Annotated in this window: 45 protein-coding genes and 1 other RNA gene (1 of these 46 running past the window's edge); 15 read left to right on the top strand and 31 right to left on the bottom strand. The window is 66.8% G+C overall.

The annotated features are described in order from the left end of the window. Positions 1-104: the 5' end (the start) of a sensor histidine kinase gene (locus C662_RS07745; RefSeq protein ID WP_002926916.1), read on the bottom strand. It extends 1,477 nt beyond the left edge of the window; 104 of the gene's 1,581 nt are visible here — the first part of the coding sequence; it begins with the start codon at positions 102-104; its stop codon lies beyond the left edge, outside the window. Continuing rightward, the gene (locus C662_RS07750; RefSeq protein ID WP_002926918.1) at positions 94-342 is read right to left on the bottom strand and encodes a PP0621 family protein; all 249 of its coding nucleotides are present in this window, start codon (positions 340-342) and stop codon (positions 94-96) included. The genes C662_RS07745 and C662_RS07750 overlap by 11 nt, the downstream gene beginning before the upstream one ends. Before the next feature lie 133 nt (positions 343-475). On the opposite strand from C662_RS07750, the gene C662_RS07755 reads away from it, so the two are divergent. The 3 genes from C662_RS07755 to C662_RS07765 all read left to right on the top strand — a co-directional run bounded on the left by C662_RS07755 (position 476) and on the right by C662_RS07765 (position 3,523). Beyond that, the gene (locus tag C662_RS07755) at positions 476-1,633 is read left to right on the top strand and encodes a pyridoxal phosphate-dependent aminotransferase (RefSeq protein WP_002926919.1); all 1,158 of its coding nucleotides are present in this window, start codon (positions 476-478) and stop codon (positions 1,631-1,633) included. Positions 1,634-1,745: 112 nt separating this feature from the next. Beyond that, positions 1,746-2,837 (top strand): S-methyl-5-thioribose-1-phosphate isomerase, encoded by a 1,092-nt coding sequence (mtnA, locus tag C662_RS07760; protein WP_002926920.1) that lies wholly within the window; start codon positions 1,746-1,748, stop codon positions 2,835-2,837. Further along, entirely contained in the window at positions 2,834-3,523 is a 690-nt protein-coding gene (locus tag C662_RS07765; RefSeq protein ID WP_002926923.1) for a class II aldolase/adducin family protein, read from the top strand. The genes mtnA and C662_RS07765 overlap by 4 nt, the downstream gene beginning before the upstream one ends. Positions 3,524-3,651: 128 nt before the next feature. Here the strand turns inward: C662_RS07765 and ftsZ are convergent, their stop codons facing one another. From ftsZ to rsmI, 19 genes are all read right to left on the bottom strand, one after another. Next, complete coding sequence (gene ftsZ, locus C662_RS07770) at positions 3,652-4,797, bottom strand: cell division protein FtsZ (protein ID WP_002926926.1); 1,146 nt, start codon at positions 4,795-4,797, stop codon at positions 3,652-3,654. 140 nt (positions 4,798-4,937) lie between these two features. Further along, positions 4,938-6,167, bottom strand: a complete 1,230-nt coding sequence (gene ftsA, locus C662_RS07775; RefSeq protein WP_002926930.1) for a cell division protein FtsA — start codon at positions 6,165-6,167, stop codon at positions 4,938-4,940. Then, positions 6,164-7,027, bottom strand: coding sequence for a cell division protein FtsQ/DivIB (locus C662_RS07780; RefSeq protein WP_002926932.1), 864 nt, complete (start codon positions 7,025-7,027; stop codon positions 6,164-6,166). The genes ftsA and C662_RS07780 overlap by 4 nt, the downstream gene beginning before the upstream one ends. Next, positions 7,020-7,934, bottom strand: coding sequence for a D-alanine--D-alanine ligase (locus C662_RS07785; RefSeq protein ID WP_002926935.1), 915 nt, complete (start codon positions 7,932-7,934; stop codon positions 7,020-7,022). Before C662_RS07785 ends, C662_RS07780 begins: the two co-directional genes overlap by 8 nt. Beyond that, on the bottom strand, positions 7,931-9,346 hold the full coding sequence (gene murC / locus C662_RS07790) for a UDP-N-acetylmuramate--L-alanine ligase (protein WP_002926938.1): 1,416 nt from the start codon (positions 9,344-9,346) through the stop codon (positions 7,931-7,933). Before murC ends, C662_RS07785 begins: the two co-directional genes overlap by 4 nt. Next, positions 9,343-10,428, bottom strand: coding sequence for an undecaprenyldiphospho-muramoylpentapeptide beta-N-acetylglucosaminyltransferase (gene murG, locus C662_RS07795; protein WP_002926943.1), 1,086 nt, complete (start codon positions 10,426-10,428; stop codon positions 9,343-9,345). Before murG ends, murC begins: the two co-directional genes overlap by 4 nt. Beyond that, entirely contained in the window at positions 10,425-11,654 is a 1,230-nt protein-coding gene (gene ftsW / locus C662_RS07800) for a putative lipid II flippase FtsW (RefSeq protein ID WP_002926945.1), read from the bottom strand. Before ftsW ends, murG begins: the two co-directional genes overlap by 4 nt. Then, positions 11,651-13,060, bottom strand: a complete 1,410-nt coding sequence (murD, locus tag C662_RS07805) for a UDP-N-acetylmuramoyl-L-alanine--D-glutamate ligase (RefSeq protein WP_002926947.1) — start codon at positions 13,058-13,060, stop codon at positions 11,651-11,653. Before murD ends, ftsW begins: the two co-directional genes overlap by 4 nt. After that, positions 13,057-14,145 (bottom strand): phospho-N-acetylmuramoyl-pentapeptide-transferase, encoded by a 1,089-nt coding sequence (gene mraY / locus C662_RS07810; RefSeq protein WP_002926949.1) that lies wholly within the window; start codon positions 14,143-14,145, stop codon positions 13,057-13,059. The genes murD and mraY overlap by 4 nt, the downstream gene beginning before the upstream one ends. 1 nt (position 14,146) lies before the next feature. Further along, entirely contained in the window at positions 14,147-15,574 is a 1,428-nt protein-coding gene (locus C662_RS07815) for a UDP-N-acetylmuramoyl-tripeptide--D-alanyl-D-alanine ligase (RefSeq protein ID WP_002926951.1), read from the bottom strand. Further along, a complete protein-coding gene (locus C662_RS07820; RefSeq protein ID WP_002926952.1) occupies positions 15,571-17,076 on the bottom strand; it encodes a UDP-N-acetylmuramoyl-L-alanyl-D-glutamate--2,6-diaminopimelate ligase in 1,506 nt (501 codons plus the stop codon). The genes C662_RS07815 and C662_RS07820 overlap by 4 nt, the downstream gene beginning before the upstream one ends. Continuing rightward, positions 17,073-18,842, bottom strand: coding sequence for a peptidoglycan D,D-transpeptidase FtsI family protein (locus tag C662_RS07825; protein ID WP_002926953.1), 1,770 nt, complete (start codon positions 18,840-18,842; stop codon positions 17,073-17,075). The genes C662_RS07820 and C662_RS07825 overlap by 4 nt, the downstream gene beginning before the upstream one ends. After that, on the bottom strand, positions 18,839-19,105 hold the full coding sequence (ftsL, locus tag C662_RS07830; RefSeq protein WP_002926955.1) for a cell division protein FtsL: 267 nt from the start codon (positions 19,103-19,105) through the stop codon (positions 18,839-18,841). The genes C662_RS07825 and ftsL overlap by 4 nt, the downstream gene beginning before the upstream one ends. Next, positions 19,102-20,037: a 16S rRNA (cytosine(1402)-N(4))-methyltransferase RsmH gene (gene rsmH, locus C662_RS07835; RefSeq protein ID WP_002926957.1), complete on the bottom strand. Its 936-nt coding sequence runs from the start codon at positions 20,035-20,037 to the stop codon at positions 19,102-19,104. Before rsmH ends, ftsL begins: the two co-directional genes overlap by 4 nt. Next, a complete protein-coding gene (gene mraZ / locus C662_RS07840; protein ID WP_002926958.1) occupies positions 20,034-20,477 on the bottom strand; it encodes a division/cell wall cluster transcriptional repressor MraZ in 444 nt (147 codons plus the stop codon). Before mraZ ends, rsmH begins: the two co-directional genes overlap by 4 nt. A 434-nt stretch (positions 20,478-20,911) precedes the next feature. Further along, positions 20,912-21,341, bottom strand: an RNA gene (gene rnpB, locus C662_RS19830) — RNase P RNA component class A. 25 nt (positions 21,342-21,366) lie between these two features. After that, positions 21,367-21,801: a hypothetical protein gene (locus C662_RS07850; RefSeq protein ID WP_002926959.1), complete on the bottom strand. Its 435-nt coding sequence runs from the start codon at positions 21,799-21,801 to the stop codon at positions 21,367-21,369. Positions 21,802-21,803: 2 nt separating this feature from the next. Then, positions 21,804-22,847, bottom strand: coding sequence for a dihydroorotase (gene pyrC, locus C662_RS07855; RefSeq protein WP_002926962.1), 1,044 nt, complete (start codon positions 22,845-22,847; stop codon positions 21,804-21,806). 96 nt (positions 22,848-22,943) lie between these two features. After that, a complete protein-coding gene (gene rsmI, locus C662_RS07860; RefSeq protein ID WP_232433242.1) occupies positions 22,944-23,825 on the bottom strand; it encodes a 16S rRNA (cytidine(1402)-2'-O)-methyltransferase in 882 nt (293 codons plus the stop codon). Between rsmI and C662_RS07865 the strand changes: the two genes are divergently transcribed. From C662_RS07865 to C662_RS07875, 3 genes are read left to right on the top strand one after another with little or no spacing between them, the layout of a single operon-like run. After that, a complete protein-coding gene (locus C662_RS07865) occupies positions 23,824-24,234 on the top strand; it encodes a YraN family protein (protein WP_002926966.1) in 411 nt (136 codons plus the stop codon). The two genes, rsmI and C662_RS07865, sit on opposite strands and share 2 nt — an antisense overlap. Positions 24,235-24,278: 44 nt before the next feature. Beyond that, positions 24,279-24,872: an SIS domain-containing protein gene (locus C662_RS07870; protein ID WP_002926969.1), complete on the top strand. Its 594-nt coding sequence runs from the start codon at positions 24,279-24,281 to the stop codon at positions 24,870-24,872. Next, positions 24,872-25,546 carry a BON domain-containing protein gene (locus tag C662_RS07875; protein WP_002926970.1) on the top strand — a complete coding sequence of 225 codons (675 nt, stop codon included), beginning with the start codon at positions 24,872-24,874 and terminating at the stop codon, positions 25,544-25,546. The genes C662_RS07870 and C662_RS07875 overlap by 1 nt, the downstream gene beginning before the upstream one ends. A gap of 4 nt (positions 25,547-25,550) precedes the next feature. On the opposite strand, the gene mpl is transcribed toward C662_RS07875, so the two are convergent. Beyond that, positions 25,551-26,909, bottom strand: coding sequence for a UDP-N-acetylmuramate:L-alanyl-gamma-D-glutamyl-meso-diaminopimelate ligase (gene mpl / locus C662_RS07880; protein WP_002926972.1), 1,359 nt, complete (start codon positions 26,907-26,909; stop codon positions 25,551-25,553). A gap of 81 nt (positions 26,910-26,990) precedes the next feature. Here mpl and C662_RS07885 point away from each other — a divergent pair, with 81 nt between their 5' ends. From C662_RS07885 to C662_RS07910, 6 genes are all read left to right on the top strand, one after another. Continuing rightward, complete coding sequence (locus C662_RS07885; RefSeq protein WP_002926977.1) at positions 26,991-27,608, top strand: hypothetical protein; 618 nt, start codon at positions 26,991-26,993, stop codon at positions 27,606-27,608. Continuing rightward, positions 27,605-28,156, top strand: coding sequence for a TlpA family protein disulfide reductase (locus C662_RS07890; protein WP_002926978.1), 552 nt, complete (start codon positions 27,605-27,607; stop codon positions 28,154-28,156). The genes C662_RS07885 and C662_RS07890 overlap by 4 nt, the downstream gene beginning before the upstream one ends. Before the next feature lie 339 nt (positions 28,157-28,495). Then, on the top strand, positions 28,496-28,951 hold the full coding sequence (gene accB, locus C662_RS07895) for an acetyl-CoA carboxylase biotin carboxyl carrier protein (RefSeq protein WP_002926980.1): 456 nt from the start codon (positions 28,496-28,498) through the stop codon (positions 28,949-28,951). A 7-nt stretch (positions 28,952-28,958) separates the two neighbouring features. Then, entirely contained in the window at positions 28,959-30,317 is a 1,359-nt protein-coding gene (gene accC, locus C662_RS07900) for an acetyl-CoA carboxylase biotin carboxylase subunit (RefSeq protein ID WP_002926983.1), read from the top strand. Between the two features lie 7 nt (positions 30,318-30,324). Next, a complete protein-coding gene (prmA, locus tag C662_RS07905; RefSeq protein WP_002926986.1) occupies positions 30,325-31,227 on the top strand; it encodes a 50S ribosomal protein L11 methyltransferase in 903 nt (300 codons plus the stop codon). Beyond that, positions 31,224-32,555, top strand: coding sequence for a DUF3426 domain-containing protein (locus C662_RS07910; RefSeq protein ID WP_002926989.1), 1,332 nt, complete (start codon positions 31,224-31,226; stop codon positions 32,553-32,555). The genes prmA and C662_RS07910 overlap by 4 nt, the downstream gene beginning before the upstream one ends. Positions 32,556-32,600: 45 nt before the next feature. Here C662_RS07910 and C662_RS07915 read toward each other — a convergent pair whose 3' ends face one another. The 3 genes from C662_RS07915 to C662_RS07925 all read right to left on the bottom strand — a co-directional run bounded on the left by C662_RS07915 (position 32,601) and on the right by C662_RS07925 (position 34,572). Then, entirely contained in the window at positions 32,601-33,074 is a 474-nt protein-coding gene (locus tag C662_RS07915; RefSeq protein WP_002926991.1) for a glycine zipper 2TM domain-containing protein, read from the bottom strand. Beyond that, on the bottom strand, positions 33,068-34,003 hold the full coding sequence (locus C662_RS07920) for a carbohydrate kinase family protein (protein ID WP_002926994.1): 936 nt from the start codon (positions 34,001-34,003) through the stop codon (positions 33,068-33,070). The genes C662_RS07915 and C662_RS07920 overlap by 7 nt, the downstream gene beginning before the upstream one ends. A 149-nt stretch (positions 34,004-34,152) precedes the next feature. Next, positions 34,153-34,572: an HIT family protein gene (locus C662_RS07925; RefSeq protein ID WP_002926996.1), complete on the bottom strand. Its 420-nt coding sequence runs from the start codon at positions 34,570-34,572 to the stop codon at positions 34,153-34,155. 111 nt (positions 34,573-34,683) lie between these two features. Here C662_RS07925 and C662_RS07930 point away from each other — a divergent pair, with 111 nt between their 5' ends. Together C662_RS07930 and C662_RS07935 are read left to right on the top strand one after the other, a co-directional pair. After that, a complete protein-coding gene (locus tag C662_RS07930) occupies positions 34,684-35,451 on the top strand; it encodes a GNAT family N-acetyltransferase (protein WP_002926998.1) in 768 nt (255 codons plus the stop codon). 89 nt (positions 35,452-35,540) lie between these two features. Then, the gene (locus C662_RS07935) at positions 35,541-36,335 is read left to right on the top strand and encodes a lysophospholipid acyltransferase family protein (protein WP_002927003.1); all 795 of its coding nucleotides are present in this window, start codon (positions 35,541-35,543) and stop codon (positions 36,333-36,335) included. Here the strand turns inward: C662_RS07935 and C662_RS07940 are convergent. Then, positions 36,320-37,117, bottom strand: a complete 798-nt coding sequence (locus tag C662_RS07940) for a symmetrical bis(5'-nucleosyl)-tetraphosphatase (protein WP_002927006.1) — start codon at positions 37,115-37,117, stop codon at positions 36,320-36,322. The genes C662_RS07935 and C662_RS07940 overlap by 16 nt on opposite strands. A gap of 21 nt (positions 37,118-37,138) precedes the next feature. Then, positions 37,139-38,146, bottom strand: coding sequence for an NAD-dependent epimerase (locus C662_RS07945; protein ID WP_002927007.1), 1,008 nt, complete (start codon positions 38,144-38,146; stop codon positions 37,139-37,141). Between the two features lie 169 nt (positions 38,147-38,315). Here C662_RS07945 and waaA point away from each other — a divergent pair, with 169 nt between their 5' ends. Then, entirely contained in the window at positions 38,316-39,620 is a 1,305-nt protein-coding gene (waaA, locus tag C662_RS07950; RefSeq protein WP_002927008.1) for a lipid IV(A) 3-deoxy-D-manno-octulosonic acid transferase, read from the top strand. Here the strand turns inward: waaA and C662_RS07955 are convergent. The 4 genes from C662_RS07955 to C662_RS07970 form a co-directional block, all read right to left on the bottom strand. Then, complete coding sequence (locus C662_RS07955) at positions 39,598-40,899, bottom strand: TolC family outer membrane protein (protein ID WP_002927009.1); 1,302 nt, start codon at positions 40,897-40,899, stop codon at positions 39,598-39,600. The genes waaA and C662_RS07955 overlap by 23 nt on opposite strands. 37 nt (positions 40,900-40,936) lie before the next feature. After that, complete coding sequence (locus C662_RS07960; RefSeq protein ID WP_002927010.1) at positions 40,937-41,260, bottom strand: rhodanese-like domain-containing protein; 324 nt, start codon at positions 41,258-41,260, stop codon at positions 40,937-40,939. Between the two features lie 7 nt (positions 41,261-41,267). Further along, positions 41,268-41,921, bottom strand: a complete 654-nt coding sequence (locus C662_RS07965) for a protein-L-isoaspartate O-methyltransferase family protein (protein ID WP_002927011.1) — start codon at positions 41,919-41,921, stop codon at positions 41,268-41,270. Positions 41,922-42,053: 132 nt separating this feature from the next. Further along, positions 42,054-42,901, bottom strand: an 848-nt coding sequence (locus C662_RS07970; protein ID WP_002927013.1) for a carbonic anhydrase, incomplete at its 5' end; no start/stop codon positions are given.

The following is a 42,901-nucleotide window of genomic DNA, read 5'->3' on the forward strand; positions in this document are numbered from 1 at the left end:
AGGAACAGCCCGGCCATGAGCAGCCGGAACAGGTTCAGGTAGCGAAGCGACGTGCTGCGGGTGCGTTCGACCTCGGCAGCCGCGGCCGCTGATTCAGTGCGCACGTGGTCCGGCGCGACGATGGGCGTCGCAACAGTAAAAAGCCCGCTCGTCGGACACCCCTTCGGACTCGGGCACATTCACGCCGCAATGTGCGCACTCGAGCATCCGCTCGGGTGCGGCACGCTCTTTCCTGGCGGCGCGGCGCGCAGCAAATCCACCCTGGTCCTTGAAGCGCCGCAAGGCTGCACGCAACCACCAGATGGCAATGAAGACGAGGATCAGGATGAGCAGATTGCGCACGTTGAAGGGCGCAGACCCTGCGCCACGGCAGTGGAAACGCCCGGATTCTAGCACGCCCCCCCTACGGCCATTGCCCACGGCGGGCGCGGGTTTGCGACAATAAGGCCCCTGCTCCCGACCGCATCGCCGCGCCATGCCATCCTTTCCTGCTCCCCTCGCCTCCCGCCTGCCCGCCGTCGGCACGACGATCTTCACCGTGATGTCGCGCCTGGCCCAGGAGTGCGGCGCCATCAACCTGTCCCAGGGCTTTCCCGATTTCAACGCCGAGGACGTGTTGTTCGAGCGCGTCGCACATTGGATGCGCACCGGCCACAACCAGTACGCGCCGATGGCCGGCTGCCTTGCGCTGCGCGCGGCAATCGCCGCCAAGGTCGAGACGCTGTATGGCACGGCCTATGACGAGGAGTCCGAGATCACCGTCACCGCGGGCGCCACCCAGGCCTTGTTCACCGCCGTGACTGCATGCGTGCATCCCGGCGACGAGGTCATCGTGTTCGAGCCGGTGTACGACTCCTACGTGCCCGCGATCGAGCTCGCCGGCGGCACGCCGGTGCGGCTGCAGCTCTCCGCCCCCGACTACCGCCCGGACTGGGAGGCGGTGGCCGCGGCGATAACGCCGCGCACGCGCATGATCATGATCAACACCCCGCACAACCCCACCGCGACCATCTGGACGCGCGCCGACCTCGACCGCCTGGCTGCGCTCACGCGTGGCACCGGCATCATCGTGGTGGCCGACGAGGTCTACGAGCATATCGTGTTCGATGGCGCCAGCCACGCAAGCTGCGCCGCCCACCCCGAACTGGCGGCGCGCAGCTTCGTGGTCTCGAGCTTCGGCAAGACCTACCACATTACCGGCTGGAAGGTCGGCTACGTACTGGCGCCGCGCGAGCTCATGGCAGAGTTCCGCAAGGTGCACCAGTTCAATGTGTTCACGGTGAACACCCCGGTTCAACTCGCGCTCGCCGACTACATGGCCGACGCCGGCCGCCACACCGGACTGGCCGCCTTCTACCAGGCCAAGCGCAACTACTTCCGTGCCGCACTGGCCAACTCTCGCTTCGATCTGCTGCCCGCGCACGGCACCTACTTCCAGCTCGCCCGCTACGAGCGCATCAGCGCACTCGGCGACACGTCCTTCTGCGAACACCTGACCCGCAAGGTGGGCGTGGCCGCCATACCCGTATCGGCCTTTTTCGCAGACGGTCGCGACGAACGCGTGATCCGTTTCTGCTTTGCCAAGAACGAAACCACCCTGGCCGCAGCCTGCGAACGGCTCAATGCCATTTGAGCGACTTCCCGGGCACGGACCGGGCGCGCTGCAGACAGCGCCCAGGCCGGCACGGCGCGGGGCACGACTACCCCAACTCGATTACTCGATCCACGCTGGACAACCGATAAGCATGTTCCAACAACCGATCCCCACCCTGTTCCGTGACGGCGACCGCCTGCTGGTCCTCGACCAGACCTTGCTGCCCTTTCGCACCGAACGCGCCGCCCTGAGCACCCTGGACGATGTGGCTGCCGCCATCCGCGACATGCAGGTGCGCGGCGCCCCCCTGATCGGCGCCACCGCAGCCTTCGGCGTGGCACTCGCACTCGAGCGGCAGGGTGCCGACGACCGCAGCTTGCAGCACGCCCTCACCGTACTGGGCGCAACCCGCCCGACCGCAGTCAACCTGCACTGGGCGCTGGCGCGCATGGACACGGCGCTGCGGCCGCTGCGGCCCGCGCAGCGGCTAGCTGCGGCGTGGGCCGCAGCGGAAGCCATACGGCTCGACGATGCACAGACATGCGATGCGATCGGCCGCCACGGCCTGGACATCCTGCGCGCGCTGGCAGCAACTCGCACGCGCCCGCTGCGCATCATGACGCACTGCAACGCCGGCTGGCTTGCCACCTGCGGCGCCGGCACCGCGCTGGCGCCGATCTACGCCGCGCAGGCCGCGGGGCTCGCAGTCGAGGTCTTCGTCAGCGAAACCCGTCCGCGCAACCAGGGCCTGCTCACAGCCTGGGAACTGCGCGCCGCAGGCGTCGCCCACGTACTGATCGCCGACAATGCCGCCGGCCTGCTGCTGATGCGCGGCGAGGTGGACCTCGTCATCACCGGCGCCGATCGAATCGCTGCCAACGGTGACAGCGCCAACAAGGTCGGCACCTACCTGAAGGCGCTCGCCGCACAGGCGGCCGGCGTACCCTTCTACATCGCAGCACCGCACTCGACGCTCGACTTCAGCTGCCCGGACGGGGCTGCGATCCCGATCGAGGACCGCGGCGCGGACGAGGTTTGCCGGCTGCGCGGCGTCACCCCTTCGCCCGGAACCGAGGACGACGAGGGCGAGATCGCCACCGTGCGCCTGGCCCCGATGGACACCCGCGTCGCCAACCCCGCCTTCGACGTGACCCCGGCGGCACTGATCCGCGGCATCATCACCGAACGCGGCGTGGTCGCCGCAGGCGAGTTGGCGGCGCTGTACCCGGAGCGCCGCCAATGAACGGCCACGGCCCGGCTCGCACCACAGCGGGCACAGCGACAGACGAGACGGCCCTGCGCACCACCCTGCTCGACACCCTGCGCGCCATGGGCGCGGCACGCCTGAACGTGGGTACGGCGGGCAATGCCAGCGTACGGCTGGACGGCGGGGACATGCTCATCACCCCCAGCGGCGTGCCTGCCGAGCGCTGCCGCCCCGAGGACATGGCGGTGGTGGCGGCGGACGGCAGCCCGCGCGGGGCGCTCGCCCCATCGTCGGAGTGGCAACTGCACCGCGACATCTATGCCGCCTTTCCGGCGGCGGGAGCGGTGCTGCATGCCCACGCCCCCTTTGCCACCGCATTGGCTTGCCAGCGGCAGGAGATCCCGCCCTTCCACTACATGATCGCGCGCTTCGGTGGCAGCACGGTGCGCTGTGCACGCTACGCCACATTCGGCACCCAGACACTTTCCGATGCCACGACGGCAGCGCTGCAGGACCGCAACGCCTGCCTGCTGGCAAACCACGGCATGGTCGTTTTCGGTCGCGACCTCGAGCATGCATTGGCGCTGGCGATCGAGTTCGAGACCCTGTGCGAACAATACTGGCGCACCCTGCAGATCGGCACGCCAGTGCTGCTCTCGGCGGCAGAGATGGACGAGGTCATCGAGCGCTTCCGTTGGTACGGCAAGGCGCGCAAGGCATGACCGCCCACCGGTCAACGTGAAAGCCCCTGCGCGAACGGGAGGCGTTCGTCCGCGCAGGGGCTTGGCGCCGGAACACGGCGCGGGGGGGCGGCTGCGGGGCCGCCCTGATCAGGGTCGGAGCCGGTGAATCAATCCGCCTGGCGACGCAGGAAGGCGGGGATGTCGTAGGTACCGACGCCGCTCGTGCTCATGGCCTCGACCGTCGTGCGGCGGCCGCTGCGCATCACGGCCGGCACGTCGAGACTGTTCATGTCCACCGCGCCGCTGCTCATCGACGGGCCGTAGGTACCCGTCCCCTGCACCACCTGCATGACCGGCTGACGGGCGGCACGCGGGGCGCCAAGGCCAGTGGCCACGACGGTGATGCGGATGCGGTCTTCCATGGTCTCGTCGAACACGGTGCCGTACTTGACGAAGGCCTCAGGCGCAGCGAAGGCCTGCACGGTCTTCACCGCATCGCGCACTTCCGACATCTTGAGCGACTTGCTGGCGGTGATGTTGATCAGCACGCAACGCGCGCCCGACAGTTCGGTGCCCTCGAGCAGCGGCGAGACGGCAGCCTGCTCGGCAGCGATGCGCGCGCGGTCCAGGCCCGAAGCCTCGGCCGAGCCCATCATCGCACGGCCCATCTCGGCCATCGCGGTACGCACGTCCTGGAAGTCGACGTTGACCAGGCCGGGAACGTTGATGATCTCGGCGATGCCACCCACCGCCGAACGCAGCACGTTGTCTGCCGAGCGGAAGCACTCCTCGAAGCCGGCATCGTCGCCATAGACGTCGAGCAGCTTGTCATTGAGCACGACGATCAGCGAATCGACATGGCGGGTGAGCTCTTCCACGCCGCTCTCGGCGACACGGATACGGTTCTCGAAGTCGAAGGGCTTGGTCACCACGGCGACGGTCAGGATGCCCATCTCCTTGGCAATCTCGGCCACCACGGGTGCCGCACCGGTACCGGTGCCGCCACCCATGCCGCCGGTGATGAAGACCATGTGTGCGCCTTCGAGCACCGCAGCGATGTCATCACGCGACTCCTGCGCAGCGGCACGGCCCGCCTCGGGCTTGGAGCCGGCGCCGAGGCCCGTCTTGCCCAGCTGAACCTTGGTGGTCGCCAGGCAGCGATTGAGCGCCTGGGCGTCGGTGTTGGCGGAGATGAAATCCACCCCCTTCACGCCTTCACGGATCATGTGGTCGACAGCGTTGCCGCCGGCACCGCCCACGCCGATCACCTTGATCATCGTCCCGCTCGATTCCTTCTCAACAATCTCGAACATTTGCCTCGCCTCCTGAATTGACGGCCCTGCTCAACACCGAATGCCGCCAGCCCGCATTTAGTATCAACTTCGCAGTCTACTACTAAATAGGTGCTGGTTAACCGGCCTTCATCCAAAATGACTGGACCCCGATGGTCCGGTCAGAAATTTCGTTCGAACCACGACTTCATGCGCCCGAAGAACTGCTTCACACTGCGGGTGTCGCGCGCCTGAAGCCCCCGCCGGCGCTGGGCAGCACCTTCCATAACCAGACCCATTGCCGTCGAGTAGCGTGGCTGGCAGACCACATCCGCCAAGCCGCCGTCGTACTGCGGCGAACCGACCCTTGCCGGCATGTGGAAAACCTCCTCGGCCAGCTCGACCATGCCACGCATGACCGCCGAGCCACCGGTCAGCACGATGCCCGACGACAGCAACTCCTCGTAGCCGCTGCGGCGCAACTCCGCCTGCACGAGCTCGAACAGTTCGGACACGCGCGGCTCGATGACGTCGGCCAGCGCCTGGCGCGACAGCTTGCGCGGCGGGCGGTCGCCGACCCCGGGCACCTCGATCATTTCCTCGGCGTCGGCGAGCTGGTGCATGGCGACGCCGTGGCGCATCTTGATTTCTTCCGCCTCTGAGGTCGGGGTGCGCAAGGCCATCGCGATGTCGTTGGTGATCTGGTCGCCGGCGACCGGAATGACCGCAGTGTGGCGGATGGCCCCCTGGGTGAACACCGCGATATCGGTCGTACCGCCGCCGATATCGACCATGCACACGCCAAGCTCCTTCTCGTCTTCGGTGAGCACGGCATGGCTCGAGGCGAGCGGCTGCAGGCTGAGGTCCATGACCTCGAGGCCGCAGCGACGCACGCACTTGATGACGTTCTGCGCCGCCGACACCGCACCGGTGACGATATGCACCTTGACCTCCAGGCGCACGCCGCTCATGCCGATCGGCTCGCGCACCCCACCCTGGCCATCGATGATGAACTCCTGGGTGAGGATGTGCAGGATCTGCTGCTCGGCCGGAATCGGCATCGCACGCGCGACCTCGATCACCCGGTCGACATCCATGGGCGAGACTTCCTTCTCCTTGATCGCGACCGTGCCGCTGGAGTTGAAGCTCTTGATGTGACTGCCTGCGATGCCGGTATAGACCTCGTGGATCTTGCAGTCGGCCATCACCTCGACCTCCTGTACGACGCGCGAGATGGCGTCGACCGTGGCCTCGATGTTGACCACCACGCCGCGCTTGAGGCCGCTGGTCGGCTGGGTGCCGAGTCCGATCACGTTGAGACGGCCATCGGGCTTGACCTCGGCCACCATGCAGGTGACCTTGGCGGTGCCAATGTCGAGGCCGACGATCAGTTCCTTGTATTCCTTGCTCATTGCCTGCCTTTCCTGCCGCTGGGCGCCGCGGGCTGCAACAGCACCGAGGCGTCCGCCGGCGTCAGCGCGAACCCGCCCGGATAGCGCAGATCCGCGACCTTGATTTCGATATCGATATCCTGCTGCACGCCAGGCCACACTGCGATGAAGCGCTGCAGGCGGTCGACGAGCGGTGCCTTGTCCTGTTCGCGGCCGAGCACGATGGTGAGGCCGCTGTCCAGATGAAGCTGCCACGCCTCGCGCGCCGACAGCGCCAGCCCCACGAGGCGCACGCCGAGCGGCTGCAGCATCGCCGAAAACTCGGCGTGGCGCGCGAGCAGCCGGGTGGACGAACCCTGCGGGCCATCGAACTGCGGCATGTCTGCGTTGCTGGCAGCGACGAAGACCTCGCCCTGGCGGTTGACCAGGCGCGCATCGCCGCTCTCGGACACCGTCCAGTAGGCCACCGCTTCGTGCTCCTCGAGGCGCAACTCGAGCGCATCGGGCCAGCGCCGGCGCACATCAGCCTTGCGCACCCAGGGCAGCTTCTCGAAGGTGGCACGCACCTCGTCCAGATTGACGGTGAAGAAGTTGCCCTGCACGGCGAGCCGCGCGGCGTATTCGAGCTGGGCTTCGGTCACCTGCGCAGGCGGCGTCACCACCACAAGCTCGCGCAACGGGAACAATGGCCGCGACAGGAACCAGGCAACGAGCGCCCAGCCCAGCGCGACCGCAGCACCGAGCGTGATCAGGTCGGACACCAGGTTGAGCAGCGCAGGGCGATGCCAAAGGCCACGCTCGACCGGCGCGCGCGCCCGCGCACCCGCAGCGGCCTGACGGCCAGAGCGGATCGACGCAGGGCGGGCGCGTACTTCAGCCAAGGCGAGCCCCTTCCAGAAGGGTGAGACACAGGGTGGTGAAGTCCATGCCTGCCACGCGTGCAGACATCGGCACCAGAGAGTGGCCGGTCATGCCCGGCGAGGTGTTCATCTCGAGCAGATAGGGGCGGCCGTCATCGGTGAGGATGAGATCGGCACGCCCCCAGCCGCGGCAGCCGAGAACGCGTGCGGACTTCATCACCATCGCCTGCAACTCGGACTCTTGCGCGGCGGGCAGGCCGCTCGGGCAGTCGTAGCGGGTGTCGTCGGTGAAGTACTTGTGCTGATAGTCATAGTTGCCGTCGGGGGCGACGATGCGCACCAGCGGCAAGGCCTGATCCTCGAGGAAGGGGGCGGTGAGCTCGGCGCCGGCGATGAACTCCTCGGCGATCACCATGCGGTCGAAGCGCGCGGCCAGCTCCCAGGCCGCGCGCAACTGTCCGGCTTCCACGACCTTGGTTGCCCCCATGCTCGAGCCTTCGTGCACCGGCTTGACGAAGATCGGCAGGCCCAGCTCGGCCACTACCGCCTCCCAGTCGGTGTCCGCCTCGAGAATGGCGTAACGTGGCGTGGGCAGGCCAGCAGACAGCCACACCATCTTGGTGCGCCACTTGTCCATCGACAGCGCGGAGGCCATCACGCCGCTGCCGGTGTAGGGGATGCCCATCAGCTCGAGGGCGCCCTGCACCGTGCCGTCCTCGCCGCCACGACCATGCAGGGCGATGAAGACGCGGTCGAAGCCCTCTTCCTTGAGGATGTGGAGGTCGCGCTCGGCAGGATCGAAGCCGTGGGCATCCACGCCGGCCTGCTGCAACGCGGCAAGCACCGCCCGCCCCGACATCAGGGAGACTTCACGCTCGGCCGAAGAGCCGCCGAACAAAACCGCAACCTTGCCGAATGCCGTACTCACGAAACGTCCTCGATGCGGGCGAGCTTGCCCGGCACACCGCCGATGCTGCCCGCGCCCATGGTGATCACCACGTCGCCATCGCGCGCGGCGGAAAGAACCATCCTCGGCATGTCGCCGATGTCCTCCACGAACACCGGCTCAACCTTGCCAGCAACCCTGATCGCACGCGCAAGCGCACGCCCGTCGGCAGCCACGATCGGCGATTCGCCCGCGGCATAGACCTCGGCAAGCAACAGACCATCGACCGTCGACAACACCTTGACGAAGTCTTCGAAGCAGTCCCGGGTACGCGTAAAGCGGTGCGGCTGGAAAGCCAATACCAGGCGGCGGCCGGGGAAGGCGCCACGGGCCGCGGCAATGGTCGCCGCCATCTCCACCGGGTGGTGGCCATAGTCGTCGATCAGGGTGAAGCTGCCGGCCTCGTCACCGTCGGCGTCGAGCAGCGCGACCTCGCCGTAGCGCTGGAAGCGGCGGCCAACGCCGTTGAACTCGGCAAGCGCCTTGACGATGGCAGCGTCGGGCACCTGCACTTCAGTCGCCACCGCGATCGCAGCCAGCGCATTGAGCACGTTGTGCATGCCGGGCAGATTGAGCTCGATCGACAGCCGTGTCGTCGTGCCGTTGACCCGCACGCAGTCGAACAGCATGCGACCACCGTCGGCGCGCACGTTCTCGGCGCGGATGTTGGCGCTCTCCGACAAGCCGTAGCGCACGATCTGCTTGGACACGCGCGGGATGATCTCGCGCACGTTGGGGTCGTCCTCGCAGAGCACGGCCACACCATAGAAGGGCAGGCGCTGGAGGAAATCGACGAAGGCTTGCTTGACGCGGCCGAAATCGTGACCGTAGGTCTCCATGTGGTCGGCATCGATGTTGGTGACGACCGAGATGACCGGGTTGAGCAGCAGGAAGGAGGCGTCCGACTCGTCGGCCTCGGCAACCAGGTAGTCGCCGCTGCCGAGGCGGGCATTGGCACCCGCGGCATTGAGGCGGCCGCCGATGACGAAGGTCGGATCGATGCCGCCCTCGGCGAGGATACTGGCGACCAGCGAGGTGGTGGTGGTCTTGCCGTGGGTGCCGGCGATGGCGATGCCGTGCTTGAAGCGCATCAGCTCGGCAAGCATCTGCGCGCGCGGCACGACCGGAACGTGGCGCTCGCGCGCGGCGACCACCTCGGGGTTGTCGGCCTTGACGGCTGTCGACACCACCACCACGTCGGCGCCGGCGACATTGGCAGCGTCGTGCCCTCGCACCACACTGGCGCCCATCTTCTGCAGCCGGCGGGTCGCAGCGTTGTCACCCAGGTCCGAACCGCTGACGTTGAAGCCCTGGTTGACCAGTACCTCGGCGATGCCGCTCATGCCGGCGCCGCCGATGCCGACGAAATGAATGTTCCTGACCTTGTGCTTCATGCGTTTACTCCAGCGGCGGTTTTCGAGCTGGCGAGCGCAGCGCAGACTGCGGCCACTTCATCCGCCGCCTGTGGCCGTGCAAGCGCGCGCGCGCACTCGGCCATTGCCTGCAAGCGGGAGCGGTCGAGGCTCGACAGGATGCCCGCCAGACGCTCGGGGGTGAGCTCGGCCTGCGGCAGCAGATAAGCGGCGCCGTGCTCGGCAAGGAAGCGCGCATTGCCGGTCTGGTGGTCGTCCACCGCATGCGGGTAAGGCACGAGCAGGCTGGCAACGCCGACCGCCGCCAGCTCGGCAACGGTGAGCGCGCCGGCCCGACAGATGACGAGGTCGGCGTCGGCGTAGGCCGCCGCCATGTCGTCGATGAAGGGACGCAACTCGCCTTCGAGCTGCAGGGTGGCGTAGGTCTGGCGCAACCCGTCGATCTGTTTCTCGCCCGCCTGGTGCAGCACCTGCGGACGCTGCTCGGGCGGAAGGCGCAGCAGGGCCTGTGGCAGAGCCTCGTTGAGCGCGGCAGCGCCCAGGCTGCCGCCGACCACGAGCAGGCGCAACGGCCCGCTGCGGCCGCCATAACGCTCGGCGGGCGGCGCTACTGCAGCAATGTCGGCACGCACAGGGTTGCCCAGCCAACGCGCCTTGGGCAGCACATCGGGGAAGCCGCTCAGCACCCGGTCGGCCACGCGCGCGAGCACGCGGTTGGCAAGGCCGGCCACCGAGTTCTGCTCGTGCAGCACCAGCGGGCGGCCAAGCAGGGCCGCCATCATGCCGCCGGGGAAGGTGATATAGCCGCCCATGCCAAGCACCACGTCGGGGCGGCTGCGGCGCAGCGCGCGCAGCGCCTGCCAGAACCCGGACAGCAGGTTCAGTGGCAGCAACAGCTTGCGCACCAGGCCCTTGCCGCGCAGCGCACCAAAGCGCACCCACGCCGTATCGTAGCCGCGCTGCGGCACGATACGCGCCTCCATGCCGTCCGGGTTACCCATCCACACGATGCGCCAGCCCCGTGCGCGCAGCACTTCGGCCACCGCGATGCCAGGGAAGATGTGGCCGCCGGTGCCACCGGCCATGACCATCAGGGTCTTCATGGCGTCGCCCCCCGCTTGAGCTGACGCACCTCCCAGTCGATTCGCAGCAGGATGCCGAGCGCAATGCAGTTGGCGACGATGCCCGAGCCACCAAAGCTCATCAGCGGCAGGGTCAGCCCCTTGGTCGGCAGCAGCCCCATGTTGACGCCCATGTTGATGAAGGACTGCACACCGATCCACAGGCCAATGCCCTGCGCAACCAGGCCGGAGAAGTAGCGCTCAAGCCTGATCGCCTCGCGGCCAATCAGGAAGGCGCGCTGCACGATGATCGCGAACAGCACCACCACGGTGAGCACGCCGACGAAGCCGAGCTCCTCGGCAATCACCGCGAGCAGGAAGTCGGTGTGCGCCTCGGGCAGGTAGAACAGCTTCTCCACGCTACCGCCAAGGCCCACGCCGAACCACTCGCCGCGGCCGAAGGCGATCAGCGAATGCGAGAGCTGGTAGCCCTTGCCGAAGGCGTCCTGCCAGGGGTCCATGAAGCCGAAGATGCGGTCGCGACGGTAGGGCGAGGTCCAGATCAGGATGACGAAGCCGATCAGCGCCAGCACCGCGAGCAGGCCGAACACGCGCACGTTGAGGCCGCCCAGGAAGAGCACGCCGAAAGCGATGGTGGTGATGACCACGAAGGCGCCGAAGTCGGGCTCGCGCAGTAGCAGGAAGCCGACGAACAGGATCACCACCAGCATGGGCAGGAAGCCCTTGATGAAGCTGCCCATGACGTCGAGCTTGCGCACGGTGTAGTCGGCCGCGTAGAGCGCGGCAAAGATCTTCATCAGTTCGGAAGGCTGCAGGTTCACCGGCCCGAGCGACAGCCAGCGCTGGGCCCCGTTGACCTCCCGGCCCACGCCCGGGATCAGCACCACGATCAGCAGCACCACGCCGGCGACGAAGAGCGCCGGCGCCAGTTGCTGCCAGCGCGCCATCGGCAGCTGGAAGGACACCAGCCCCAGGCCAATGCCGATGGCCAGGAAGACGGCATGGCGCATCAGGAAGTAATGCGACTGGTAGCCGGTGAAACGGCTGCCCTCGGCGAACGCGATCGAGGCCGAGTACACCATGACCAGACCGAGCAGCAGCAGCGCGACTGCAGACCAGATCAGCAGCAGGTCGAGCTCGCGCGCCGGCGCCCCGCCTTTGGCGAGCCGTTGCACGGCGCGCTGGGCCGGATCGGGTTTCTGCTCGGCTGGGTGCAACAGGCCACCGAAGACATTGGCCAGCTTCATCGCGGCGTCACCTTCGCAAGGCGGTGCACCGCGGCCACAAAAACCTCGGCACGGTGCGCATAGTTGCGGAACATGTCCAGACTGGCGCAGGCCGGCGACAGCAGCACGGCGTCGCCAGGCTGCGCCAGCCTGTCCGCACGCTGCACTGCAGCGTCGAGATCGGCGGCATGCTCGAGCACCACGCCGCAACCCGCCACTGCCTGTTCGATGCGGCGCGCATCACGGCCAATCAGCAGCACGGCGCGCGCCTTGCGCGCCAGTGCGGGCGCCAGCGGGGCAAAATCCTGGCCCTTGCCGTCGCCACCGGCAATCAGCACGACCGGGCAATCCATGCCCTCGAGCGCGGCGACGGTCGCACCCACGTTGGTGCCCTTGGAATCATCGTAGTAGCGCACACCGTCGGCGCGCTCGGCAACCAGCTCTAAGCGATGCGGCAGGCCGCGGAAGGCGATCAGGCCACCGATCAGACGTTGCGGCTCGATCCCCAGCCCGGCCTCGCACAAGGCGAGCGCGGCAAGCGCGTTGGCGGCATTGTGGCGGCCGGCCAGCGGCAGGTCGGCAAGTGCGATCAGACGCTGCGGCCCACGCATCAGCCAGGGCCGGCCATCGATATCGGCAATACCGTAGTCGCCATCGCCCTGCGGCGCCGAGGCACCAAAACGGATCGCCCTGCGCCCGGTCAGGGCCATCGCGCGCACGCGTGCATCATCGCGGTTGAGCACCTGCACGCCATCGCCCTGGAAAATTGCGGCCTTGGTCGCGGCATAGGCCTCGAGGTCGGCATAGCGGTCAAGATGGTCGTCGGTGACGTTGAGCACAGTCGCCGCCTGCGGATTGAGCGCGTGCATGGTCTCGATCTGGAAGCTCGAGAGCTCCAGCACCCAGCAGGCGGGCAGGCTTGCACCCACCTCCAGCCGCTCCATCAGGACGTCGAGCGCAGCTGGGCTGATGTTGCCCGCCGCCACGGCATCAATGCCCACCGACCTCGCGAGCGCGGCGGCCAGTGCGGTGGTCGTGGTCTTGCCATTGGTGCCGGTGATGGCGAGGATGCGGGTCTGCTCGCGCACGTCAAGCTCGTCAAGCGCCTGCGCCAGCAGATCCATCTCGCCGGTGATCGGCAGGCCGCGCCGGTACGCTTCGGCGGCGAGACCGACGCGCGGATCCAGCCCCGGACTGAGCGCGACCAGCTCGATGCCGTCGAGCACTGCAGGATCGGCCGCCGCGCGGTCACCGCTGCGGATATCGGCCAGCGGCGCATCCTCGCGCAGCGCGTCCAGCCCCGGCGGCGCCGAGCGGCTGTCGACCACGCGCAGGTGCGCGCCACGCAGGGCGCACCAGCGTGCCATCGCCAGGCCCGATTCACCCAGGCCGATCACCAGCACACGTTTTCCGGTCAGGGCGCTCATCTCAGCTTCAGGGTGGACAGGCCGAACAGCACCAGCATGATGGTGATGATCCAGAACCGCACGACGACCTGGGTCTCCTTCCAGCCGCCGAGCTCGAAGTGATGGTGCAACGGCGCCATGCGAAAGATGCGCTTGCCGCCGGTGGCCTTGAAGTAGAACACCTGCAGCATCACCGACAGGGTCTCGGCGACGAACAGGCCGCCCATGATGAAGAGCACGATTTCCTGACGCACGATGACGGCGATGGTGCCGAGCGCGGCACCGAGCGCCAGCGCACCGACGTCGCCCATGAAGACCTCGGCCGGGTAGGCGTTGAACCACAGGAAGCCAAGACCGGCGCCGCAGATTGCACCGCAGAACACGGCCAGCTCGCCGGCACCGGCGATATAGGGCACACCCAGGTAATTGGAGAAGCCGACGTGGCCGGCGACGTAGGCGAAGATTGCGAGGGCACCGGCCACCATCACCGTAGGCATGATCGCCAGGCCATCCAGGCCGTCGGTAAGGTTCACCGCATGGCTGGTGCCGTTGATGACGAAATAGGTCAGCGCGATGAAACCGACGATACCCAGCGGATAGGCGACGGCCTTGAAGAACGGCACGATGAGCTCGGTCTCGGCCGGCGTCGTCGCGGTAAGCCCCAGATAGACCGCAGCGGCGAGTGCAATCAGCGATGTCCACAGGTACTTCCACCGGCTGGCCAGGCCCTTGGGGTCGCGGTGGACGACCTTGCGCCAGTCATCCACCCAGCCCACCGCGCCGAATCCGAGCGTAACGAGCAGGGTCACCCACATGTAGTCGTTCTTGAGGTCGCCCCAGAGCAGGATGGTGATGCCGATCGAGATCAGGATCAGCGCACCACCCATGGTCGGCGTTCCCGCCTTGGTGAGGTGCGAGCGTGGGCCGTCGTCGCGTACGGCCTGGCCGATCTTCTTCGCCGCGAGCCAGCGGATCACTCCCGGGCCGGCAACGAGCGAGATGGCGAGCGCGGTGAGCGCGGCCAGCACGGTACGCAGCGTGATATAGCCGAAGACGTTGAAGCCACGAATGTCCTGGCCGAGCCAGAGTGCAAGTTCCAACAGCATGTCAGGAGCCGGTTTCCTTTGAAGGGGCGGAATTGTGCATTGCGGCAAGCGCGTCCGCCACCCTTTCCATACGCATGAACCGCGAGCCTTTCACCAGCACCACCGAGTCCGCATCCAGCCGCGCCACGAGCGCTCTCACGAGCGCTTCGGGCGAGCCGAAGTGATGGCCGCCATCGCCGAAGTTGCGCACCGCCACGGCGCTCATGTCGCCGAGCGCGAACAGGCCATCGATACCCTTGCTCTTCGCGTAGCCACCGATCTCGTCATGAACCTGTGCGCTGCTGTCGCCCACCTCGCCCATGTCGCCGAGTACCAGCCAGGTGTGGCCGGGGGTCGCGGCGAGCACGTCGATCCCCGCCCGCACCGAATCGGGATTGGCGTTGTAGGAGTCGTCGAGGATCAGCGCCCCCTTCGGCCCCGGGCGACGCTGCAGGCGCCCCTTGGTGCCGGAGAACCCACCCAGCCCCTCGACCACCGCCTCGAGCGCCACACCCGCAGCGAGGCAGGCAGCCGCCGCGCATACGGCGTTGCGTGCGTTGTGCAGACCCGGCACCTGCAGGGCGAACTCGACCTGCCCCTGCGGGGTGTCGAGCTCGAGCCGCGAGCCGAGGCCGCGCAGGGTACACCGGCCGCGCACGTCGGCCGCCTGGTCGACACCGAATGTCACAATCGCACGATCGGCATTGAGACCGCGCCAATAATCGGCATGCGCGTCGTCGGCATTGATGATCGCGGTACCGGCGGCCCCCAGACCTTGGTAGATGCAACCCTTCTCGCGTGCCACCTCGTCGACCGAGCCCATGCCCTCCAGATGCGCACGCTGGGCGTTGTTGACAATGGCCACCGTGGGCAGCGCGAGGCCGCTCAGGTAGGCAATCTCGCCGGGCTTGTTCATGCCCATCTCGACCACGGCTGCACGGTGGTAGTCGCGCAGCTCGAGCAGCGTCAGCGGCAAACCGATGTCATTGTTCAGGTTACCGCGGTTGGCGAGCACCACCTCCTCGCCGAATCCCTCCCGCTGCGCCTGGGCGCGCAGGATTGCGGCACACATCTCCTTCACCGTGGTCTTGCCGTTGCTGCCGGTGACGCCGATGAGAGGCAGCGCAAAGCGCGCACGCCAGGCGGCTGCCAGCGTACCCAGCGCGTACCGCGTGTCGTCCACGACGATCAGCGGCAAGGTCTCCCCAGCCGAGCCCGCCGCCTCGTGCGCCGCGGCCCAGCGGGCATCGACCATCGCAGCAACTGCACCGGCAGCCCCCGCCAAAGTCACGAAATCGTGGCCATCGAAGTGCTCACCGCGCAACGCGACAAAAAGCTGGCCTGGAACGACGGCGCGACTATCGGTGCCGACACGTTCGAAACGGGCCGCGCCAACGACACGGGCACCATGTACGGAAAGCGCGCGCAGCGCATCATGCAGGGTCATCATCGAGCAACTCCGCGCGCATGCCACCCCTGCAGGGCCAGGCGCGCCTGTTCAAGATCCGAGAATGGAATACGCTCACCGAGCACCTCCTGGTAGGGCTCGTGGCCCTTGCCAGCGATGAGGACAACGTCGTCAACTCCAGCCTCGGCGATCGCACGCGCGATCGCCTGCGCGCGATCCACGATGCGCTCGGCGCCCGGCCCGGCCCCCTCGGCAACAGCATCCATGATGCGTACCGGATCCTCGGAGCGCGGATTGTCACTGGTAACGACGACCCGGTCGGCAAGAGCGCGGGCCACCTCGCCCATCATCGGCCGCTTGCCCGGATCGCGGTCACCACCGCAACCGAACACGCACACCAGACGCCCCTTGCGGGTGTGCACCGTGGTGCGCAAGGCCTCGAGCACCTTGGCGAGGGCATCGGGAGAGTGAGCGTAGTCGATGACCACAAGCGGCTCGCACACACCGCCCACCAGCTGCATGCGCCCGGACGGCGGCGTCAGCCGTGACAGGACGGGGGGCAGCGCCTCGAAATCGATCCCCCGGGCGAGCAAGGCCGCAGCCACGGCAACCAGGTTCGAGACGTTGAACGGGGCGACCATGCGCACATTGACGTCGGCGCTGCGCCCTTCCCAGGCGAGGTTGAAGCGCAACCCCGCCGGCGCCGCCTGCAGACGATCGGCAAGCAGGACGCGCACGCCTGGCACCGCCTCCGTGTTCGCCGGATAGAGCGTGCACGCAATCACATCCCTGCCCTCGGCGACCAGGCGGCGCGCGAGCGCAAGTCCGAAGCTGTCGTCGATGTTGACGATGGCGGTGCGAAGCTCCGGCCTTGAGAACAGGCGGGATTTGGCTTCGCCGTAGGCCTCCATGCTGCCGTGGTAGTCGAGATGGTCGCGGCTGAGATTGGTGAAGATTGCGACATCGAAGCGGGCGCCATTGACGCGCCCCTGGTCGAGGCCGATCGACGACACTTCCATGGCCGTCTCGGCCGCACCAGCGGCGGCGAAGCGGGCGAACCAGCGCTGCAGTTCGAGCGCATCGGGCGTGGTGTTGAGCCCTTCCTCGAGCTCACCGGGAAAGCCGCAGCCCAGGGTGCCGACGATGCCGCAACGACTGCCGAGCTCTTCGAAGGCGCGGGCAAGCATCTGGGTTACCGTCGTCTTGCCATTGGTGCCGGTCACTCCGCACAACCACAAACGCTCCGACGGCCGACCGTGGATCTCGTGCGCAAGGTGGCCCGCCATCTCGCGCAAGCCCTCGACAGCCAGCCCAGGCACAGTCAGGTCGCCCGGCCGGAAGCCGTCCGCCGACTCCCAGAGCAGCGCCGAAGCCCCATGCGCAACAGCATCGCCGAGATAACGACGACCGTCTGTGCGCACGCCGGGCCAGGCGGCAAACACGCACCCCGGTCCGGCCTTGCGCGAATCGGCGCTGATGTCCCGAGCCTCGACGCCAAGCGCGCGCAGGCGTTCGAGCACAGCGAGAGCCTTGTCTGCGCTCACATGTTCTCCCGCGGATCTGCACCACGCGTTGCCGCCTCCTCGGCACCACGCCGGGCAAGCTGCAGCGGTGTCAATGGAATGTCGGGCGCCACGCCGAGGGTGCGCAGCGCCCCCTCGGTGACGCGCGAGAACAGCGGTGCGGCTACTGCACCGCCAAAATACTGGCCGGCCGTCGGCTCATCGACCATCACGGCAACCACGACGCGCGGATTGGAAGCGGGCGCAAAACCCACGAAGGACGAGATGTACTTCTTCGCGTAGCGTCCGTTCTCGAGCTTGTGGGCAGTCCCGGTCTTGCCGGCCACGGTGTAGCCCGCAACCTGGGCACGCGGTGCAGTGCCACCCGGGCCCGCAGCATGCTCGAGCATGGTTCGCATCTCACGCGCCGTACTTGCGGAGAACACGCGACGCCCCGAGCTGGGCTGACCATCGACGCGCGTGAGCGACAGGGGTACGAGTTCGCCGTCGCGGGCGAAGACAAGATAGGCACGCGCCATCTGGATCAAGCTTACCGAGATGCCGTGACCATAGGACATGGTGGCCTGCTCGATCGGGCGCCAGCTCTTGGCAGGCCGCAGGCGGCCGGAAGCCTCCCCTGGAAAGCCGAGGTTGAGCGCCGTACCGAAGCCGAGCTGATCAAACAGATGCCACATCTCGTCGGCGCTGAACTGCTGCGCCAGCTTGACCGTACCGATGTTCGAGGACTTCTGGATGACTTCGGAGACGGTCATGACACCACGGCGCTTGACATCGGAGATGGTCGCAGTGCCAATGGTCATGCGCCCATTGCCGGTATCGATAAGGGTATCGGCCTTCGCCTTCCCGCGCTCGATCGCCAGCGCAGCGATGAAAGGCTTCATCACCGAACCAGGCTCGAAGGTGTCGGTAAACACACGATTGCGCAGTTGCGCGCCACTCAGATTGGCGCGGTTGTTGGGGTTGAAGGTCGGCGCATTGGCAAGCGCCAGCACCTCGCCGGTACGCGCATCCAGAACGACGACAGCGCCAGCGAGCGCCTTGTGCTCGTGCATCGTGTCGCGCAGTGCAGCCCAGGCGTGATACTGGATCTTGCCGTCGATGGACAAGGCGACGTCCGCACCGTCGCGCGGCGGGCGGATGGCCTCGACATCCTCGACGATCTGGCCGCGGCGGTCCTTGATCACACGCCTCGCCCCGGACATGCCGGCAAGCTGCTTCTCGAAGGCGAGCTCAATGCCCTCCTGGCCCTTGTCCTCGATATTAGTGAAACCGAGGATGTGGGACATCACCTCGCCGCCCGGGTAGTAACGGCGATACTCCTGCTGCTGATGGATGCCCGGCAGGCGCAACTCGGCAACCTGCTTGGCCACCTCGGGCGGCAACTGGCGCTTGAGATAGACAAAGTCGCGACTGGCCGCGAGACGGCGATTGAGCTCGTTGGCATCCATCTCGAGCAGGCGGGCAAGCTCACGCGCCTGCGCCGGCTCCAGCTGAGCGTCGGACGGCAGCGCCCAGACCGATCGCACCGGCGTACTGATCGCGAGGATGTCGCCATGGCGGTCGGTGATACGACCGCGAGTGGCCGGCACCTCGAGCGTACGCGCATAGCGCGACTCGCCCTTGGCCTGCAGGAAGTCGTTGTTGATGCCCTGCAGATAGAGCGCGCGCCCCGCCAGCGCCAGCGAGCAGCCCATCAACGCCAGCATGACCACGCGTGGCCGCCATGCAGGCAGGTCGCGCTTGAGCAAGGGATTGTGATTGAAGGTCACGGGGCGAGGATTCTTCATGATTTCGGCTCCACCACCAGCATCTGACCCGGCGCCGGATGGCGCATGCCAAGCCGTTCGCGAGCCATGCGCTCGATCCGGCCATGTGTTGCCCAAGTACTCTGCTCGAGTTGCAACTGCCCCCACTCCACCGCAAGCGCCTGAGCTCGCGCCTGCTCACGCTCGTACTGGGTGTGAAGCTTGCGTGCCTGGTGCTGGGCAGCCACCACGCCAAGCGCACTCGCAACCACCAGGGCAACCAGAACGGCGTCGGCGCGGATCATGCGACCTCCCGCGCGCGTTCGGCCACGCGCATCACCGCACTGCGCGCACGCGGATTGACCGCAAGCTCGGCCTCGCCTGGCCGTACAGCCTTGCCCACCAACAGCAAGCGCGGCGGCGGCAGGTCGGCCGCACGCAGCGGCAAGCGGCGCGGCAGCACAGGCGGACGCGATTCGTCACGCATGAAGCGCTTGACGATGCGGTCCTCGAGCGAATGAAAGCTGATCACCACCAGCCTGCCGGCCGGCGCCAGCCGCGCCACGCAGGCCGGCAGCACGCGACTCAGCTCCTCGAGCTCCTGATTGATGAAAATCCGAAGAGCCTGGAAGGTGCGTGTCGCAGGGTGCTGCCCCGGCTCGCGCGTACGGACCGCTTTTTCCACGAGCGCGGCAAGTTGTCCAGTGGTTGCGACAGCCCCCCCTGCCCGAGCAGTTGCAATCGCCTTTGCAATCGCATGAGCAAACCGTTCTTCTCCATATTCCCTGATGACCTCCGTGATCTCGCCGACGGAGGCATCCGCCAGCCATTCCGCCACGGTCTGGCCGTGGCTGGTATCCATGCGCATGTCGAGCGGCGCATCGAAACGAAAACTCATACCGCGCGATGCGTCGTCGAGCTGGGGCGAGGACACCCCGATGTCGAGCAGGACGCCATCAACCGTCTCGACGCCCAGCTCTGCAAGCTGCTCATCGAGCGCACTGAAGGCGGAGTGCACGAGCGTCAGACGCGGATCCTTAAGGGCACGACCTGCCTCGATCGCCGCGGGGTCGCGATCGAAGGCGATCAGACGCCCGCGCTCGCCAAGGCGCGCGAGTATCGCCCGACTGTGTCCGCCACGACCGAAGGTGCCGTCGACATAGACGCCATCTGCACGGATCGCGAGCGCGTCGACTGCCTCGTCGAGCAGGACGCTTACATGGGCGGCGGCGTTCACAGTGCGAGGCTCTCGAAGCCGGCAGGCAGATCTGCGGTCGCCATCTCGAACATGGCCTGCTGCTGACGCTCCCAGCCTTCGTCGGACCAGAGCTCGAAATGCGAACCCTGGCCAACCAGCCAGACCTGCTTGTCGAGCTTGGCGAACTTGCGCAGCGAAGCGGCAACCAGCACGCGACCTGCGCTGTCGAGCGCTTCCTCCTGGGCGAAACCGACCAGGAGCCGCTTGAGCATCGCAGCCTTCGGATCGAGGCTGGGCTGGGCGAGCACCTGATCGCGAATCGGCACCCAGGCGGGCACGGGATAGACAAGCAGGCAGCCATGGGGGTGCGCAGTCAGCACGACCTGCCCGTCCTGGACGGCCAGGGCGTCACGATGCCGCGAGGGAATCGCGAGGCGACCCTTGGCATCGAGATTGAGCGCTGCGGCTCCCTGGAACATCGTCCCCCCTGACGGCACCGGAAAAGCATCGGAATGACACTTTTCCCCACTTTTTTCCACTTGATCCCACTTTAGTGGAAAGGCCATACCCGGTCAAGGACGGTTCGCGCGAATACCGTTGTTACACAATGACTTATCGAATGCACACCAATCGTCGATAAATCCTGAAAAATCAAGGCCGCAATGCATTTCAGCTCAGGTTGAACACGAGCTGGACGAGAAACGCGGGCGATGTGGGAAAAAGTGGGGATGCAGGCACACCACGACCCGGCATCGGGGCCGCAGGGAGGAAATCTGGGAACCAAGAACTGCGGATTGCCGCACAGACCGCAAGACGGCGACCCAAAGTGGGAAACGCGCGCGCAGCATGAGGGGAATCTGCAAGCTTGCCTTGGCGCGTCCGCCGAGCGGTGACGCACCAACAGCAAAATGGGGGGGGAAGTTCGCCGATAAGCCGGGTTCTGTCGAACGGCAGCGGCCTAAGCCACCGCCATCGGGCAGTCATTCCTCTGGGAGCCGCGTTACCGCGACCCTCTAGCGGCCTACCCGGGAGCGACGCGAGCCACGCCAATGCTCCCCTATTTGGCCTTGCCCCGGATGGGGTTTGCCGTGCCAGTCCTGTTACCAGTCCTGCGGTGGGCTCTTACCCGCCGGCGCTTTCGCACCCGCCCGCGTCGTGCTTGCGCACGCCACGACACCGTTTCACCCTTACCTGATCACGCTTGCGCGAGCCATCGGCGGTCTGCTCTCTGTTGCACTTTCCGTCGCCTCACGGCGCCCGGCCGTTAGCCGGCATCCTGCTCTGCGGGGCCCGGACTTTCCTCCACGCACGACGAGGTGCGCAGCGACTGCCTGGCGAACTTCCTGTGCCGGATTATACGCGCTCGGCTCAATTTGCGCCGGACGCGCGCACGAACGCCGGCTTGCCATCCTTCAGGACAAAGGTGCCAAGGAGCTCACCGGGCGGCTGACCGCCCGGATTGTCCCAGTCCTGCACCACGCACTGCTCGGTACTGGCGAGATACCAGCGCCCACCCTGCTGCAGCGCCCAAAGTGCGTCGCCCGCTTCATAGACCTGCATTTCGACCAGGGTGGTACTGCTGGGATGGATGCGCACCCGCTTCTGGCACGCGGGCAGGCGCGAAACCACCACCGCCTGCCTGAGTTCGTCATGCCAGGGAAACTTCTGCTCGCGCACCAGGACGAGGGCATGCTGACTGCCGTCAATCATGAACGCGGTCGCAGTGTTCTCACAACCGGCAAGCGCCAGTGGCAACGCTGCCACTGCCAGCATGCGCTTCAAGCCACACGATACCGCAGCCATGCTCAGGCGTCCTCCGTAACGAGCTTCCAGCCAACCTGCTCACCTGCACGCAGGGGGACGAGCGGATCGCTGCCAAGATAGGGGTAATTCACCGGAACCGTCCATGCTTCACGCACCAGGGTGATGGTGTCGGGGTTGGGTCGCAAGCCATAGAAGGCAGGGCCATTGAGGCTGGCGAAGGCCTCCAGCTTGTCGAGCGCGCCAGCGGCATCGAACACCTCGGCATACAACTCGATCCCCGCATGAGCCGTGTAGCAACCGGCACAGCCGCAGGCATTCTCCTTGGCACTCAGCGCATGCGGCGCCGAATCGGTGCCTAGGAAGAAGCGCGGATTGCCCGAGGTCACCGCCGCCACCAGCGCCTCACGATGCGACTCACGCTTGAGCACCGGCAGACAGTAATGATGCGGACGGATGCCACCCGCGAAAATCGCATTGCGATTGAGCAGCAGGTGATGGGCCGTCACCGTGGCAGCCACGTTGACGCCGGCCGCACGCACGAACTGCGCGGCCTCGGCCGTGGTGATGTGCTCGAACACCACCTTGAGCGCGGGGAACCTGCGCACCAGCGGCGACAGCGTGCGCTCGATGAACACGCGCTCGCGATCGAAGACGTCAACCTCATGCCCGGTGGCCTCTCCGTGCACACACAGGATCATGCCGAGCGCTTCCATGCGCTCGAGCACCGGGTAGACCTTGTCGATGGCGGTGACGCCAGCGTCGGAATTCGTGGTTGCCCCTGCCGGATAGAGCTTGCAGGCCACCACCCGACCGCTTGCCTGGGCCCGATCAATCTCGTCGGGCGACAGGTTGTCGGTCAGATACAAGCTCATCAGCGGCTCGAATCCGGTACCCGGCGCGGCGGCAACAATGCGCTCGCGATAGGCGAGCGCCTGTGCGGTGGTCGTTACCGGCGGCTTGAGGTTGGGCATGATCAGCGCACGGCCGAAGCGCGCAGCGGTATGCGGGACGACCGCGGAAAGCGCATCGCCGTCGCGAACGTGAAGGTGCCAGTCGTCCGGACGGACGAGGGTTATCGATTGCATGGAGTAGTCCTCATGACAGCCGCCGGATTATAGGCGCTTACGCCGGTCACTGGCGCGGCGCCAGCCGCGAGGATCTGAAGGCAGGCGCACCGGCGTCTACTGCGCATCACGCCCGCGCAGCTCCAGCGCACGCGCATACAAGGCCTTGCGCGGCGCACCGGTGATCTCCGCGGCCAGGCGTGCGGCAGTCTTGAGCGGGACCTCATCGAGCAGCAGTGCCAGCACACGCTCGATCTCGCCACCCAGGCCGTCGCGCGCCGGCGCACCGGCGACCACGAGCACGAACTCGCCGCGCAAGCGATTACTGTCGGCGGCAAGCCACGCAGCAGTATCGGCAAGCGACATGCGCACGATCTGTTCGTGCAGCTTGGTCATCTCGCGCGCAATGAGCACCTCGCGCTGCGCGCCGAACACCGCTTCCATGTCGGCCAGGCTCTCCGCAATGCGGTGCGGCGCCTCGTAGAAAACGAGGGCTTCGCCCGCGTCCACCAGCGCCTGCAGTGCCGCCTGTCGCGCACCCGGTCTGGCCGGCAGGAAACCGACGAAACGGAAGCCGGATTCGCCAAAGCCCGACACCGACAACGCCGCAACTGCGGCGCACGGCCCAGGCAGTGGGACGACCGGGTAGCCGGCGGCGCGCACCCGCGCCACCAGGCGCGCCCCGGGATCGGACACGGCCGGCGTGCCGGCGTCGGTGACGAGCGCGACCTGCTTGCCATCGGCGATGAGTTCGATGAGTTGTCCGGCCGCAGCCTGTTCATTGTGCTGATGCACCGCCAGCATGCGGCAGCGCAAGCCGAAGGCATCGAGCAAGCGCTGGCTGTGGCGCGTGTCCTCAGCAGCCACCACATCCACCGCGCCCAGCACGGCGAGCGCACGCAGCGTAATGTCATGCAGATTACCGAGCGGCGTAGCCACCACATACAATGACGGCGTACTTGAAAGCGGATGATCGGGGAGGCGGAAGGAAGCTGTCATGGAGAAGAACCGGAGCGCGCAGGCGCACAGTATCGACGGGCGCCGGACACCGGCGCAAGCGCGCGGCGCGGCCGCCGAGGCACTCGCATGCACCTACCTCGAGGCGCACGGGCTGCGCACCCTGGCGCGCAACGTGCGCTGCCGAGGCGGCGAGCTGGACCTCGTCTGCCTCGATCGCAACCATGTCGTGTTCGTCGAGGTGCGCCTGCGCACCAATGGACGCTTTGGCGGCGCCGCGGAAAGCATCACACCCACCAAGCAGCGCCGCGTGCTGATCGCCGCCCAGTGGTGGCTCAACGGCGCCGGACGGCGCTTCCAGAACGCCCCTTGCCGTTTCGACGCCGTGCTTCTCGACGACCTGTCCGTCGATCGCATCACTTGGTTACCCGGTGCCTTCAATGCGACATGAGGGGCCGTGCTAGACTCTAACGCCCTTCAGACGACACTGGCAGCATGAATCTGATCGATCGCATCTCAGCGCAGTTCGAGGACAACATGCGCACCACACTGGAGGCGCTCGAACTCCTCGCCGCACCGATCGCAGGCGCGGTAGAACTCATCACCGCCAGTCTGCTCGACAACGGCAAGGTTCTGGTGTGCGGGGGGAGCGGCTGCGCCGGAGATGCACGTCGCTTTGCAGCACAACTGGTCAACGGTTTCGAGCTCGAGCGACCGTCGCTTGCAGCCCTTGCGCTGAGTGCGGACACCTCGACGCTGGCGCCGCTCACAGGCGAACCCGACGCGGCATCGATGTTCGCACGCCAGATCCACGCCTTCGGCCACCCTGGGGACATCCTGATCACCTTGTCGACGGGTGCCGACTCGGCGCGCATCGAGCAGGCGATCCACGCCGCCCACGAGCGCGACATGCACGTGATCGCCCTCACCTCCGGAAAGCCGGGACGGATCGCCGAGTGCCTCGGCCCCGCCGACATCCACATTTCCCCGCCTGCCGATCGCAGGGCCCGCATTCAGGAACTTCACCTGCTCACCCTGCATTGCCTGTGCGACGGCATCGACTGTCTATTACTAGGAGTGGAAGACTGATGAAGACGCCCCCCCAAGCACTCGCCCCGTCCGCGGCCTCCGCAACCGCCGATGGCCGTCGTCGCACGCTTGTGCTCGGCCTTGCCGCTGCATCCGCGCTCCCTTTGCTGCAGGGCTGCTTTCCGGTCGTCGCCACCGGGGTCGGAGCCGGCGCCGCCATGGTGTCGGATCGCCGTACGAGCGGCACCTACGTCGAAGACGAGAGCATCGAATGGAAGGTATCGGGACGCATCCGCCAGCGCTTCGGCAACACGGTCAATGTGAATGTGACCTCGTACAACCGCAACGTGCTGCTCACCGGCCAGGCGCCGAACGCGACCGTGCTGGGCGAACTCGAAGGCATCGTGGCCGGAGTGGAGCATGTGCGCGGCGTGATCAACGAGGTCGTGGTTGGCCCGAACTCAACGCTCACCGCACGCGCCAACGACGCGCTCATCACCTCCAACGTCAAGGCCCGCTTTGTCGATGCAAAGCGCTTCTCGGCGCACCACGTCAAGGTGGTGACAGAGGCCAACGTGGTGTTCCTGCTCGGCATCGTCACCCGCACCGAGGCCGACGCCGCCGCCGAGGTGGCACGCACCAGCCAGGGCGTGCGCAAGGTAGTGCGCGTGTTCGAGTTCATCAGCGACGATGAGGCCCGCCGCCTGGACAACCCGACCGGCGCCCGGCGCTGACGCCTCAGCGCGCGCCGACGCTGCTGAGTGCGTCGAGCAGCTTCTGGTGCACACCGCCGAAGCCGCCGTTGCTCATCACCAGCACGTGGTCGCCGGCGCGCGCCATCGCCGCGACGTCGGCAACAAGCGCCTCGAGCACGTCATAGCTGCGCGCGCGCGCGCCGAGCGGCGCGAGTGCTTCGCCCGTATCCCAGCCCAGGCCATGGCCGTAGCAGAACACCGCATCGGCAGCTGTCAGGCTGCCCGCCAGCTGCGCCTTCATGACACCGAGCTTCATGGTGTTGGAACGCGGCTCGAGCACCGCGAGGATACGCCCCTCGGGCTCGCGCCGACGCAGGCCATCGATGGTGAGGGCGATCGCGGTCGGGTGATGAGCGAAGTCGTCATACACGCTCACCCCCCGCTCGCTGCCGCGCAGCTCCAGCCGGCGCCGGATGCCGCGAAAAGCGGCCAGGCTGGCGATCGCTTGCGCCGGAGTGACGCCCACGTGACGCGCCGCCGCGATCGCCGCAAGTGCATTCTCACGGTTGTGGCTGCCGGGCAGCGCCAACTCCACCCTGCCCAGCTCCGTCCCGGCCAGGCGGAACACCGCCTCGACATCCCGCCCGCCCGCGGCCGCCGACCACTGGGCGGCGTCATTGAACCACTCCAGTTCGGACCAGTTGCCACGCGCAAGAACCCGTCTCAGGCTGGCCTCGCGGGCATTGGCGATGATCCTCCCGCTGGCGGGAATCGTCCTCACCAGATGATGGAACTGTGTCTCGATCGCGGCCAGGTCGGCAAAGATGTCGGCATGGTCGAACTCGAGGTTGTTGAGGATGACGGTGCGCGGCCGGTAATGAACGAACTTGGAGCGCTTGTCGCAGAACGCGGTGTCGTATTCATCGGCCTCGATGACGAAGAATGGCGACTCGGTGAGGCGCGCCGAAACGCCGAAATTCTGCGGCACGCCGCCGACCAGGAAGCCGGGATTGAGCCCCGCATCCTCCAGCATCCAGGTCAGCAGCGATGTCGTCGTCGTCTTGCCGTGGGTACCGGCGACCGCCAACACCCAACGCCCGGCAAGCACATGCTCGGCCAGCCACTGGGGGCCGGAAACATAGGGCAGGCCACGATCGAGAATCGCCTCCAGCAGCGGATTGCCACGCGACACTGCATTGCCGATCACGAACACGTCAGGCTCGAGCTCGAGCTGGGCGGGGTCATAGCCCTCGATCAGCCCGATACCCTGCTCTTCGAGCTGGGTGCTCATCGGCGGATAGACGTTGGCGTCGCAACCGCTGACGGTATGGCCTGCCGCGCGCGCCAGCAAGGCGACCCCGCCCATGAAGGTGCCGCAGATGCCGAGAATGTGGATATGCATGAGGCAATGTGCTCCGAGGGGCCGTCATCCGTATGAAACCGGCCCGTGTACAATGACTGCGCATCTTACCCGAGCCCCGTCATGCCCTCACATGCCCACGTATCCCGCAGCGGCGGCCTGAGACGCGAAATCGCCGCGCTCGCTGCCCGCATGATGGCCGAGGACGGCATCAGCGACTTCGGCTTCGCCAAACGCAAGGCCGCCAAGCAACTCGGCGCCACCGACGCCGATGCCCTGCCCAACAACACCGAGATAGAAACCGAGCTGCGCGCCTGGCTAGCGCTGTACCAGGACGAGGAGCAACCCGAGCGCCTGCACGAGATGCGCAGCGTTGCTGTCGAGGTCATGCGCTTGCTCGCAGACTTCCGCCCCTACCTTACCGGCGGCGCACTCGATGGCACTGCGGGCCGCTATTCCGAACTCGAGATCGAGATCTTCCCGGAGAGCACCAAGGATGTGGAGATATTCTTCCTCAATCTCGACCTGCCCTATGACCACCGCGAACCACGCCGCCCGGCGCCGCACACCCCCGAGGCGGTGCTGAGCTTCGACTGGAACGACGTACCGGTGAAGGTCTCGGTCTATCCCTCGTCGGCAGAGCGCAACGTCCGACGCGGCCAGGAGCGCGCCCGCCTGGCGCAGGTCGAAGCGCTACTCGCCGCGGGCGAGCACACAACACAAGGAACGCCCCAGGAATGAAACGCAAGATCCAGGCCGCGCTGTTCGCGACAGTCGCCATCGCCGCCGCAGCCGGCGGCTTTCTTCTCAACCGCGAGCAATCCCAGATCGCACCTGCGGGCACGCACACGGTCAGCCAAGACACAGTGGATGCCCTGCTCGCCCTGCGCTTGCCGGACACCAACGGCGAGGAACAGGCCATGGCGCAGTGGCAGGGCAAGGTCGTCGTTGCCAACTTCTGGGCGACCTGGTGCCCACCCTGCCGCAAGGAGATCCCCGATTTCGCAGCAGCCAGCCAGGCGCTGGCGGACGAGCCGGTGCAGTTCGTCGGCATCAGCATCGACTCGGCCGCAAAGGTGCGCGCGTTCAATGAGGAATTCCGCGTCCCCTACCCCTTGCTGATCGCCGGCAACCACGTGCTTGACCTTGCCGAAGGCTTCGGCAACGCCGCCCGCGGCCTGCCGTTCACCGTCATCCTCGACACCGAAGGAAAAGTGCGCCACATCAAGCTCGGCGTCTTGCACCGCGAGGAACTCGAGCGCAAAATCCGCGCACTCCTGCCCTCCTGAGCCCGCCTCAGGCTGCGCAGATTCCAGCCAAAAGGTGGACAACGTGCAGCCATTTACGGCAAACTTGCCGGCATGAAGCATTCAAGCCGCCGGCAAGCACGTATCGCCACGCTTCCATCCGGATCGTGGCGAGAGGGCTCTTTTGCTGCCTGCAGCACGCCCTACAGGCCTCTTCGCCCCCCACGACGACGATCTTTCTGAGCCTCGCCAGGGCGGTCCGCATCAGCGGCGCGCTCGCGCCACACCTGCGTGCCCGGCGCCATTCGTCGTCCGAACCGAACCATCAATCATCCAACCGTGCAGCGCAATATCGTGCCGCGGTCCCGTACGGAGAACATCATGGATCTGCGCAAGCTGAAGAAACTCATCGACCTCGTCCAGGAATCGGGCATCTCCGAACTCGAGGTCACCGAAGGCGAAGAGAAGGTCCGTATCGCCAAGCATGCCGCCGCAGCCCAACCTGCCGCCTACTACGCGCAGATTCCGGCGCAAGCACCAGCAGCCCCTGTCGCCGCCGCCAGCAGCGCGGCACCGGCCGCAGCCGCTGACGCCCTGCCCGAGGGCCACATCGTGAAGTCGCCAATGGTCGGTACCTTCTACCGCGCCAGCGCACCGGGCGCGAAGCCGCTGGTCGAAGTCGGCCAGAGCGTGAATGAGGGCGACCGCCTGTGCATCATCGAAGCGATGAAGCTGATGAACGAGATCGAGGCCGATGCCAGCGGCGTCGTCAAGGCCATCCTGGTCGACAACGGCGAGCCGGTCGAATACGGTCAGCCCCTGTTCGTAATCGGCTGAGCCTGCCATGTTCGAGAAGATCCTGATCGCGAACCGCGGCGAGATCGCGCTGCGCATCCTGCGCGCCTGCCGCGAGCTCGGCATCAAGACCGTCGCGGTGCATTCCGAGGCCGACACCGAGGCCAAGTACGTGCGCCTGGCCGACGAATCCGTCTGCATCGGCCCGGCCTCGTCGACGCTGAGCTACCTCAACGTGCCGGCCATCATCTCGGCCGCCGAGGTCACCGACGCCGAGGCCATCCACCCCGGCTACGGATTCCTGTCCGAGAACGCAGACTTCGGCGAGCGTGTCGAGCAATCCGGCTTCGTCTTCATCGGCCCACGCCCGGAGACCATTCGCCTGATGGGCGACAAGGTGTCGGCCAAGGACGCGATGAAAGCGGCCGGCGTGCCCTGCGTGCCCGGCTCGGAAGGCGCCCTGCCCGATGACCCGAAGGAGATCGTCAAGATCGCACGCGCCATCGGCTACCCCGTCATCATCAAGGCCGCCGGCGGCGGCGGCGGGCGCGGCATGCGTGTCGTGCACACCGAAGCCGCGCTGCACAATGCGGTGACCACCACCCGTGCCGAAGCCCAGGCGGCCTTCGGCAACCCGGTGGTGTACATGGAAAAGTTCCTCGAAAACCCACGCCACGTCGAGATCCAGGTGCTGGCCGACCAACACGGCAACGCGGTTTATCTGGGCGAGCGCGACTGCTCCATGCAGCGCCGCCACCAGAAGGTGATCGAGGAGGCCCCTGCGCCCGGCATCGACCGCAAGCTGATCGCCCAGGTCGGCGAGCGCTGCGCCGAGGCCTGCCGCAAGATCGGCTACCGCGGCGCAGGCACCTTCGAGTTCCTGTTCGAGAACGGCGAGTTCTACTTCATCGAGATGAATACCCGCGTGCAGGTCGAGCACCCGGTCACCGAGCTCATCACCGGCATCGACATCGTGCAGGCCCAGATCCGCATCGCTGCCGGCGAGAAGCTGTGGTTCCGCCAGCGTGACATCGAGTTCCGCGGCCACGCCGTCGAATGCCGGATCAACGCCGAGGACCCGTTCAAGTTCACCCCCTCGCCGGGACGCATCACCAACTGGCATACGCCGGGCGGCCCGGGCGTGCGCGTGGACTCGCACGTCTACAACGGCTACATGGTGCCGCCGCACTATGACTCGATGATCGGCAAACTGATCACTTACGGCGACACACGCGACCAGGCGATCCGCCGCATGCGCATCGCGCTCTCCGAGATGATGGTCGAGGGCATCAAGACCAACATCCCGCTGCACCAGACGCTGATGCTCGACCCGCGCTTCATCGAGGGCGGCACCAGCATCCACTATCTCGAGCACAAGCTCGCCGACCGCAGCGAAGTCAAGGAGTAAGGCGGCAATGTGGATCTCCGTCACCCTGCAGGCCGACGCCGACAAGGCAGAGGCCCTGTCCGACGCCCTGATGGAGGCCGGCGCGCTGTCGGTCTCGATCGAGGATGCGGACGCCGGCACCGAGGCGGAGAAGCCGCAATTCGGCGAACCCGGGCACCTGCCCACCGGACTGTGGGACCACAGCCGGGTGATCGCGCTGTTCGATGGCGACACCGCCGGCGACGCGCTCGCCGCCATGCTGGCAGAAGCCGCGCAAGCTGCCGGCCTGGGTGCAGTTCCGCCATTCACGACCGAGAAGATTGCGGAGCAGAACTGGGTGCAGCTCACGCAGAGTCAGTTCGACCCCATCCGCATCACCGACCGGCTGTGGATCGTGCCGTCCTGGCATGCGGCACCAGACGCGAACGCGATCAACATCGAGCTCGATCCCGGCATGGCCTTCGGCACCGGCTCGCACCCGACTACCCGGCTGTGCCTGCAGTGGCTGTGCGATGCGGTCACCCCAGGCTGCAGCATGCTCGACTACGGCTGCGGCTCCGGCATCCTCGGCATTGCTGCTGCCAAGCTCGGCGCAGGGGACGTCATCGGCGTCGACATCGACGCCAAAGCCGTGGAAGCAGCGCAGGACAATGCCGCCCGCAATGCCGTTGACATGCGGCTGCAGCACTCCGCGGTACCGCTCGATGAACACTTCGATCTCGTCGTCGCCAACATCCTCACCAACCCATTGTGTGTGCTGGCCCCGGCAATCGCGGCTCGCGTCGCCGCGGGCGGGCGGGTCGCCCTCTCGGGCGTTCTCGAGACCCAGGCCGAGCAGGTGATCGAAGCCTGGGCCCCCTTCATCACACTGCACGTAGGCGGCAGCCTGGATGGCTGGATACGCCTGGAAGGACAGCGCCCCAGGCCATGATGCTCACGCGCTGCCCCGCCTGCCAGACGGTGTTCCGGCTGCGGCCGGAGCAGTTGCACGCCAGGCGTGGAGAGGTCCGCTGCGGCCATTGCTTTCACCCCTTCAACGCGCCTGAGCACGCAATCGAGGCACCGCCTGCCGGCGCGACTCACGATCACGCCCACGGCATCGACTCGACGGCAGCCCCCGCGTCCCGCCAGGACGGCGCCCTACAGGCACGAGAAGGCACCGAGCGGACCGGGGAGGCATTCTTCGCCCTCGGCGGCAGGCGGACGGAAGAACCTTCCGCAGGTATCGGGCTCGACTTCGAGATTCCCGATTTCCATTTGCCGGACCCGCCCGATGCCCCCACGCAGCCCCCCGCCCGACCGCCTGCCGACAGCAAGACGGATCCGGTAGAGGCGCCACTCGCCTTCGATCCGGTTTTCGATCCGGCTTTCGACACTGCACCCGCGCCGGTACAGCAGCGACACGACCCGCTGCCTCCTGTGTGGCCGGCAGCGGACGTGTCGACCACCAGCCAGGCGAGCCCCCTCGGGCACGACAGCCAGGACGAAAGACGCACCGCACCCACTCCAATGCCCGGGGTATTGCGCAGCGGCAGGCGCGGAACCGAAGCACTTCATGAAGCGGGCATCGATGCAGCGCCGGGAGATCAGCTCGCCGCTGCGCCCTTTGCGCATGACGAAGCATTCGAGCGCGCCATGGATCGCGCCCTTGCGAGGGCGGAACCACGCCTCGCAGCGGACGCTGCAGCGCAACGTGCTCTGCCGATCGACGAAGGCCTGCATTCGGACGACGACATCCGCCGCCTGGACGCAACGTATGGCAAGCCCAGGCACACGCCCCACCCGGCCGCACGCGCGGCCGCGACGCTCGCCTTCACCGTGCTGCTCTTCCTGCTGGGCGCACAGCTGACCTATCTGTACCGCGTTGAAATCGCCCGCGACCTACCAGGCCTGCGCACAGTCCTGAGTGCAGCCTGCGCCCATGCCGGCTGCACCGTCCCCTACCCGCGCGATGCCGACCGCATCGCGATCGACTCTTCGGACCTGCAGTCCGAACCCGGACGCCCGGGCCACTACCTTTTGCATGCGACGCTCAACAACCGCGCCGACTACCCTCAGCAGTGGCCCCATCTCGAGCTGACGCTGACCGACGCTGGCGACAACCCGATCTCGCGCCGGGTCCTGGCCCCTTCCGACTGGCTACCCGCCGGACAGGTGGCGCCGGCCTTTCCAGCACGCAACGTGGTCGGCCTGCGTATTCCGTTCGCGGCGCCGGGGCTAGCGCCGACCGGCTACCGCATCTACGCGTTCTTCCCCTAACGAGGGCTGCTTTGCAACGCCGCCCTCGCCAGGGACGAGCCGCAGTCAGCGCGTCACGCGCGTCGTCCCGCCGTCGCGCAGCACCCGCACACGCTCACCCGGCCGCAAACGCTCACCCTCATCGGCCTGCACGACAGCAAGGAACTGTCCGTTGTCCAGCCGCACGGTAACCTCCACGCCGGGAGTCCGCGTCATCCCCTCCTCCAGGGCGGAGCCAGCCACCCCACCCGCCACCGCGCCAATCACGGTGGCCACAGCCTGGCCGCGGCCACCGCCTATCGTACTGCCGGCAATACCCCCCACCGCAGCCCCGGCAACAGTACCAACCGGCGACTTCGTGCCCTCCAGTTGAACACCGCGCACCGACTCGACCGTGCCGAACTGCACCGTCATCGCCCGCCGCGCCTCGGTACGCGAATAGGTACCGCCACCGAGCCCTTGAGCGCATCCGCCCAGCACCAGTACCGCGACGATCGCGCCTGCCGCAGCACGCAACTTCAATCCCTTGTGATTCACCATAGCTCCTCCCCAAATGCCGCTGCAAAGCGGGCGGCAATGTCGGCGCGCGTCGGCTGGTGGTTCTGCCCTCCACGATGAGCAATCTTGATTGCACCCATGACGGCAGCCAGGCGCGCGCTTTTCAATACGTCCCAGTCGTTTACCAGACCGTGCAACAGGCCCGCCCGGTAGGCGTCACCGCAGCCCGTCGGGTCAATGACCGCCGTGGCCGGCACCGCCGGCACATGGATCAACTCGCCGCGCCAGTGGATGCGCGAACCCTCCGCACCCAGTGTGACAACCAGCGCCTCGACCTCGCGCGCCAACGCCTCTTCGCTGCGCCCGGTCTTGTCGCACATCAGGCGGGCCTCGTAGTCATTGACCGTGCAGTAGCGCGCCTGTTGCAGGCAATTCAGTAACGCTTCGCTACCGAGAATCGGCAGCGCCTGACCCGGATCGAAGACGAACGGCACGCCCGCCTCGGCGAAACCGGCTGCATGGCGCAGCATGCCATCGGCACCATCCGGCGACACGATACCCAGACGCACGCCCTGCGCCTCGCGAACGTCGTTGAGATGAGAGTGGAACATCGCGCCCGGATGGAACGCGGTGATCTGATTGTCGTCAAGATCGGTGGTAATGAAGGCCTGCGCGGTGAACGTCCCCGGCACCTCACGTACGTGATCCTCACGCAGCCCCAGCGCCCGCATGCGTGCCCGATAAGGCCCGGCATCCTCGCCGACCGTCGCCATGATCAGCGGATCGCTGCCCAGCAGCTTGAGGCTGTAGGCGATGTTGCCCGCGCATCCCCCGAACTCGCGGCGCATGTCGGGTACCAGGAAGGACACGTTCAGGATGTGGATCTGGTCGGGGAGGATGTGGTGCTTGAAGCGATCGGGGAACACCATGATCGAGTCGTAAGCGACCGATCCGCAGACGAGAATGGACATTTTTGGGAGGCCAGGATGGGAAAACCGCGATTATCCCAAAATGGCTGCACTGGCGCCGCGCCTGCATGGGACGATGTGCGCCGCGAGTTGCCGACTACGGGCAATCACCCCTGCATCGCCAAGCCCCGGCGCACATCCCCAGGCCGACATCAAGCGTCGGCGAGCACAGCACGCAGGCGGATCGCCATTTCCTCCAGCGCCTCGCGCGGCGGGTTCTTGGCCGGCCAGGCGAGCGCCATGCCGTCGCCCTCCCAGCGTGGCAGCACATGGATGTGGAAATGAAATACCGTCTGGGCGCCGGCCGGCTCGTTCGCCTGCAGCAAGGTCACGCCTTCACAGCCGAAAGCCATCTTGACCGCACGCGCCATACGCGCTGCGGTGCGCATGGCAGCGCCGGCCAGCTCGTCCTCGAGCGCGTACACGTTTGCCCGATGCGGCTTCACCAGCACCAACATGTGCCCAGGATTGACCGACTGGATATCCATGATGACCAGGGTATTCTCATCCTCGTAGACCCTCGAGGCAGGCAGCTCGCCGCTGACGATGCGGCAGAACACGCAGTTCTCCATGCTTTCAGTTCTCCATGCTGGTTTGTCGTCACCGCATCGTAATCAGGGCGTCACCGCATCGCAACGCGGGCTCTCGAGAATGCGTCCATCAGAACAGGACGGAAGCCTGCCATGCTCCAGCACATCAAGCCCCGCCAGGACGCGAATGCGCGCAAGTCGCGCAACCTTCACGTTGGTCTCGCCACCTGCGAAACGGAGATCCTCGAAGCGCAGAAGCTGCGCTACCGCGTGTTCGCGGACGAGATGGGCGCACGACTCAACCCGCGCAGCCCGGGCGTGGATCGCGACATCTACGACCCGTTCTGCGAGCACCTGATCGTACGCGATGAGGATGCCGGGCGCATCGTCGGCACCTATCGCATCCTGTCTCCAGCCGCAGCGCGCAAGGTTGGCGGCTACTACTCGGAGAACGAGTTCGACCTCACCCGCCTGCAGCACCTGCGCGGCAGCCTGGTCGAGATCGGGCGCTCTTGCATCGACGCCGATTACCGCAGTGGCGCGGTCATCGCCCTGCTGTGGTCCGGGCTCGCGCGCTACATGCAGGAAGGCGGCTACGGCTACCTGATCGGCTGCGCCTCGGTCAGCATGGCCGACGGCGGCCATGCTGCGGCCAGCTTGTATAATCAGCTCCGCGACAAGCATCTCGCGCCGCTCGAATACCACGTGTTCCCGCGCTGCGCGCTGCCGCTCGACGCCCTGCGCCACGACCTGCCGGCAGAGGCACCGCCGCTGGTCAAGGGCTACCTGCGCGCCGGGGCGTGGATCTGCGGCGAGCCGGCCTGGGATCCCGACTTCAACACCGCAGACCTGCCGATCCTGATGCCGATGGGCAAGGTCGATGGCCGCTACGCAAAGCACTTCCTGGGACGCAAAGACTGAACACGCCCGCGACACCACCCGAAATCGAGCAGGCCGCAACCGAGGCTCGCGACGCCATTGCAGCACAGGCAGCGACCGTCCGGCCTGCCGTGGCATCGCCCACGCTGCGCGCCTGGCGCGCGCTGCGCCTGGGCCTCCACCTGCTGCTAGGCCTGCTGACGATCGCGCTGGTGTTCCCGTTCTGCGGGCGCACTAGCCACCAGCGTCTGCGCCAGCGCTGGTCCTGCGGCCTGCTGCGCACGCTCGGGATTCGGCTCGAGCACGAGGGTGAGGCGGTGGCGCCGGGCTGCATGCTGGTCGCCAACCACATCTCCTGGGTGGATATCTTCGTCATCAACGCGCTCGCTCCTGCCGCCTTCGTCTCGAAGGCCGAAGTGCGTCAGTGGCCGGCAATCGGCTGGCTGGCCGCACGCAACGACACCATCTTCCTGCGCCGCGGCAGCCGCGGCCACGCCCGCATCATCAACATGGAAACGGCTGCCCTGCTCGAGACCGGCTGCAACGTGGCGATCTTTCCGGAGGGGACGACAACCGACGGCTCGCAGGTGCTGCACTTTCACGGCGCACTGCTGCAACCGGCGATCGCGTGCAAGCACCCCGTGCAGCCCCTCGCCTTGCGCTACCAGACGGCAGACGGCCACTACACGCGCGCACCGGCCTATGACGGCGACCTTAGCCTGGGCCAGTGCGTACGCAACATCATCTCCACACCGGTCATCGTCGCCCGGGTCTGCGTCGCCGCACCGCTACCGACCGGTGACGGCACGGACCGCAGAGAACTGGCGCGTCTTGCACGCTCCCTGATCGTCGCCGCCCTCGAACTGCCAGCCGACGCGGAGCAGCCAAGGGCAGCCCCCGCGTCCGGCACTCAGCCCGGGACCTGAAACACTGCGTCATCCTCGATGCGCAGTGCAGTAAGTTTGCCGCCCCACACACACCCCGAATCGAGCGCGATGAGCCCAGGCTCGCGATAGAAGCCGAGTGCGGACCAGTGGCCACAGACGATCGTGTGCGTGCGGCTGAAGCGGTCGGGCACCCGGAACCAGGGCATCATCCCCGCCGGCGCCTTGTGCGGCGCCCCCTTCGCGCTGAGGTCCATACGCCCGTCCGCCGAACAGAAGCGCAACCGCGTCAGTGCATTGACGATCACACGCAGGCGATCCCAACCCTTGAGCTTGTCCGACCAGCGCTCCGGACGGTTACCCGCGAGCTGGAGCAGGAAGTCCCTGGCCTTCGGCCCGGCAAGCGTGTCGCTGACTTCCTGGGCAAGCGCACACGCGCGCGTCACAGTCCATCCGGGCAGCAGCCCGGCGTGAACCAGCACGTGATCACCCGCCACATGCATCAGAGGCCGCCGCGCCAGCCAATGCAAAAGCTCATCGCGGTCAGGCGCTTCGAGCACCTGGTACAAGGTGTCATCGCCCAGGCGGCGCTTGAGGCCGGCTGCGATCATCAGCAGGTAGAGATCATGGTTGCCGAGCACAACCACCGCAGCATCACCGAGGTCGCGTAGCGCGCGTAACACGCGCAGTGACTCCGGGCCGCGGTTGACCAGGTCGCCCACGATCCACAATCGATCGCACGCCGGGTCGAAATGCACCAGGTCCAGCATGCGCGCAAACGGGGTATGGCAGCCCTGGATGTCTCCGATCGCGTAGGTGGCCATCGTTGCGGGTGCTGCGCGGGATCAGACCCGGTAGTAGTCGCGGTACCAGGCGACGAAGCGCGCAACCCCGTCCTTGACGCTGGTCGCAGGCGCGAAGCCGGTCCAGGCGTTGAGCGCTGCCGTGTCGGCGTACGTGGCCGGCACGTCGCCATCCTGAAGCGGCATGAAGTTCTTCTGCGCCGTCATGCCAAGCGCGCCCTCGATCGCCGAAACGAACTCCATCAATTCGACCGGGTCATGGTTGCCGATATTGAAGACGCGGTAGGGCACGTTGCTCGTGCCGGGATCGGGCTGGTCGGCGTCGAAGGCGGGATCCGGCGCGGCAACGCGGTCGAGGGTGCGGAGCACGCCCTCGACGATGTCGTCCACATAGGTGAAGTCGCGCTTCATGCGCCCATGATTGAAGACGTCGATCGGCCGCCCCTCGAGGATGGCCTTTGTGAACAGGAACAAGGCCATGTCAGGCCGGCCCCAGGGGCCATAGACGGTGAAGAAGCGCAGGCCGGTGGTCGGCAGCCCGTACAAGTGACTGTATGTGTGCGCCATCAGCTCGTTGGCCTTCTTGGTCGCCGCGTAGATGCTGACCGGGTGATCGACACTGTCGCGCTCGGCGAACGGCATCTTGGTGTTGCCGCCATAGACGCTGGAGCTCGAGGCATACACCAGGTGCTTGACGCGCGCATGGCGGCACCCCTCGAGGATGTTCATGAAGCCGACGAGATTGCTATCGACGTAGGCATGCGGGTTCTGCAGCGAGTAGCGCACGCCGGCCTGGGCCGCGAGATGGATCACACGATCGAAGCCCTCCTCAGCGAACAGGCTCTCCATGCCCGCACGATCGGCCACGTCCAGCTTCACGAAGCGGAACTGCGGATGCGGCGCAAGCCGGGCGAGTCGCGCCTCCTTGAGCGAGGGGTCATAGTAGTCGTTGAGGTTGTCCAGTCCGACCACCTGGTCACCGCGAGCGAGCAGGCGCTCGGTCGTGTGCATGCCGATGAAACCGGCGGCACCAGTTACGAGAATCTTCATTGGGAGTGCATGAGCGAGGAGTGGGATCAGGGGCGGATTATCGCATGTAGATCCGTGCGCACGTGTGACAGAGGTCTTGCAGCGGCAGTGACGCCGCACGCATGCCGATGCACGGACCTCGACCACCATCCTTGCTTATACTTGCGCAGTCGCCTTCAGTCCGTGATCGATGCTGACCCGCCTGCCTTACACCCTGCTCTGGCTCCTCGCACTGCCCTTCGTACTGCTCAGGCTGTTGTGGCGGGCACGCCGCCAGCCCGGCTACATCCACCACCTCGGCGAGCGCTTCGCGAGCTACCGCGTACGTGCACCCGGCCCGGTGATCTGGGTGCACGCCGTCTCGGTGGGCGAAACGCGCGCGGCCGAACCACTGGTGCGTGCCCTGCTCGAAGCCTGGCCCGAGCACAGCATCGTGATCACGCACATGACACCCACCGGCCGCGAGACCTCCAGGGCCTTGTTCGGCAGCAACGCCCGCGTGCTGCGCGCCTACCTGCCCTATGACCTGGGCTGCCTTGCAGAACGATTCCTGCGTCACTTCCGCCCGAGCTTCGGCGTGATCATGGAAACCGAGCTGTGGCCGAATCTGCTCGCTGCCTGCCGCCACAACCGCGTTGCCGTGATGCTCGCCAACGCTCGCCTGTCGGAACGCTCGGCGCGGCGCTACGCGCGCGCGCCAGTGCTGACTGGCCTGACCATGAAGGCTCTCGACGTGATCGGCGCGCAAACGGCCGCCGACGCTGCGCGCCTGCAGCAGCTCGGCGCAGCGCGTGTCAGCGTCACCGGCAACATCAAGTTCGACGTCACACCCACCGCGGCGGCACTGGCGCTCGCGACCCAGCTGCGGGAACGCGCAGGCGAGCGCCCGGTCGTGCTCGCCGCAAGCACCCGCGAAGGCGAGGAAGCGCTGCTGATCGACGCCTTCGTCCGCCTGGCACCGGCAAAAGCCTTGCTGCTACTCGTACCCCGCCACCCACAGCGCTTCGACGAGGTCGCCCGCCTCGTCGCCGGCCGCGGCGTAAAACTGCAGCGACGCAGCGCCGAGGAGGCGATCGAAGCGGACACGCGGATCCTGCTCGGGGACTCGATGGGCGAGATGTTCGCCTACTACGCCGCAGCCGACGTGGCGCTGATCGGCGGCAGCTGGCTGCCGCTGGGCGGCCAGAACCTGATCGAAGCCTGCGCCGTGGGCACGCCGGTGGTCGTCGGCCCGCATACCTTCAACTTCATGCAGGTGGCCGAAGAGGCTGTGCGCACCGGCGCAGCGCGCCGGGCCAAGGACGCCGCGGACGGCATCGCCGCCGCACTGGCCGTGCTGGGCGATGAGGACATGCGCGCGCAAATGGCTGCGGCCGGACGCGCCTTCGCCACGCAGCACCAAGGGGCGACGCGACGCACCATCGAGCTGCTACGCGGACTGCAGGTGCAGTCGCCCGCTCCGCGCCCGGGACTCAGGGCGCCAGCAGCGCGTTGATCGCCTGCACATCGTCCTCGCCGAGCGTTCCAGCGGCCGCCTTCAGGCGCAGTTGAGCGAGCAGGGTGTCATAGCGCGCGCGCGACAGCTGTTGCAGGGTGTCGGCAAGCTGAGTCTGCGCATTGAGCACATCGATGTTGATGCGCACGCCAACCTCGTAGCCAAGCTTGTTGGCCTCGAGCGCCGAAGTGGACGAAACCCGCGCCGCCTCCAGCGCCCGCACCTGCGCCATGCCGCTGGTCACGCCGAGCCAGGCCTGACGCGCCGCGAGCGCAGCGCTGCGGCGCGCATCATCGAGTTCGGCATCGGCCTTCACTCGCAGCGCGGCTGCTTCGCGCGTTACCGAAGACACCCTGCCCCCGGCGTAGAGCGGCATGTTCAGCTGCACGCCGATGGCACTCGCCTCGGCACGGTCGGTCGAGGGCTGCGGACGATGATTCACGCCATGCGAGGCAACCACATCGATGGTCGGAAGGTGGCCGGCACGCTGACGCTCGACTTCGCGCACGGCGATCTCGCGTGCCAACTGCCTCGCCTGCACGCCAAAGCTGCCGGATTCAGCGGCAGCCACCCAGTCGGCGATGTTGTCGGGCTGCGGACGCTGGAGCGCCACCCCCTCGCGCAAGCCGGAAAGCCCCCCCGGCTCCTTGCCAATGATCTGCGCCAGCGTCTGGCGCGCGACCTCGAGCTGGTTTGCAGCAGCGATCTCCTGTGCCGAGGCAAGATCGAAGCGCGACTGCGCCTCGTGCACGTCGGTGATGGTGACCGTGCCAACTTCGAAGCTCGTTCGCGCCAGTTCAAGCTGCTCGGCTGCAGCGGCGCGCAACTGGTCCACGGCTGCGAGCGCATCCTGGGCAATCAGCACATTGAAATAGGCTTCCGCGACCCGCAGCACGAGATCCTGGCGGGCGATGCCGAACTGGGTTTCGGACAGCGCAGTCTGCAGTTCGCCCTGCTTGTACTGTACCCAGTTTTGCCAGCGGAACAGCGGCTGGGTGAGCTGCACGCCGTAGCCATTGCTGTTGTAGCTGCGCTCAAGACTGCCACTGGTAGAGCGCAGTTCGGAATCGTTCCAGGTCGTGTTGGCCGACAGGCCGATCTGCGGCAGCAAGCCAGCACGGCCCTGAACGACACGCTCCCGGCCGGCCTCGAGCTCGGCACGTGCAGCGGCAAGGCGCGCATCGTTGGCCAGCGCATCCTGATAAGCCTGCATCAGATCCGCTGCCATTGCACCGGCCGAGAACAAGCCTGCGATGCACACCGCCAACAGTCGCTTCATCCGAACCTCCGCTCCTTGCCTCATCCAGGGCGTGGCGTCAGTACTGCGGCATGCGCGGGTCGACCTGCGCTGCCCAGCCAGCCACGCCACCTGCCAGGTTGATCACATTACTGAAGCCCTGGCGCTGCAGAAAAACGCATACCTGGGCACTGCGCCCGCCATGGTGGCAGACAACGATGGTCTCGCGGTCGCGGTCGAGTTCGCCGACGCGCGCGGGGACGCTTGCCATCGGCATCAGCACCGAGCCGTCGATGTGACAGATCTCGAACTCCCAAGGCTCGCGCACGTCGAGCAGCAGCGGCAGTCCCTGCTCTGATTCCGCGAGGCGCTCGGCAAGCTGCACTGGAGTGATCTGGTGCATGGCGGGCTCAGAAACTGAAAGTCTCGCCGCGCGCGGCGTTGCTGATCATGGGCACGACGGTCTCGAAGATGTCCTCGGTACGGAAACGCCCCTCGGCTTCGCAGGTGACCAGCCGCGCCTTCATGACCGGCGCCTCGCCAACGAACGCGAACAGACGGCCGCCGACCTTGAGTTGCTCGAGCAGCGCCTGAGGTACGAACGGCAGCCCACCGGAGACCACGATGACATCGTAGGGCGCGCGCTCGGGCCAGCCCGCGACACCGTCGCCCTGGATGACGACCACGTTGTCGACACCATTGCGCTCGAGGTTCGCGCCAGCGAGCCTGACCAGCTCCGGCTCGATCTCGATCGTGCGCACCCAGTCGCAGCGCGCCGCGAGCAGGGCGGCAAAATAGCCCGAGCCGGTGCCGATCTCGAGCACCGAATCACCCTTGGCAACGCGCAGCGCCTGCAACACCTTGCCCTCGATGACAGGCTTGAGCATCACCTGGCCGCAGCCAATGGGAATCTCGACATCGGCGAACGCCAGTTCGCGATGCGCCTTGGGCACGAACTCCTCGCGCTTGACGGTCATCAGGAGGTCGAGCACATCCTGATCCAGCACCTCCCAGGGGCGGATCTGCTGCTCGACCATGTTGAAGCGCGCTTTCTCGAAGTTCATCGGGGACTCCATGCAATATATTAGCACACGCTAATGGATAGCGTTATCCGGAAGGCCAAAACCTTGGCATTCTAGCGCAGATGCTGCAGCGCGATCCGCTGCATGTCACCAAGGCACATCCGAACGGAGCAATCAGCGTGACTCGAGCAGCAGACGACCGTTGTGCGGCTGGATGGGCCGGCCGTTGCGGGGATAGAGGCGCGCGAAGACCGCGAGTTGGTCATGGGAGATCGGCACCGGCTGCTTCATCACCACCCAAAGTACGTCTTCGGTGCAGGGAGGCGCAGGGAGTGAGCCGATGTAGAGGAAATGCCCCGGATTCGACGGCACCATCGAAGGCAGATCGAGCACGGCGTCAGGCGCGAACGCCCGTCCGCGATCCAGCGGCAGATTGTTGAAAATGGTCTGCAACACCTCGTTGGGCGTATCCCCAGCCTCGAGCAACAAGGACAGAATCGCAACCTGCCCGTCTTCGCTGCGGTGCTCCAGATACATGGCCATGTCGTGCGCCATGCCGCCGATGCGATCCTGCGAGGGACGATGCAGCGTGAAGCGCTCGAGCGCGTAGCGGGTGCCGCGCACCACGATGCTCAGGCCCTCGCCCACATCCACCTGAAGGGTGTTTCCGGTATCGCGGATGCGAAATCCGCTGCGGCGGTAATCGAACTCGACAGGCGCCAGATCCACAGCGATGCCGTCGCGCAGGTCGATCGGCGACTGACGCCGCCCCTCTGCGCACAGGCGCCACTCCGGCCGCAACGCGGCCCAATGCTCGGGGCCAGTCTCACCCGCGTAACTCCAGCTGGGCTCGAGCGCCGGCCGTGTCACACGGACGCCACCACGCTCGCCGACGGACTGCTCAGCGGCACGCGCGATACGGGCGCGCTCCGCTGCGCCGCCGTCGGCGGGCAAGCGCGGCCGGACCGGCTCGGTGCGCACCGGCGTGCGCGGTTCGGGCGGACGGGCGACTGGCCGCTGGG

This window comes from Thauera sp. 28, assembly GCF_000310145.2.
In the GTDB taxonomy this organism is placed as follows: Bacteria; Pseudomonadota; Gammaproteobacteria; order Burkholderiales; family Rhodocyclaceae; genus Thauera; species Thauera mechernichensis.

Coding starts and splice junctions, on each gene's coding strand:
- C662_RS07755 (WP_002926919.1), top strand. CDS start 476: ATGCCATCCTTTCCTGCTCCCCTCGCCTCCCGCCTGCCCGCCGTCGGC.
- mtnA (WP_002926920.1), top strand. CDS start 1,746: ATGTTCCAACAACCGATCCCCACCCTGTTCCGTGACGGCGACCGCCTG.
- C662_RS07765 (WP_002926923.1), top strand. CDS start 2,834: ATGAACGGCCACGGCCCGGCTCGCACCACAGCGGGCACAGCGACAGAC.
- ftsZ (WP_002926926.1), bottom strand. CDS start 4,797: ATGTTCGAGATTGTTGAGAAGGAATCGAGCGGGACGATGATCAAGGTG.
- ftsA (WP_002926930.1), bottom strand. CDS start 6,167: ATGAGCAAGGAATACAAGGAACTGATCGTCGGCCTCGACATTGGCACC.
- murC (WP_002926938.1), bottom strand. CDS start 9,346: ATGAAGCACAAGGTCAGGAACATTCATTTCGTCGGCATCGGCGGCGCC.
- murG (WP_002926943.1), bottom strand. CDS start 10,428: ATGAAGACCCTGATGGTCATGGCCGGTGGCACCGGCGGCCACATCTTC.
- ftsW (WP_002926945.1), bottom strand. CDS start 11,654: ATGAAGCTGGCCAATGTCTTCGGTGGCCTGTTGCACCCAGCCGAGCAG.
- murD (WP_002926947.1), bottom strand. CDS start 13,060: ATGAGCGCCCTGACCGGAAAACGTGTGCTGGTGATCGGCCTGGGTGAA.
- mraY (WP_002926949.1), bottom strand. CDS start 14,145: ATGCTGTTGGAACTTGCACTCTGGCTCGGCCAGGACATTCGTGGCTTC.
- C662_RS07815 (WP_002926951.1), bottom strand. CDS start 15,574: ATGATGACCCTGCATGATGCGCTGCGCGCGCTTTCCGTACATGGTGCC.
- C662_RS07825 (WP_002926953.1), bottom strand. CDS start 18,842: ATGAAGAATCCTCGCCCCGTGACCTTCAATCACAATCCCTTGCTCAAG.
- ftsL (WP_002926955.1), bottom strand. CDS start 19,105: ATGATCCGCGCCGACGCCGTTCTGGTTGCCCTGGTGGTTGCGAGTGCG.
- mraZ (WP_002926958.1), bottom strand. CDS start 20,477: ATGTTCCAGGGAGCCGCAGCGCTCAATCTCGATGCCAAGGGTCGCCTC.
- C662_RS07850 (WP_002926959.1), bottom strand. CDS start 21,801: ATGGCTGCGGTATCGTGTGGCTTGAAGCGCATGCTGGCAGTGGCAGCG.
- pyrC (WP_002926962.1), bottom strand. CDS start 22,847: ATGCAATCGATAACCCTCGTCCGTCCGGACGACTGGCACCTTCACGTT.
- C662_RS07865 (WP_002926966.1), top strand. CDS start 23,824: ATGGAGAAGAACCGGAGCGCGCAGGCGCACAGTATCGACGGGCGCCGG.
- rsmI (WP_232433242.1), bottom strand. CDS start 23,825: ATGACAGCTTCCTTCCGCCTCCCCGATCATCCGCTTTCAAGTACGCCG.
- C662_RS07870 (WP_002926969.1), top strand. CDS start 24,279: ATGAATCTGATCGATCGCATCTCAGCGCAGTTCGAGGACAACATGCGC.
- C662_RS07875 (WP_002926970.1), top strand. CDS start 24,872: ATGAAGACGCCCCCCCAAGCACTCGCCCCGTCCGCGGCCTCCGCAACC.
- mpl (WP_002926972.1), bottom strand. CDS start 26,909: ATGCATATCCACATTCTCGGCATCTGCGGCACCTTCATGGGCGGGGTC.
- C662_RS07885 (WP_002926977.1), top strand. CDS start 26,991: ATGCCCTCACATGCCCACGTATCCCGCAGCGGCGGCCTGAGACGCGAA.
- C662_RS07890 (WP_002926978.1), top strand. CDS start 27,605: ATGAAACGCAAGATCCAGGCCGCGCTGTTCGCGACAGTCGCCATCGCC.
- accB (WP_002926980.1), top strand. CDS start 28,496: ATGGATCTGCGCAAGCTGAAGAAACTCATCGACCTCGTCCAGGAATCG.
- accC (WP_002926983.1), top strand. CDS start 28,959: ATGTTCGAGAAGATCCTGATCGCGAACCGCGGCGAGATCGCGCTGCGC.
- prmA (WP_002926986.1), top strand. CDS start 30,325: ATGTGGATCTCCGTCACCCTGCAGGCCGACGCCGACAAGGCAGAGGCC.
- C662_RS07910 (WP_002926989.1), top strand. CDS start 31,224: ATGATGCTCACGCGCTGCCCCGCCTGCCAGACGGTGTTCCGGCTGCGG.
- C662_RS07915 (WP_002926991.1), bottom strand. CDS start 33,074: ATGGTGAATCACAAGGGATTGAAGTTGCGTGCTGCGGCAGGCGCGATC.
- C662_RS07920 (WP_002926994.1), bottom strand. CDS start 34,003: ATGTCCATTCTCGTCTGCGGATCGGTCGCTTACGACTCGATCATGGTG.
- C662_RS07925 (WP_002926996.1), bottom strand. CDS start 34,572: ATGGAGAACTGCGTGTTCTGCCGCATCGTCAGCGGCGAGCTGCCTGCC.
- C662_RS07930 (WP_002926998.1), top strand. CDS start 34,684: ATGCTCCAGCACATCAAGCCCCGCCAGGACGCGAATGCGCGCAAGTCG.
- C662_RS07940 (WP_002927006.1), bottom strand. CDS start 37,117: ATGGCCACCTACGCGATCGGAGACATCCAGGGCTGCCATACCCCGTTT.
- C662_RS07945 (WP_002927007.1), bottom strand. CDS start 38,146: ATGAAGATTCTCGTAACTGGTGCCGCCGGTTTCATCGGCATGCACACG.
- waaA (WP_002927008.1), top strand. CDS start 38,316: ATGCTGACCCGCCTGCCTTACACCCTGCTCTGGCTCCTCGCACTGCCC.
- C662_RS07955 (WP_002927009.1), bottom strand. CDS start 40,899: ATGAAGCGACTGTTGGCGGTGTGCATCGCAGGCTTGTTCTCGGCCGGT.
- C662_RS07960 (WP_002927010.1), bottom strand. CDS start 41,260: ATGCACCAGATCACTCCAGTGCAGCTTGCCGAGCGCCTCGCGGAATCA.
- C662_RS07965 (WP_002927011.1), bottom strand. CDS start 41,921: ATGAACTTCGAGAAAGCGCGCTTCAACATGGTCGAGCAGCAGATCCGC.